Here is a 56,725-nt window from a genome sequence, read left to right as displayed (position 1 = left end):
GTTCGACACGGTCTTGTTCAGCGTCTTGTTCAGCGCGTTCGCGTGGCGGGTCTGGAAGCCCGGCGTGTCGACGTAGATGAATTGGGCGTCGTCGCGGGTCTGGATGCCCGTGATGCGGTGGCGCGTCGTCTGTGCCTTGCGCGACGTGATCGACACCTTGGCACCGATCAGCACGTTCATGAGCGTCGACTTGCCCACGTTCGGACGGCCGACGATGGCGATGTAGCCGCAGCGGAAGCCTTCCGGGGCGCCTTCGGTGGTGTCGTTGGGGGTGGTTTCGGTGTTCATGCTGACGGGTTTCCTGACTGCTGTTGCGGTGATTGTTTCTGCTGCGTTTGCGGCTCCTCGGCCTGCACCGTCAGCTCGCTCTGGTCGGTGGCGATGCCGGCGAGCTTCAGTTGCGCGGAGCGGGGCCGCGATTTGCGCGTGGCCGACGGGCTCTTCTGCAGCAACTGCTCGGCCGTCTCCAGCGCGAGCCGCGCCGCCGCCTGTTCGCCGGCACGCCGGCTGCCGCCGCGGCCGAACACCTGGATGCCCAGCTTCGGCACGAGACACTCGATCTCGAATTCCTGGCTGTGCGCGGCGCCGTGCGTGGCGACGACATTGTACGTGGGCAGCGAGATCTTTTTGCTCTGCAAGAATTCCTGCAGCAAGGTCTTCGCATCCTTGCCGAGCGTACGGGGGTCGACGGTATCGAGCAGCGGAATGTAGAACGAGCGGATCGCGTCGCGCGCCGCGTCGAAGCCGCTGTCGAGGAAGATGGCGCCCAGCAGGGCTTCCAGCGTATCGGCCAGGATCGACGGCCGGCGGAAACCGCCGGATTTCAATTCGCCCTCGCCCAGGCGCAGGAATTGCGACAGTTCCAGCTTCTGCGCGATCTCGAACAGCGACTGCTGCTTGACGAGGTTGGCACGCAGCCGCGACAGATCGCCTTCGGCCAGCGTGTTGAAGCGTTCGTACAGGATCGAGGCGACGACGCAGTTCAGGATCGAGTCGCCGAGGAATTCCAGGCGCTCGTTATGCACGCTGCTGTGGCTACGGTGGGTCAGCGCCTGTTGCAGCAGGCCGGGGTCCCGGAACGTATAGCCTAGGCGGGTTTGCAATAACTGAAGATTCATGGTCGTACCAATCTAGTGGGCCGGCGCCGCGCGCCGATCCCGCCCGCGCGCCCGCCCGGCTGTGTTACTTCGTGTCGGCCTTGGCGGCAACGACGCCGCTGGGGTCGGTGGTGCCGGCAAAGTCGAACAGCAGGCTGACGTTGCCTGCCAGCGGCACGCGCTTTTCGTAGGCGAAGCTGATTTCCGTCGAACCGCCGTCGCGCGTGATCACGAGGTCGCGGCCGGAGATCGCGCTGACGTCGTTGACGCCGGCGTTCTTGTCGAACGCCTGCTCGATCTCGCGCACGGAGCCGCTGCCGGCGTCCGCCTTGGCCTTGACGATCGCATCCTTGACGGAGCGGTATTCGATGAACGCCGGCGTCACCTTGATGACCACCAGCGCCAGCGCGCCCAGCACGATCAGCACGACGATCAGGCCCGACAGCGAAACACCGCTCTCCGCACCGATCCGATATTTGCCACCTTTCATTTCACCCTCCGCGTCGGCTTAGTGGATACCGCCGATGCGCTTCAGGTTGCTGAAGTTCATCCAAACAAACACAGCCTTGCCGACGATGTTCTGGTCCGGCACGAAGCCCCAGTAGCGGCTGTCTGCGCTGTTGTCGCGGTTATCGCCCATCATGAAATAATTGCCCTCCGGTACGATACAGGTAAATCCATCGTAGGAATAGGTGCAATTTTCGTGATGGGGGAACTCCTCCACGGCGCCCAGGTTGACCGTCCGCGCGCTGTCCATGTTCAGGATGCGGTGCGGGGCATTCGGCAGCTTTTCCAGGAATTGCTTATGGTATACCGGGCGCTCGTCGTCGAGGTAATCGTCCATCGGCGCGTAGTCGATGGGCTGGCCGTTGACGGTCAGGCGCTTGTTCTCGTAAGTGATTTTATCACCCGGCAGGCCGATCACGCGCTTGATGTAGTCCTGGCTCGGATCCTTCGGGTATTTGAACACCATGACGTCGCCCCGCTGCGGATTGCCTACTTGCACAATCTTCTTGTTCACGATAGGCAGGCGGATGCCGTAGTCGAACTTGTTCACGAGGATCAGGTCACCCACGAGCAGCGTGGGCACCATCGACGACGACGGGATCTTGAACGGCTCGAACAGGAACGAGCGCAGCACGAACACGAGCGCGATCACGGGGAAGAAGCTGCCGGAGTATTCGACCCACGTCGGCTGGCGCAGGATCGCGGCTTCCAGCGCGGCGCGGTTGCCGTTGTCCAGCTTGATGCCGTCGGCCGTCAGCTTGGCGGAGCGCGCGTCGAATTCCGCGAGCGCGGCGTCCGCCTTTGCGCGGCGCTGCTTCGACAGGACGAACACATCCAGGCACCAGATGACGCCCGTGATGACCATGGCGACGAACAGGATTAACGCAAAATTCCCTAGAATCGGTTGCAGGTTCATTGCTTATTTTTCTTCCACTTGGAGGATGGCGAGGAACGCTTCTTGCGGGATCTCCACCGAGCCCACCTGCTTCATGCGCTTCTTGCCGGCTTTTTGTTTCTCGAGCAGTTTCTTCTTACGGCTGACGTCACCGCCATAGCACTTGGCCAGCACGTTCTTGCGCAGCGCCTTGACGTTCTCGCGCGAGATGATCGTCGCGCCGATCGCGGCCTGGATCGCCACGTCGAACATCTGGCGCGGGATCAGTTCGCGCATCTTCGCGGCGACCTGGCGGCCGCGGTAGGCGGCGTTCGCGCGGTGCACGATGATCGCGAGCGCGTCGACCTTGTCTCCGTTGATCAGCATGTCGACCTTCACGACGTCGGACGCACGGTATTCCTTGAACTCGTAGTCCATCGACGCATAGCCGCGCGACGTCGATTTCAAACGGTCGAAGAAGTCCAGCACGATCTCGGCCATCGGGATCTCGTACACCAGTTTCACCTGGCGGCCGTGGTAGCTCATGTCCATCTGCACGCCACGCTTGCCGGTGCACAGGGTGATGACTGCGCCAACATATTCCTGCGGCATGTACAGGTTGACGGTGACGATCGGCTCGCGCACTTCCTCGATCTTCGACACTTCCGGCATCTTGGAGGGGTTGTCGACCTTGATCATGGAGCCGTCGCGCATCACCACTTCGTACACGACGGTCGGGGCGGTCGTGATCAGGTCCTGGTCGAATTCGCGCTCCAGGCGTTCCTGGATGACGTCCATGTGCAGCAGGCCCAGGAAGCCGCAGCGGAAGCCGAAGCCCAGCGCCTGCGACACTTCCGGCTCGTACTGCAGCGCGGCGTCGTTCAGCTTCAGCTTTTCCAGCGAGTCGCGCAGCGCGTCGTACTGGTTCGCTTCCACCGGGAACAGGCCGGCGAACACCTGCGGCTGCACTTCCTTGAAGCCGGGCAGCGGCTCCGGTGCCGGACGCGAGGCCAAGGTGACGGTATCGCCCACTTTCGCGGCCTTCAATTCCTTGATGCCGGCGATGATGAACCCCACCTGGCCGGCCTTCAGTTCCGGCAGCTGCACGGAGCGCGGCGTGAACACGCCGACCTGCTCCACCAGTTGCTGGGAATCCGTCGCCATCAGCAGGATCTTGTCTTTCGGGCGCAGCGTACCGTTCTTCACGCGCACCAGCATCACGACGCCGACGTAGCTGTCGTACCACGAGTCGACGATCAGCGCCTGCAGCGGTGCGTCCGGATCGCCTTCGGGCGGCGGCACTTTCGCGATCAGCGTTTCCAGCACGTCTTCCACGCCCAGGCCCGTCTTCGCGGAGCAGGTGGTGGCGTCGGTGGCGTCGAGGCCGATGACGTCCTCGATTTCCTGCTTGGCGCGGTCCGGATCGGCGTGCGGCAGGTCGATCTTGTTCAGGATGGGCACGACTTCCACGCCCAGGTCCAGCGCCGTGTAGCAGTTCGCGACCGTCTGCGCTTCCACGCCCTGCGACGCGTCGACGACGAGCAGCGCGCCTTCGCACGCGGACAGCGAGCGCGACACTTCATAGCTGAAGTCGACGTGGCCCGGGGTGTCGATCAGGTTCAGGTTGTAGACCTGGCCGTCGCGCGCCTTGTACGACAGCGCCGCGGTCTGGGCCTTGATGGTGATGCCGCGCTCGCGCTCCAGGTCCATCGAGTCGAGCACCTGCTCGTCCATTTCACGTTCCGACAAGCCGCCGCACAACTGGATGATGCGGTCGGCCAGCGTCGATTTGCCGTGATCGATGTGGGCGATGATGGAAAAGTTACGTATGTTTTTCATTAACAAACTCAAAACCAAAAAGAGCGGCACGCGGCCAGGCCGGCAGCTTCGGTGCAGCCGGCGCAATACGAAAAAAGCGCCGCGTCTGGGGGACGGAAGGTTCCCCGGGCGAGCGCCTTATCGGGCGAGTCGCGGCGCACAATGGCCGCGGCTGGACCCGCAAGCTGGCCATTTTACCGGATTTCGAGGCAGAAAGCCCGGTTTCCGGGGGGAGCCCCTCGGAAAACGCGCCGGCCCGACGTCGTTTTCCCGCTTGCCGGGCTGTCAACATCGAAGGAATTTACTTTCCGAACGTCAAGTTCGCGCAGGAAGCGTCGTTAAAGGGACATCGGCGGCCCGCCGCCTTCCACGTCCGACATCATCATGATCTACACGTCCGAACCGCAAGCATGGAGCGCCCAGCTGCGCCAGCCCATCGGCGAGCGCATCCTGCCGCTACCCGGCGAGGTACGCGAATTCGTGCACCAGGTGAACATGGCGTCCGGGCTGGACGCCGTGCCCGTCCCGTGCACGCCGGACGGCGCGCTGCTGGCCGACCTGCGCGCGGCACTGGCCGGCATGCCCGCAGCCGTGCACGCCCTCGTCGGCCCGCTGCTGCTGGGTGTCTGCGTGGGCCGCGGCGTGGGTTCCTCGGGCGTGACGGACATCGTGGCCGACGCCGTCGACGGCCGCATCCTCGGCTGCATCGTGCTGCTCGACGTCGATCTGCTGGAAGCGCACACCGCGAATTCCTGGGCCACGTGGAAGGAAAACCTGCCGTTCGGCGGCCCCGGCTTTTCGCTCGCGGCGACGATCGCCGAGCCGCTCGACGACACGCGCGCGAACGCGCTGCAATTCCTGCTGCTGCATGAATTCGGCCACGTCGTGACCGCGGGCGGCACGTTCCTGCCGCGCTGGTGGGAGCCCGTGCCGGCGGCCACCTTCCCCTTCCTCGACCTGAGCTGGGGTGTCAATGCGCAAGGCCGGTTTGCGCCTTGGGAAGGCTCGGACTTCGCGCTGCGCGGCGTCGTCGACTTCTACGGCACCAACAAGCTGGACAGCGAAGCCATCGTGACCGCGTACTCGGGGCTGGAAGGCAGCGACTTCCCCAGCCTGTACGGCGCAACGAACCCGTACGACGATTTCGCGGAATGTTTTGCGAGCTATGTTCACCACGAACTGCTGGCCCGTCCGTACACGCTGCGCGTCGACTACGACGGCGTGCCACAGGCCACGCTCGACAGCTTCTGGGCGAGCCCGCGCAGCCATGCGAAGCGCGCGTTCATGCGCGCGCTGCTGGGCGAGCCGGCCGCCCTGCCCGTCGCCAACGACGCCCACGCGCTCGCGGCAGCCTGATCAGGCCCCCGGCTGCGCCGCCCGGTGCAGCATCGCCTCGAACGCGCGGAACACCTTGTCCATCGCGGGGCCCTTGTACGGGTACTTGCCGGGGTCGTCCATCGCGTGCACGACCATCGCATTGTCCACTTCGAAGATGAGCAGCCGGCCGTCGCGCGTCTCCGCACAGTCGATGCCCAGGTAGGGCAAGCCGATGCGCGCGTCGATCTCCGCCAGCGCGGCCGCGTGGCGCCGCGCGAAACCGTCGTCGAAGCCGGCCATGCCCGCGGCCTCCTCCGCCCGTTTGACTGCGCTGTCGTCCATGCCCGCGTTCAGGTAGTGCACCATCCAGTGCGACGAGATCGCCAGGTGGCAAATGAACGGCTTGCCGTCGATGAGCACGATCCGGTATTTGCGGAACTGGCCGTCCGCTCCCGAATAGTCCACGAACGGCGCCAAATAAAACTCGCCCGACGGCTGCGCCGCCAAGTACGTACGCAGCGCGGCCGCATCTTCGACTTTCTGCAGGTCGGTGCCCGCGTGCGAGTCGAGCGGGCGCACGATCAGCGGAAACGCTTCGCCCGGCAGCAGGGCCGGCGCGTCGAGCGCACCCTGCGCGAGCTGCTCGGCCGTCGCGCGCGCCACGCGCACCGTGCGCGGCATCACGATGCCCGTCGTGCCGTCCAGCTTCGCATGGGCGCCGTCGCGCGACAGGTGGGCGATGTGCTCCGGCCGGTTGACGACGGGCCGCGGCCAGCCCGCCACCATCTGCGCGACGTCGCGCAGCAGCACGACGTTCGCATCCGATTGCGCGATAGCGACGAACAGCACGTCGTGGTCGGGCACCTGTTCCGGGAACGGCAGCTCGGGCGACACGTATTGCACGTTGGCGGCGATGTCCGTCGTCTGCAGCAGGAATTCGATCGGCGTGTTGGCCATGAAGTCGCCGGGGCCCATCAGCACGAGCAGGTTCAACGTGGGCGTGCGCGCCGGTGCCGGCAGCGCGTACAGCGTGCGGGTGGCGAGCGCGTGACGCTGGATGTCCAGGCCCGCGTCGCGCTGCCCCAGCAACTGCAGCACGAAGCTGGCGTCCAGCCACGCGTTCGCATCGTCGGGATTCGCCTGCGCGCGCGCCAGCAGCATGTCGCCGATGGGGCGCAGGTCGTCGTGGTAGAACGCGCAGCGCATCAGCGTGGCCGCGCCGATCAGCGGGGCGTGCGGCGTGATGGCGGCGTCGAGGATTTCGGGTGTGATCATGGCGTGGCGGGCTGGGAGAGACGGCGGCCGGCGCGCAGCACGGCATCGACGAGCGCGTCGACGTCGGCGGGGCCGGTACGGTGGTTGACGATGGCGGCGCGAACCGCATAGTGGCCGTGAATCGTCGTCGCAGACGGCGCCACGCGGCCCTCGTCGTACAGCGCGAGCACGATCTCGCGGTTGACGCGCTCGGCGTCAGCGCACACGTAGCGGAAGCAGACGATGTTCAACGTGACGGGGGCCACCAGTTCCAGTTCCGGCTCGGCCGCGACGCGCTGCGCGAGATGGCGCGCCATCGCGCACGTGGCCGAGATGGAACGGCCGATGGCGTCGGCGCCGTAGACCTGGAACGTCAGCCACGTCTTGAGCGCGCGGAAGCCCCGCGACAGGTCCGGGCCGACGTCGCACGGCCACGCCGTGCCGGCCGCAAGGCCCCGCCCAGCGCGCTGCAGGTAGGCGGCCGGCGCCGCGAACGTGTCGAGCATGCGGTCGCCGTCGCGCGCCATGAAGTAGCCCGCGTCGTACGGCACCTGTCCCCATTTGTGGAAATCGAACGCGATCGAATCGGCGCGCTCGATGCCGGCGAGCAGCGGCGCGACGTCCGGCGCGAGCATGCCCAGCGCCGCGTACGCGCCATCGACGTGCAGCCACATGGCCCGTTCGTGCGCGAAGTCCGCCAGGCCGGCGAGCGGGTCGATGGCGCCCGTGTTCACCGTCCCACAACTGGCCACGACGAGGAATGGCCGCAGCCCGTTGCGGCGGTCTGCGTCGACCTGCGCGGCAAGGTCGTGGAGGTCCATGCGACCCGCGGCGTCGATCCGGACAGTACGCAGCGCATCGGTGCCGAAGCCCGCCATGTCCATCGCCTTCGCGATGCAGCCGTGCGCTTCCGTCGACGCGTACGCGCGCAGGTCGGCATGCGCCGCCAGGCCTTGCGCGCGCACGTCGCGCCCGAGCGCGCTCGTGCGCGCGACGACGACGCCCATGAAGTTGGCGATCGACGTGCCCGTGACGAACACGCCGCGGGCGCTTTCGGGAAAGCCGAACAGCGCTGCCATCCACGTGGACACCTGGCGCTCGACCTCGACGGGCGCCTGGTTGCGTCCACCGACGTTCGCGTTCAGCCCGCCCGCGATCATCTCCGCCAGCATGCCGACGGGCGTGCCGGCGCCATGCACCCAGCCCATGAAGCCCGGATGCGGATTACCGACGGTATAGGGAATGACATTATCCTGCAGGCTGCGATACGCGTCGGCCAGCGAACCGGGGTGGCGCGGCAACGGCGCACGCAGCGTCTCTTTCGCCTCGGCCGGCATCTCCTGCCACACGGGCCGCTCGCGGATGCCTTCCAGGTAGTCGAACATATCGTCCAGCATCCGGTGCCCGAGGGCGCGGATGTCGGTCCAGTCGTCGGGGTCCAGCGTAGCGTCGGGGCCGTCTGTCATGGGTGTCAATCAGGAATCGATGGCGCCGATTATCGCAGGTCGCGGCGCCTTCGATCCAGTGCACACGGTACGGTGCTAGGCTGCGGCCGTCTGCAGGCCGAGGTAGCGCCGCAGCGCCGCCTCGTCGAGGAAGTAATGGCACAGCTCCAACCCGGCCTCATCGACCAGCACGGGCACCAGTTCGTCGTAGCGGGCGACGAGGTCGGGGTCGGCATCGACGTCGACCACGTCCACCGAGTACGCCGCTCCCTGGCGCGCCATGAACGCCTGCAACGCCGCCAGCATGTCCTCGCACAAATGGCAGTACGAGCGCGAGTACAGCGTGAACCGTGGCGCCGCCGTCATTGGCGCGGCCGGATGACGAGGTAGCGCGACACGTTCTCGCGCCGCACCAGCAAGGCCACCGGTTTCTTCGCGTCGAGCTTGGCGACGAGGCCGTTGAACTGGCCCGTGCTCGTGATCTCGACGTTGTTCATCTGCAGGATCACGTCGCCCTGGCGGATGCCGGCCGATGCCGCCCGTCCTTCGGCGAACTCGACCAGCACGCCAGCCTCCGTCTTGAGCTCGCGCTTCTGCACCGCCGTCAGGTCGGACACGTGCAGGCCCAGCGCGTTCGGCGCCTGCTCCGGCGTCGGCTTCTTCGGCGTGGCCTTCGCCGTCGGCGATTTGTCGTCCTGCAGTTCGACGATGGTCACGGGCACGTCGAGCTGGGTGCCGCGGCGCCACACGGTAACGGTGGCGCGGGTGCCGACCGCGGTGCCGCCCACGAGGCGCGGCAGGTCGGACGAGCGTTCGATGTCCTTGCCGTTGAATTTCAGGATGATGTCGCCGACCTTGACGCCGGCCTTGTCCGCCGGACCGCCCGGCTCGACCATCGCGACCTCGGCACCGCGCGCGCGGCCGAGGCCCAGCGATTCCGCCACGTCCGTCGTGACTTCGCTGATCTGCACGCCGAGGCGGCCACGCGTGACCTTGCCCGTCTTGCGGATCTGGTCGGTGACGCGCATGACCTCGTCGATCGGCACGGCGAACGAGATGCCGTTGTACCCACCGGACAAGGTGGCGATTTGCGAATTGATGCCGATGACTTCGCCGCGCATATTGATCAACGGGCCGCCCGAGTTGCCGGGATTGACCGCGACGTCGCTCTGGATCAGCGGCAGGTACTCGCCCGTGTCGCGCGCCTTGGCCGAGATGATGCCGGCCGTCACCGTGTTCTCCAGGTTGAACGGCGAGCCGATGGCGATCACCCACTCGCCCACGCGGATCTTGCTGGAATCGCCGATCCGCACGCTGGGCAGGTTGCGCGCGTCGACCTTGAGCACCGCCACGTCGCTGCGGGCATCCGAACCCAGCACCTTGGCCTTGAATTCGCGACGGTCCGTCAACGTGACGACGACCTCGTCCGCGCCCTCGACGACGTGCGCATTCGTGAGCACATACCCGTCGTCCGAAATGACGAAGCCGGAGCCGACGCCCCGCTGCACGCGCTCTTCCTGTGGCTGCTCCACGGGTCCGCCGCGGCGTCCGCGCGGCGCCATCTGGCCGCCGAAGAAGCGGCGCAGGAATTCCTGCATCTCCTGGTCGGGCCCGCCCTGGTCCAGGCGGACGCGTTCGGTGGTGCGGATGTTCACGACGGCCGGGCCGACCTTGTCGACGAGGTCGGCAAAGTCCGGCAAGCCCGTGACGGGCGTGACGGCGACGGGAGCGGCCGCCTGGGCCGCCGGGAACAACATCAGACTCGCGCCCGCAAACACGAGGGCGGACAGGAGCGCGCTTCCAGTTTTGCTTGTCATAGGATCGGTATGGTCTGTGCTTGAATGGATCGTATGGTAAGACAAAAGTGCATTGTTGTCGCGTTAGCACGCCCGCGCCGGCGCCGGACGGGCCGGCAATGCGAATGGAGGCCCTGTGGCGGGCCGGAACGGGAGACGGCCGGCTCAGGTGGGGCCGGCGACGGTCTGGTCGAATTGCGGTGCCGCGCCGGCCGCGTCGGGTGCGGCGGGACGCTTGCCGGGCAACGTCTCGGCCGCGAGGCGTGCCGCCAGGCCTTCCGCGAAGCCGGGCGACAGGTCGGGCGCGGGCGCCGCGCGCAGCACGTCGCCGATCTGGTGGAAGCGCGCCCAGGCCTGCTCGCCGTCCGGGGTGTCCAGGGCGGCGAGCGCCAGTTCCTGGTCGGCATCCGGGAGCTCGCCGTCGCACAGCGCCGAGATGAGTTCGCGGTTTTTCTTGTTGGTGTCCATCATCGTTCCATCACGCCGGTGATCCTTCGTCTTCATCATCGGGAACCACGATACGACCACCGCCAGCGCCGGTCGTTCGCCATTCCTCCACGATCATCGCTACCTACCGACGTTTGTCCGCCGAGACATCGAGCAAGGGGCGCAATTTCTCGGCGATGACTTCGCGCGCCCGGAAAATCCGGCTCCGCACCGTACCGATTGGACACGCCATCACTTCGGAGATTTCTTCGTAGCTCAAACCTTCGATTTCGCGCAGGACGATCGCCGTTCGCAATTCCAGCGGCAAGGCATCCATGGCCGCGTTCACGGTATAGGCGATCTGCTTGCTGGCCAACATCGATTCCGGTGTATTAATGTCTCGCAAGCTATCCGCGTCGTCAAATCCTTCCGCACGTTCGGCATCGGTTTCCGTCGAAGTCGGTGCCCGCCTGCCCTGCGTGACCAGAAAATTCTTTGCCGTATTGATGCCGATCCGATACAGCCAAGTATAAAACGCGGAATCGCCGCGGAAATGGCGCAGTGCGCGGAACGCCTTGATGAACGTTTCCTGCACGACGTCTTCCGCCTCGGCCGGATCGTGCACGAGGCGCGACACCAGGCGCATCAGGCGGCGCTGGTACTTCCCCACCAGCAGGTCGAACGCCCGGCGATCGCCGGCCTGGACGCGCTCGACCAGCAGTTGATCACATTCGCGTTCGGTCGTCATTGCAATGCCCCGTTGGCTGCGGCGGCGTCCCTGTTATGCGGAAAGTGCTCGCCCTGCGGGCGGCGTTTCGTTAAGAGTTGGTCCGCTGCAATGAGTTCGTCGTGTCTTCGCATCCTTCGCCCGCATGCGGAAGGCGGCCGGCCACCGCCAGCGCGACCGCCAGCGCGCGCCAGGCCGCGGGCTCGACGCTGTCGCGCCACACGGCCAGCACGCGCGGCCTCGCGCCGGGCGCGGCGTACCGCACGAGCATCAGCATGGGCCAGATGACCGAGTCCGGCCGCAAGGCGGCAACGCCGCCTTGCGGCGTGCCGCCTTCCCGCGCGGCGCGATCCCGGCCGTCCACGTCCTGTTGTACCGTCACGCGCAGGTCGCCGGTTCCAGAAATATCAATCCGGTGCGTCTTTGGACGACGGGCCGCGGCGCCCAGCACGCACGCGCCGGCGCCCGCCAGCGCGAGGGCCAACTGAGGTGCCAGCAGGAACCGGTCGGGCGCCAGCAGCCCGACGGCAAGCGCCGACGCGCATTGCGCCAGGCCGCACCCACCCCACACGAGGCGCTGGGTGCGCGACGGCCTGACGAGCGCGGAGACCGCGATCGACATGGTGAGTCCAGTGGTGAGCGGGCGCCGGCCGGATCACGCGATGATCGCCAGGCCAGAAATGACAAACGCCCATTCCTTTGACAGGAATGGGCGCTTGAAAGTTCAGCTTCGTTGCGAAGATTCGAAGATCAGATCTTCGCGAAGACCAGCGTACCGTTGGTGCCGCCGAAGCCGAAGGAGTTTTTCACCGCGTAATCGATCTTCATGTCCCGCGCCGTGTTGGCGCAGAAGTCCAGGTCGCATTCCGGATCCTGGTTGAAGATGTTGATCGTCGGCGGCGACACCTGCTTGTGGATCGCGAGCACCGTGAACACCGACTCCAGGCCGCCCGCGCCACCCAGCAGGTGGCCCGTCATCGACTTGGTCGAGTTGACGACCAGTTTCTTCGCGTGGTCGCCGAAGGTGCGCTTGATGCCCTTCACTTCCGCGACGTCGCCCACCGGCGTCGACGTGCCGTGCGCGTTGACGTACTGCACCTGATCCGGGTTGATGCCGGCGTACCGCATCGCGTCGACCATGCAGCGCGATGCGCCGCTGCCGTCCTCGAGCGGGGCCGTGATGTGGTTCGCGTCCGCGCTCATGCCGAAGCCGACGACTTCCGCATAGATCTTGGCGCCGCGCGCCTTCGCGTGTTCATATTCCTCGAGCACCATCACGCCCGCGCCCTCGCCCAGCACGAAGCCGTCGCGGTCGCGGTCCCACGGACGCGATGCCGTTGCCGGGTCGTCATTGCGCGACGACAGCGCGCGTGCCGAGGCGAAACCGCCCAGGCCCAGCGGCGACACGGTCGATTCCGAACCGCCGGCGATCATCACGTCGGCGTCGCCGTATTCGATCAGGCGGGCTGCCTGGCCGATGCAGTGCAGGCCGGTCGTGCAGGCGGTCACGATCGCCAGGTTCGGGCCACGCAGGCCGAACTTGATCGACAGGTCGCCCGAGATCATGTTGATGATCGACGCCGGGACGAAGAACGGCGAGATGCGGCGCGGGCCGCGGCTGTCGTACTCCGCCTTCGTGTCTTCGATCATCGGCAGGCCGCCGATGCCGGAACCCACGAGCACGCCGATACGATCGCGATTGTCGTCGGTGACGACGATGCCCGAATCCTGTATCGCCTGGATGCCTGCGGCCATGCCGAAATGGATGAACGTATCCATATGACGGCCTTCCTTGCCCGGCAGGTAATCCTCGACGTTAAAGTTCTTCACCTCGCCCGCGAAGCGGGTGGAAAAAGGCGTTGCGTCAAACTTGGTGATGTTGGCAATGCCCGACTTGCCCGCCAGTGCTGCCTCCCACGCATCGGCAATGGTGTTGCCGATCGGAGAGATGCAACCCAGGCCGGTGACGACGACACGGCGGTTGCGTGAACTCAAGCGCTTCTCCTGAAATCCTGAAAGCTTAGGCCTTGACGTGTGCCTGTGCGTACTCGATAGCCTGGCGAACGGTCGTGATCTTCTCGGCCTGCTCGTCCGGGATTTCCATTTCGAATTCGTCTTCCAGGGCCATCACCAGTTCCACGGTGTCCAGCGAGTCAGCGCCGAGGTCGTCAACGAACGAGGAATCGATTTTGATGTCTGCTTCGGCAACGCCCAGTTGCTCAGCGACGATTTTTTTAACGCGTTGTTCGATATCCGACATGTTATGGCTCCATTAGGTATGTGTTGCGGAAAGTGCGCGCATTTTATCAGGCTTTGCGCGTTGTAAAACTATTTTCAGCGTCTGCCGCTAAATCGGCTGAAACTACTGCCAACTGCTGAGATTTCTTCGAAAAACGTGCCGGGCTTACCCTGCGAAAACAGGCCGGCACGCCCGGCCATCAATTCATGTACATGCCGCCGTTGACGTGCAGCTCGGTGCCCGTGATGTAGTCGGCCTGCGGGCCGGCCAGGAAGGCGACGGCGTGCGCGATGTCTTCCGGCTTGCCCAGGCGGCCCAGCGGGATCTGCGTCAGGAGCGCCTCGTGCTGGCCTTCGCCCAGCGCTTTCGTCATGTCGGTGTCGATGAAGCCCGGCGCCACGCAATTGACGGTGATGTTGCGGCTGCCGATCTCGCGCGCCAGGGCGCGCGTCATGCCCGCCACGCCTGCCTTTGCCGCCGCGTAATTCATCTGGCCCGGGTTGCCGGCCGCGCCCACGACGGACGTGATGTTGATGATACGCCCCTGCTTCGCCTTCATCATCCCGCGCAGTACCGCGCGCGACAGGCGCCCCACGGCCGTGAGGTTCGTGGCGATCACATTGTCCCACTCCTCGTCCTTCATGCGCATCGCCAATTGATCCTGGGTGATGCCGGCATTGTTGACGAGGATGCCGATCGTGCCGACGGTCTTCGTCACGTCGTCGATGACGGCGGCGCATTGCGCAGCGTCCGTCACGTTCAGCACGACGCCCTTGCCCCCGAACTCGGCGAGATAGGCGCCGATGGCTTCCGCGCCCGCGGGCGTGGTCGCGGTGCCGACCACTTTGGCGCCCTGGCGGGCCAGTTCGAGTGCGATGGCCTTGCCGATGCCGCGCGAGGCACCGGTGACGAGGGCGACTTGGTTTTGCAGATTCATTGAGTCCTCTTCTTCTTAAACGGGGGATATTGCGCGCTCAGCCCTTGATGGCGGCGAGCACGCGTTCCAGTGCGGCCTGGTCGACCAGTGCTTCGCCCACCAGCACCGGGTCGATCCGCTTGGCCATGCCGATCAGGGTCTTGCTCGGGGCGCATTCGATGACCTGCGTCACGCCATCGGCGGCCATCTTCTGCATGGTCTCGACCCAGCGCACTGGGCCGGCCGCCTGGCGCACGAGCGCATCCTTGATCGCAGCCGGATCGTTCAGGATAGCCACGTCGACGTTGTTGATCAAGTCGATCTGCGGTGCGGCGAAGTTCAGGTTCGCCATATAGTCGCGCAGGCGGTCCGACGCGGGCTTCAGCAGCGACGAGTGGAACGGCGCCGACACGGCCAGTTTCATGGCGCGCTTGGCGCCCTTGGCCTTGGCGATGTCGCAGGCGCGCTCGACGGCGGCCGTGTGGCCCGCGATCACGATCTGCGTCGGCTCGTTGAAGTTGACGGCTTCCACCACTTCGCCCGCATTTCCTCCATTCTCGGCTTCGGCGCACACGGCGCGGACGTCATCGGCCGACAGGCCGAGAATGACGGCCATGCCGCCCTGCCCGACCGGCACGGCGTCCTGCATGGACTGGGCGCGGAAGCGCACGAGCGGCACTGCATCCTTGAAGTCGATCACGCCGGCGGCGACGAGCGCCGAGTATTCGCCGAGGCTGTGGCCCGCGACGACGGCTGGCTTCGGGCCGCCCGCGGCGATCCACGCGCGGTACACGGCGACGGCGGCCGTCAGCATCACCGGCTGCGTGTTGGTGGTCAGGTCGAGGTCTTCCTTCGGGCCTTCGGCGATCAGCTTGCCGAGGTCCTGGCCCAGCGCCTCCGACGCTTCGGCGACCGTCTGGTCGACGACCGGGTTGCCGGCGAAGCCGTTCAGCATGCCGACGGCTTGCGCGCCCTGGCCCGTAAAGACAAATGCGAATTTACTCATCAAGTGCTCCTGTGGCTGGGGGTGCCCGCAAACCTACTGCACGTTGCATTTCTGGTCTGCGATGCTCGCCGTACCGTAAGTACGGCTGCGCTTCTCGACCAGAACTGCCGCCGCTCGCTACGGTTTGCGTGCCCCTTTTAGTATTGTTGTCGTGTTATTACATGCGCGCCAGGACGGCGCCCCACGTGAAGCCGCCACCCACGCCTTCCATCATGACGTTGTGGCCCGGCTTGATGCGGCCGTCGCGCACGGCGATGTCGAGCGCCAGCGGGATCGATGCGGCCGAGGTATTGCCGTGTTCGTGGACGGTGACGACCATCTTCTCGGCCGACAGGCCCAGCTTCTTCGCCGTGCCCGCCATGATGCGCAGGTTGGCCTGGTGCGGGATCAGCCAGTCGATGTCGCTTGCGGGCATGTGCGCATGCGCCAGCGCTTCGTTGGCGACCTTTTCCAGGACGGTGACGGCCAGCTTGAAGACGGCCGGGCCGTCCATGTACAGGTATTTCCGATTGCCGGACGCGTTTCCCGGATTCGAGGGGCCGCACAGGATGTCGCCGTAGCTGCCGTCCGCATGCAGCTTGATGGCCAGCACGCCCGGCTCTTCGGTGGCCGACAGCACGACGGCGCCGGCGCCGTCGCCGAACAGCACGCAGGTGGTGCGGTCATCGAAGTCGAGGATGCGCGAAAACACTTCCGTGCCGATCACGAGCACGTTCTTCGCGTGGCCCGCCTTGATGAACGCGTCGGCCGTCGACAGTGCATAGACGAAGCCGCTGCACACGGCTCCCATATCGAACGCGGCGCTGTTGTTGCGCATGCCGAGCTTGTTCTGGACGATGCAGGCCGTGCTGGGAAAGCTGCCGAAGAAGTCGGGCGTCGAGGTGGCGACGATGATCAGGTCGATCTGCTCCGCCTCGAGGCCGGCCGCTTCGAGCGCATTGCGCGCCGCGTACACGGCCAGGTCCGACGCGTTTTCGTCGGGCGCCGCGTAATGGCGCGCGGTGATGCCGCTGCGGGTGGTGATCCACTCGTCCGACGTCTCGATGCCCTTGGCGCCAAGGCGGGCCGCCAGGTCGTCGTTGGTGACGCGCTGAGCAGGCAGATAGCTGCCGGTGCCGATAATTTTGCTGTAAGTCATTACTAACCCTGCTGAATGGTTGACCCAGGCGCCCCTGCGTCGGGCGTTTGCGGCAACATTTCGGCGATCAAGGTCGAGAGTTGCGCTTGCACATTATATTTCGCCGCGTCAAAAGCGCGTCGAATTGCCCACTCGTAGGCGTAGGCACTGGCGCCGCCGTGGCTCTTGAACACGAGGCCTTTCAGGCCCAGCAGGCCGGCGCCGTTGTAGCTTTCGGGGTTCAGCTTCTTCAGCGACTTGCGTGCCAGCAGCGCGCCCAGCTTCGACATGGTGCTTTCCATGAACGTCGTCTTGAAGAAGCGGGACAGCCCCTCGATCGCCTTCAACGTGACGTTGCCGACGAAACCGTCGCACACGACGACGTCGACGGTGCCCTTGAAGATGTCGTTGCCTTCGACGTTGCCGTAGAAATTCAGCACGCCGCGTTCGTGGTCGGCCCGCAGCAGGGGTGCGGTGGCCTTGACCACTTCGTTGCCCTTGATCTCTTCCGTGCCCACATTGAGCAGGCCGATGCTGGGACGGCGGTGCTCCATCGCCTCGAACAGCACGGCGCCCATGATGGCGAACTGGTGCAGGTGATGGGGCTCGCAATCGACGTTGGCGCCCAGGTCCAGCATATAGGTCGGGCCGCCCTTCTGGTTCGGCAGGATCGAGCAGATGGCCGGACGGTCGACGTCGGCCATCGTCTTCAGCACGTAGCGCGAGATCGCCATCAACGCGCCCGTATTGCCGGCGGAGACGCAGACGTCGGCGCTGCCGTCCTTGACGAGCTCGATCGCCACGCGCATCGACGAATCTTTCTTGCGGCGCAGGGCGACTTCGACGGGGTCGTCCATGGCGACCACTTCGGACGCATGGCGGACGGTGAGGCGCGGCTGGTCGCCCGCATGATGTTTCTTGAGTTCAGCGCGGACTTGCTCTTCCTGGCCAACGAGGATCAGTTCGGCATCGGGTTCGCGCTTGAGGAAAGCGAGGGCTGCCGGGATGGTCACGGCGGGGCCGTGGTCGCCGCCCATGCAGTCGATGGAAATTTTGATTGTCATTTGTCGGGATGGACCGCGGGCTCAAGGTCGGCCGGCAGTTGCATGTTCTCGGCGGGATGCAAGGACGGATGCAATGCGGGCCGAGTCAGCGGGATGGAAAATGACGGTGTGCCAGCTCCGGTTGCGACCGGCGACACGGGTACCGCGAATGAAAAAGCGGCGCCACGCATTCGTCATACGTTGCACCGCTTTCATCGAACAAAACAGCAAGACGTCGATTACTCGTCGTTCTTGGTCTTGAGCACTTTACGGCCACGGTAGAAACCGTTCGGGCTGATGTGGTGACGCAGGTGCGTTTCGCCGGTGGTCGGCTCGACTGCCAGGTTCGGGGCCGTCAGGAAATCGTGCGAACGGTGCATGCCGCGCTTCGACGGGGACTTCTTATTCTGTTGAACTGCCATGATGACTCCTAAACTTAAGTTCTAAAATTCTAACACATTCGACTTGCAAATACATGCGCATCGAGTATCCCAGCGGCAATACCCATGGGAAGGCCATTGCCGACATGCTTAACGCTGCCTTACAACGATGACTCAATACTCGAGCTGCACGCGTTTGACACGTTTTGACGCTGCGAATGCTACCCGGAGGACGCACCCGCCGCAATTCTTTTATTCAGATTTGAGGTTCTTCAATGCCGCAAACGGCGATACCTTCTCGGACTTGACCGTGTCCAGCAGCTTGGTATCGGGGCACACCTCGTGTTTCGGTGCCTGCGGCAGGGCCAGCAGGGCTTCATCTTCCAGCAAGTCGCGGATGTCGCAGGTGTGGCTGCCGACGATCACGTCGATGCTCTCGTCGTCGAGGATTTCCTCGATCTCGTCCGCTTCCACGTCATCCTTGCCCAGCACCAGCACGGTCGACGAATCGATCTCGTAGCCGAACGGGGTCAGGCAGCGCTGGCAAACCAGCTGGACGGTTCCGGAGACGGACAACGTCAGCATCGGATACCCCTGCCGCGTTTGGCCACCGTCGATGGACCAGGCGATCTCGCCGGACTTGTCGGCGCAATCGGCTGCCAGACGGGGCATGTCCGCCACCGGCGTGACGCCTTCACGATGGCCGTTGTTCCGACAAAATTCAAAAGCGTCGATGACAAAAGCGCTCATTTGGAAAAACATCCCCGGAAAACCTGCGATAATAGCAGGCTTAGCCCCGCGTCGTCAAAGACTTCGTCGAAAAGCGCTATCCTCCTGTTTTATTTACGAAAATCGATGTCCAACCGAGCCCTTCCGCGCCTCATCCTGGCCTCCAGTTCCGCCTACCGGCGCGAGCTGCTGCAGCGCCTGCAGCTGCCGTTCGAGGCCGTCTCTCCCGATATCGACGAGACCCCGCATGCTGGCGAGGCACCGGAAGCGACGGCGCTGCGGCTGGCGCGCGAGAAGGCCGCGGCCGTCGCCCGCGCACACCCCGGCGCGCTCGTGATCGGCTCGGACCAGGTCGCCACGCTGGACGGCATCCAGATCGGCAAGCCCGGCGATCACGCCCGCGCCCTCGCCCAGTTGCAGATGATGCGGGGCCGCCGCGTCGTGTTCCATACCGCGCTGTGCCTGTGGGACGGCCGCCTGTCCGCGGATGAGGCCGCGCAGGTGGAGAACGTCCAGGTGTTCGTGACGTTCCGCGACCTGCCCGATGCCGAACTGGACGCCTATCTGCGCATCGAACAGCCCTACGACTGCGCGGGCAGCGCCAAGAACGAGGGACTCGGGATCGCCCTGCTCGAACGCATCGAGAGCAGCGACCCGACCGCCCTCACGGGCCTGCCGCTGATCGCCCTCACGGGCATGCTGCGCCGTGCCGGCATGCCGTTTTTCAGCCGCCAACAATAATTAAATCACTACGATGCCCGGTACGCTCTACCTCATTCCGAACACCCTCGGCCCGACGGAAGCGGCGCCGCACGCGCTGTCCCACGTCCTGCCCGAACAGGTGCAGGACATCGCCAGCAAGCTCGATTATTTCGTGGCCGAGAACGCCAAGACGGCGCGCGCCTTCCTGAAACTGGTCGCCATCGACCATCCGCTCGCGCGCCCGCTGCAGGAAATCCGCATCGCGGAACTCAATGTGAACACGCCGCCGCAGGCACTGGCCGCCCTGCTGGCGCCGCTGCTCGAAGGCCAGGACGCGGGGCTCGTGTCGGAAGCGGGCGTGCCGGCCGTCGCGGACCCGGGCGCCGACCTCGTCCGGTTGGCACACCAGCACGACGTCCCGGTGCGCCCGCTCGTGGGCCCGTCGTCGCTGCTGCTCGCGGTCATGGCGAGCGGGCTGAACGGCCAGAGCTTCGCGTTCAACGGCTATCTGCCGACGGACGCCGCCCAGCGCACGAAGCGCATCCAGCAACTGGAACAGCGTGCGCGCAGCGAAAAACAGACGCAGTTGCTGATCGAAACGCCGTATCGCAACGGCGCGATGCTGGAAGCGCTCGTGGCGAGCTGCCAGCCGCATACCCTGATCTGCGTCGCGACGGATTTGTCGCTGGCGACGGAAACCGTGCGCACGCAGACCGCGGCCAAATGGAAGGCGCAACTGGCTGCCGGCAAGGCGCCCGACTTCCACAAGAAACCGACCGTGTTCCTGTTCCTGGCGCAGTAAGTAGTAAGTGCCCTTCGGGCGCTCAATGCACCTCGGCGCCCAGGTCGCGCACCCAGCCGAACGCGGCCAGTTCGATGTCGCGCACCTGCTTGACGGACAGGCGCAGCCGGCCCAGCGCGGCGCCCAGGTCGCGGCCCGGGCCTGCGTGTTCCAGCGATTCCGCGATGCTCAGCATGGCGCCGTAGTCGCCGTCGCGCTCCAGCAGCGCGGCGCGCACGTCGCGCGATATGTCGACCTTGTCCAGGATCTCGCGCATCGGCACGCCGAACAGCGCATCCATCAGCGACATGATGCCGACGGTGAACGCCGTGTCAGCGGCGGCCACGTCGCCCGGGCGCAAGGTCAGGGTCATCAGCTCCAGCAAGCGGCCGCGTGTCGTCGCCATCTGCAGCAGCGGCGAATTCAGTTCGACGTGGCCCTCGGGGCCGCTGTACAGCAGGATCTGCACCCAGCGCTGCAACTGGCTGCGGCCAAGCTGGGCCAGCGCCTGCGAGATCGATTCCACGCGTGGCGCACCCGTGCCCTCCAGGTGGCCGTTCACGAGGCGCAGCAGATTCAGGCTCAGCAGCGCGTCGCGCTTGACCGCCGCTTCGATCGCCTCGTTGTCCGCATGCGCATGGATCAGGTCCAGCAGGCGCAGCAGCACGAGCTCGGACGGCGTGATCTTCCTGCCCGACAGGATCGCGGGGCGGGCGAAATAATAGCCCTGGAAAAATTCGAAACCGAGTTCCAGGCACAGCTGGAATTCCTCGACCGTCTCGACCTTTTCCGCCAGCAGCTTCTGGTGCGGCCCGCGCAAGGTGCGCACGAGGTCGGCGAGCTCGTCGCGGCCCACGCCCTGCAGGTCGATCTTGATGACGTCGACGAGGTTGCGCAGCTTGCTGACCTGCTCCGAATGGCCGATGACGTCGTCGAGCGCGAACTTGAATCCGAGCTCTTTCAATTCCCGGATACGCGCCAGCAGCGCCGGCGTCGGGCAGACGGTTTCCAGGATTTCCAGGATCACTTGATCGGGAGGCAGGAAGCGGACGAAATCGCTCATCAAGACGACCTCGTCGACATTGACGAAAGCAGTCTGCTCACCCACCACCTGCTTCATGCCCAGCTGCGACGCATGGGAGATCACGGCGGCGGTGGCGGCGGCATAATCTGTCAGCTGGGCGTCCTCGTGCTCGGCCGCGGCGCGGAACAGCAACTCGAACGCCACCAGTTTCTGGTCACGGCCGAGAATGGGCTGGCGCGCCAGAAAGAACTCGTCGGACGGCGTGGACGCGACTGCCGGTGCTACCGCTTGCATGAAAAACTCCTGGAACGCGCGGCACGCACCATGCGCACCGGAACCGGTCTGACCGGACTACCGGTGCGACTATACTACAGACGAGCAGTCTTTACATTTCGACATCGTATCAAAACGTTTCGGCAACAGTTGTGCTTTTGGGAAATGTTTTATGCGAAAAGGATCAGGATCGGCCCGAACCGTTACGCTTGAACGGTGCACGGGGCGCCGTGGCGGCGTTCGGACCGGTCTTGCGCGACTGCGTGCGGGCGCCCGATCCCGGATTGCGCGGTGCCGCCTTGCGTTCGCCCTGGGCCGCGGCGCCATCGCGCTCGCCTGCCGCGGGCGTACGGGGGCCGCGTCCCGCGGCACCGCCCGGCGTGCGGCCCTGCTCGCCTTCGCCGCGCGCGCGCGGACCGTCGCCATACGCCTGCCCCGGCAGGCGCAGACTGCCCCCACCCGACAGCGGACTCGCGCGGCGCGCATTGCCCACCGGCTGGCGCGGCGTACCGGCGACGCCTTCGCGCGCGACGGCACCCGTCACCTGCGTGCCTTTTTCGATACGGAACGTGGCGCCGGCATCCTGGCCAAGCACTTGCACGAGGTAAGGCATCGTTTCGCGCAACGTCGCTTCCAGCGTGTACGGCGGGTTCAGGATTAACATGCCGCTGCTGTGCAGCCCGTTGCCGTCGGCGCGCGGGCCTGCCACGCTCAACGTCACGTGCAGCCATTCCTTCGCGGGCAGGCGCTTCAGGCGGTCGGCGAACTGGCGCGACTCCATGCGTTGCAATACCGGATACCAGACGGCGTACATGCCGGCGGGGAAACGCTTCAGCGCTTCCTCGAGCGCGTCGCGCACGTGCTTGTAGTCGAGCTTGACTTCGTACGGCGGATCGATGAGCACCAGCGCGCGCCGCGACGGCGGCGGCAGCAGCGCCTTCAGCCCGTGAAACCCGTCCGCGCGCTCGACGAGGATGCGGCGCCCTCGCGCCCGCTCGCCCTGCTCCGCATGGTGCGCCTCCAGCTTGCGGACATTCTCCGCGAGCAACTTGATGTCGGCCGGATGCAGTTCGAACAGGCGCAGGCGGTCTTCCAGCCGCGCCTCGGCATCGGCCACCCACGGCGAGCCGGGATACAAGCGCAGCTTGCCGCTCGGGTTCAACGTGCGCACGAGGCCCACATAGTCCGCCAGCGCCGGCGGCAAATCGTCGCGGTCCCACAGGCGCGCGATGCCGTCGATGTATTCGCCGCTCTTGACCGCCTGCGCGCTGTCGAGCGCGTACACGCCGGCACCCGCATGGGTGTCGATATACGTGTAGGCCGTGTCTTTCTGGTTCATGTATTTGTGCAACTGAACCTGAATAAAGTGCTTCAGGACATCGGCATGGTTACCCGCGTGGAAGGCGTGGCGGTAGCTGAACATAGAGATTCCAATCTGATTGAGGCGGTGCCCGTGCTGCGAACGCGCGCGCGGGCCGACCGTCATTATCCACCAGATACGCCGCCGGCCCAACAATGGTGGGAAATGAAAAGCCGCAGCAGCCTGTGGCCACTGGAAAATTCGGGGTCAGAGCATTTATCACCACGTTTCGGGGTCAGAGCCCTTCTTCATACAAGTTCCTGCAGCCAGCTTCCATGTCGGTCGCCACGCTTTCCCAAGGCGGATGCCGGCGCGCCGCGCATGGCACGAGCGAGTTTTTTGCGTCCAAAAAATTGATTCCGTTGGCGCTCTGACCCCGAAGCGATGCTCTGACCCCGAATTGATTACGCACAAAAAAGCCGCAGCGGCTTGTGACCACTGCGGCTGACCATCCGAGGACGGTGGAGGAATCTATACCGGGTCAAGCGACTTTCTTTTCGTCGAAGAACTGTTCGTCCTCCGTCGAGCCGTGCAGCGCCGTCGTCGAGCTCTGGTGCTGCTGGATCGTCTGCGTCACCGCGTCGAAATAGCCGGTGCCCACTTCGCGCTGGTGCTTGACGGCCGTGAAACCCTTGTCGGCCGCGGAGAATTCCGCCTCCTGCAACTCGACGAAGGCCGACATGCCGCGGCGCGCATAGCCGTGCGCCAGGTTGAACATGCTGTAGTTCAAAGCGTGGAAGCCGGCCAGGGTGATGAACTGGAATTTGTAGCCCATGGCGCCCAGCTCTTTCTGGAACTTGGCGATCGTGGCGTCGTCCAGGTTCTTCTTCCAGTTGAAAGATGGCGAGCAGTTATACGCGAGCATCTTGCCGGGGAATTTGTCGTGGATGGCGTCCGCGAAGCGCTTGGCGAACTCCAGGTCGGGCTTGCCCGTCTCGCACCACACGAGGTCGGCGTACGGGGCATATGCGAGGCCGCGCGCGATGGCCTGGTCGACGCCCGGCTTGACGCGGAAAAAGCCCTCGACCGTACGCTCGCCCGTGCAGAACGGCTTGTCGTTCGCGTCGACGTCGGCCGTCAGCAGGTCGGCCGCCTCGGCGTCCGTGCGAGCCACGAGGATCGTCGGCGCGCCCATCACGTCGGCCGCCAGGCGGGCCGCCGTCAGCTTCTCGACGGCCTCGCGCGTCGGCACGAGCACCTTGCCGCCCATGTGGCCGCACTTCTTGACGGACGCCAGCTGGTCTTCGAAGTGCACGCCGGCGGCGCCCGCTTCGATCATGGACTTCATGAGTTCGAACGCGTTCAGCACGCCGCCGAATCCGGCTTCCGCATCTGCGACGATCGGCGCGAAGTAATCGACGCCGTCCTTGCCTTCGGACCACTGGATCTGGTCCGCGCGCTGGAACGTGTTGTTGATGCGCTTGACAACCATGGGTACCGAGTTGGCCGGGTACAGCGACTGGTCCGGATACATCTCGCCGGCCAGGTTCGCGTCGCCCGCGACCTGCCAGCCCGACAGGTAGATCGCTTTCAGGCCGGCCTTGACCTGTTGCATGGCCTGGTTGCCCGTCAGCGCGCCCAGCGCGTTCACGTACGGTTCCTCGTTGATCAGGTTCCACAGCTTCTCGGCGCCGCGGCGGGCGAGCGTATGTTCGATCTGCACGGACCCTCGCAGCCGTACGACATCCTCCGCCGTGTAATTGCGGACGATACCTTTCCAGCGCGGGTTGGTCTCCCAATCCTGTTGCAGGGCGGCGATTTGCTGTTCACGAGTTGCCATGGCGTTCTCCCGATGTGAAACGAGGTTGGACAGTGATTCCGTTGGAAACAATGATAGCGCCGGTTGTGCGCAGCACCAATAGTCTTATATAAGACATATGACGCTTTTTATTCTCTTTTAAATCAACATACTACGATTTATTTTTCATGATACGAGAACAGGTTTCTCAGAATGGAAATCGTCGGGTACGGCACGCTGCTGCGCTTTTCACATCTGTAACCCGCTTTTCACCATGTGGAATTCGATCGTTCACACCCAGAATTCAGCGCCACTCGTTAGCTAAACAACACTTTTTGTTGCTAAATATCACTATAAATTGACGAAAAGCATTATTTTGACCGACAATCACTCTGTAAAGACAGTAAGACAAATTCACACAGGCAACTTAGACCCGGCGCAGTCCGGCAAGCCGGCAACCTGAAAGAGACCCAATGACGATGACATTCCGCATGACCGCACTGGCTGCCCTGCTGGGTGCGACGACCATGACGGCCCAGGCCGGCGTACTGACCCTCGACGGCGTGACGTTCACGTCGAACTGGAACAGCAACGTGCTCACGCTGGAAATCGACGCCGCGAACCGCAGCGGCGGCTGGAGCGACGCGACGGGGCTGGCCGCGCTGGCGATCAAGGGCGTCGGCACGTACAGCAGCGTGAGCGTCGGCAGCGCGCCCGGCGGCACGGGCGCCTGGAAGCTGTCGACGTCCGAACTGAAAGCGTCCGGCTGCTCGGGCACGAGCAACGGCGCCGCCGGCAGCCGCATGTGCTTCTACGGCCAGCAGATCGCGCTGGCCGACGACATGGTGTTCAAGTTCACGTTCGATGGCGCTGCCGTCACGCCGGTGGACCCGCATGTGAAAGTCGAATTCGTCGACGCGCAAGGCCGCAAGGTGGGCTCGCTGCTGTCGCAGACGCTGCCGCCGTCGCCGGTCAAGACGGCAGGCGACCCGCCCGTCTTGCCGCCCACGCCAGACCTGCCCACCACGGTCCCGGTCGCCGACGTCCCCGACGACACCCCGGCCGGCGGCGACGCCGGATCGGCGAACGTCCCGGAACCGCGTAGCATCGCCCTGCTGCTGGGCGGCCTCGGCCTGATGGGCGTCACGCTGCGCCGCCGCGGCGGACGCTGACGATCGCGCCGGACGGCGCAAAAAAAACGCCCTGCCGGCGCATGCCGACAGGGTGTTTCTCTTTCCACCACAGATTTACTTGGCCAGCTCGACGGCCGGCTCCTCGCCGAACACCAGCTGTCCGCCGCGCACTGCGACGTGGATCGTATCCTTCGGGCCGAACCGGCCGGACAGGATTTCCTTCGACAGCGGATTCTCGATCTGCTGCTGGATCGCGCGCTTGAGCGGGCGCGCGCCATACACGGGATCGAACCCGGCTTCCGCGATCTTCTGCAAGGCCTCGTCGCTGATGTCGAGCGCCATTTCCATCTTTTCGAGACGCTGCTCCAGGTTCTTCAGCTGGATCTTCGCGATCGCGCCGATGTTCTTCTCGTCGAGCGCGTGGAACACGACGATCTCGTCGATCCGGTTGATGAACTCGGGGCGGAAATGTCCGCGCACCTCGGCCATCACCGCGAGCTTCACCACGGCCGGATCGTCGCTGTCCATCGACTGGATCTTGTGCGAACCCAGGTTCGACGTCATCACGATCACCGTGTTCTTGAAATCCACCGTGCGGCCCTGGCCATCCGTCATGCGGCCGTCGTCGAGGACCTGCAGCAGGACGTTGAACACGTCCGGATGCGCCTTCTCGATCTCGTCCAGCAGGATCACGCTGTACGGCTTGCGGCGCACGGCTTCCGTCAGGTAGCCGCCCTCCTCGTAGCCGACATAGCCCGGCGGCGCGCCGATCAGGCGGGCCACGGAATGCTTCTCCATGAACTCGCTCATGTCGATACGGATCAGCGCGTCTTCCGTGTCGAACAGGAAGTTCGCCAGCGCCTTGCACAGCTCCGTCTTGCCCACGCCCGTCGGGCCCAGGAACATGAACGAGCCGTACGGACGATTCGGATCGGCCAGACCCGCACGCGAGCGGCGGATCGCATCCGACACGGCCTCGATCGCCTCGTCCTGCCCCACGACGCGCTCGTGCAGCTTCTCTTCGATGTGCAGCAGCTTGTCGCGTTCGCCCTGCATCATGCGGGCGACAGGGATGCCGGTCGCGCGCGACACGACTTCCGCGATTTCCTCGGCACCCACTTGCGTACGCAGCAGCCGCGGTTTGCCATTCGCGTCTTCAGGCTGCTCGCCCGCAGCTTCCGCATCCTTCAACTGCTTTTCCAGCTCGGGCAGGCGGCCATACTGCAGCTCCGATACCTTCTGCCAATTGCTCTGGCGCTTCGCTTCGTCCATCTGCAGGCGGATGCGCTCGATCTCTTCCTTGATGTGCGTCGTGCCCTGCACGGCCGCCTTCTCGGACTTGAGGATTTCCTCGTAGTCGGCGTACTCGCGCTCCAGCCGGGCGATCTCGTCGTTGATGAGTTCCAGCCGGCGCTGCGACGCTTCGTCGGTTTCCTTCTTGACGGCTTCGCGCTCGATCTTCAGCTGGATCAGGCGGCGGTCGAGCTTGTCCATCACTTCCGGCTTCGAGTCGATCTCGATCTTGATCTTCGACGCGGCCTCGTCGATCAGGTCGATGGCCTTGTCGGGCAGGAAGCGGTCAGTAATATAACGGTGCGACAGCTCGGCCGCGGCGATGATGGCCGGGTCCGTGATCTCGACCTTGTGGTGCAGCTCGTACTTTTCCTGCAGGCCGCGCAGGATGGCGATGGTCGCCTCCACGCTCGGCTCGTCGACGATGATCTTCTGGAAGCGGCGCTCCAGCGCGGCATCCTTCTCGACGTATTTGCGGTACTCGTCGAGGGTGGTCGCGCCGATGCAGTGCAGCTCGCCGCGCGCGAGTGCGGGCTTGAGCATATTGCCCGCGTCCATCGCGCCTTCGGCCTTGCCGGCGCCGACCATCGTGTGGATCTCGTCGATGAAGACGATCGTCATGCCCTCGTCATGCGCGAGTTCCTTCAGCACGGCCTTCAGGCGTTCCTCGAACTCACCGCGGAACTTGGCACCGGCCAGCAGCGCCGCCATGTCGAGCGACAGCACGCGCTTGCCCTTCAGCGAATCGGGCACTTCGCCGTTGACGATGCGCTGTGCCAGCCCCTCCACGATCGCCGTCTTGCCGACGCCGGGTTCGCCGATCAGCACGGGGTTGTTCTTGGTGCGGCGCTGCAATACCTGGATGGCGCGGCGGATTTCGTCGTCGCGGCCGATCACGGGGTCGAGCTTGCCGCTGCGGGCCCGCTCCGTCAGGTCGAGCGTATATTTCTTGAGGGCTTCACGCTGGCCCTCCGCGTCCTGCGAATTCACGGATTCGCCGCCGCGCACTGCGGAGATCGCGGATTCGAGCGCCTTGCGCGCGAGTCCGTTCTCGCGTGCGAGACGGCCCGCTTCAGACTTGTCTTCCGTAAAGGCCAGCAGCACCATCTCGCTCGACAGGAACTGGTCGCCGCGCCGCTGCGATTCGCGGTCGGCCAGGTTCAGCAGCGACACGAGCTCGCGCCCGACCTGCACGTCGCCGCCCGTGCCGGACACTTTCGGCAGGCGGTCGAACGCGGAGCGCAGCGCCGTCTGCAGGCTGCCCACGTTGACGCCGGCGCGTTGCAACAGCGAGCGCGCGCCGCCATCGCTCTGGCCCAGCAGCGCGGCGAGCAGGTGAACGGGTTCGATGTATTGGTTGTCGTTGCCGACGGCCAGGCTTTGCGCATCGGCGAGCGCTTCCTGGAGCTTGGTCGTCAATTTGTCTTGGCGCATTTGATGATCCCTGTGTTTGGGTTGGATTTCGGATTGACACCCAGTTAGGGATGGCGTAGCGACTTTTCAAGATGTGAACACACGACAGGCAAACGTTTAAAGTTGCTGCGCTACAATGCCCGGCATGGGCCTTTCTTTCCTCTCCAGACACTTCGACGAACAGCTGCGCCTGCTCCCCACAATGGCGAAATGGCTGCTGCTCGCCCTTGCCGTCGGGCTGCTGTCCGGCACCGCCTCGGCCGTCTTTTTATTTGCCCTCGACGTGGCGACGGGCACACGCATCGCCCACCGCTGGCTCATCGCCCTGCTGCCGCTGGCCGGATTCGCCGTCGGCTGGCTGTACCTGCGCTTCGGTAGTTCGGTCGAGGCCGGCAACAACCTCCTGATCGACGAGATCCATGACCCGAAAAAAGTGATCCCGCTGCGGATGGCGCCGCTCGTGCTCGGCGGCACGGTGATCTCGCACCTGTTCGGTGCCTCGGTGGGACGCGAAGGAACGGCCGTGCAGATGGGCGGCGCCCTCGCCGACCAGCTCACGCACGTGTTCAAGTTGAAACACGAAGACCGGCGCATCGTGCTGATGGCGGGCATCAGCGCCGGTTTCGCGTCCGTGTTCGGCACGCCGCTGGCCGGGGCCATCTTCGGCCTCGAAGTGCTCGCGATCGGCCGCCTGCGCTACGACGCCCTGCTCGCCTGCCTCGCGGCCGCCATCGCCGGCGACCAGGTCTGCCTCCTGTGGAGCCACGCGCTGGGCATCCACCACACGCACTACGCGATCGGCGCGGTGCCCGCGCTGGCCGCATGGCCGCTGATCGCCGTCGCGCTCGCCGGCGCCCTGTTCGGCCTGGCCGGCAAGCTGTTCGCGGATTGCACGCACGCGCTGTCGGCCTGGATGAAGCGGCGCGTGACGTACGGCCCGCTGCGCCCGCTGCTGGGCGGCATCGTCGTCGCGGCCGCCGTGCTGGCGCTGGACGCGGACCGCTACATCGGCCTGGGCATCCCCACGATCCAGGCCGCATTCGCGCAGCCGCTGGCCCCGTGGGATTTCGCAGGCAAGATGGCGTTCACGATCGCGTCGCTGGGCAGCGGCTTCAAGGGCGGCGAGGTGACGCCGCTGTTCTACATCGGCGCCACGTTGGGCAATGCGCTGGCACCGCTGCTGCACCTGCCGTTTGCCTTGTTGGCGGGCGTCGGCTTCGTGGCCGTGTTCGCCGGCGCCGCCAACACGCCGATCGCGTCGACGTTGATGGCCATCGAGCTGTTCGGCGCGGAAGCGGGTGTATACGCGGCCGTCGGATGCGTGCTGGCCTATCTGTTTTCCGGCCACACGGGCATTTATCGCGCGCAGCGCGTCGGGCAGCCCAAGCACCGCTGGATGGCGTCGGTGCCCGCCGACACAAGGCTGGCCGACCTGCCCGCGCGCCGCGAGCCGCCGCGCCCGCCGTGACGGGCGTGCGTCAGGCCTGCGACGCCACGGGGGCGGCATTCGCCGCCGCCAGGTCGCGCACGTTCTTCTGCACGGCCACGATGGCGAACAAGGTCAGCACGTACGACATCGCATAAAAGCCTTTTTCGCTGGGCATCAGCGCGGCATTCCACAGCCCGACCGTCAGCAGGCCGAGCGCGGCGCTCAGCGAGGTCCAGCACAGGCCGACGTACAACCCGGTCACCGGCAGGTTTTCGGCGCGGTCGCGCAGGGTTTTTTGCAGCGACACGGCGGCGAAGCAGCCGTACAGCAGGATGGTCAAGTAATAGCCTTTTTCGTTGAGCTGCATCGAGGCATTCCACAAGCCGGCGAGGTAGGCGAGGATGCCGACGATCATGGCGCTCCAGGAAGCACCGACGAAGGCGGGGCTCGGGCGTGCGGACTGTTGCTGGGTCATGGCGTTCTCCGATCAATGAAAATTAGGACTGTGCCAGACTGCAACGCCAACACCTTGCGCGCAAGCGAACGACGGCCAGGTATCACGCAATGGCACGCCACGTCGCATAACCCGCGACGCAGCAGCCGACCGAGCCCAGCAAGTGCACCGCCGCATGCGCCAGCGCCCAGCCGTAGTGGCCACGCTGCATGAGCACCATCGACTCGCCGGAAAAACTGGAAAACGTCGTCAGGCCGCCAAGGAAGCCCGTGATGACGAACAGCCGCCACGCGGGCGACAGCGCCGGCGCCGTGTCGAAGAACCCCAGCGCCAGGCCGATCAGGTAGCCGCCGAGGAGGTTGGCGACGAGCGTGCCCAGCTGGATGTGCGCGTGCAACTGGGAGAGGAAGATGGTCAAGCCCCAACGCAGCCAGGCGCCCAGTACGGCGCCGATGGCGACGGCGATCCAGCTCAGCGGCTGGCCCACTTGGCCCGGGCCGCGTCGTCCGTCACGCGCGCGTCGACCCAGCGCGCCCCATCCGGCGTCTGTTCCTTCTTCCAGAACGGGGCGTCGGTCTTGAGGTAGTCCATGATGAATTCGCACGCGGCAAACGCTTCGCCCCGGTGCGCCGCCGTGCAGGCGACGAGGACGATCTGGTCCAGCGGCTGCATCGGCCCGATGCGGTGGATGACAAGGACGCCGTACAGCGGCCAGCGCGCCCGCGCCTGTTCGACGATGTCATGCAGCGCGCGCTCCGTCATGCCCGGATAATGCTCCAGCTCCAGCTCGGCGACGTTCGCGCCGTCGTTCATGTCGCGCACCGTGCCGACGAAGCTGACGACGGCTCCCACGCGCGCGTCGCCCGCGCGCAGCCGCGCGACCTCGGTGCTGAGGTCGAAATCGCCGCTCTGGACGCGGACGTCGGTCGTGCCCTTGTTCACTTGCCCTCCTTGGCCACGCGCAGCGCGAGCTGCTCGATCCGCGATGCCGTGCGCGCGTCGACGAGCGCAGGCAGCGCGCACAGGTCGCGCAGCCGGGCCGTCGCACCGTCCTGGGCGCCGCGGCCGCCGTGGCCGGACTTCAACGACGATTGCAGCACTTCGACCTGCAGCTTCAGCCGGTCGCGCGCGAATTCCGGACCGCTGTCGATGCCCGCCCCGATCTCCTGGCGCAGCAATTCGTGCAGCAGCCTGGCACGGTTGTCTTCCAGCTGGCGTGCGTACGCGGCGCGCGCGTCCGGGCTGCCGCGCAATGCGACGAGCGCCCCGTCGAAACGGGTGCGCAGCGTGCGCTCCATGTCGGCATCCAGCGGCGGCAGCGCGGTCCAGCGCGCGTCCCAGTCGACATCGGCGGCGCCGGACGACGCCACGGCCTCTTCCAGTTCCTGCACGAGGCGCAGCTTGTCGCGCAGCATGCCGGCCTGGGCGACGCCCGCGGCGCGGCGCGCCTGGTCGGCATGCTGCTGCACCAGCGCGACGGCCGCGTGGTAGCGTTTCTCGACGCGGGCTTCGTGCGCGCGCGGCACGGGGCCGATCGCCTGCCACTCGGCCTGCGCCTCGCGCAAGATCTTGCCGGCGGTGGCCGGCGTCACGTCGGCGGCAGCCGCTTCCAGGCGGGCGCTGATGGCTTCCTTGGCGGCCTCGTGGACGCGGCGCTCGATGTCGGCCTCGTGCATCGTTTCCTTGCGGCGCTGGAACACGTCGTCGCACACGGCGCGGAAGCGCTGCCACAACGCCTGCTCGCTCTTGCGTTCCAGCGGCAGTGCGCGGGCGTGGTCCTGCCAGCGCTGCTGCAGCGCGCGCATCGCGTCGATCGCATGGCGGTCGTGCGGATCGATGGCGGCCGCTGCCTCGATGATGGCTTCGCGCTCGGCCATTTCGCCCTTGCGCTGTTGCTCCAGCGGGCCCTGCAAGGTGTTCAGTGCGTCCGTGAACAGGGCGTCCAGACGCTTCTTGTCCTTGCGGTCGATGGCGCCCAGGTGGCTCCACGCGAGACGCAGGCGCTGCACCGTGCCCGCCACGTGCTTCCAGTCGGCGCTGCCGTCGCGCAGACGCGCGATCTCGGCCTGGGCTTCGTCGACGAGCGCCTGGCCCCGCGCCGCGTTCGCATGGCGCTCGTCGGCCAGGTGACGGAAGTGGGCGGCGGCCGGCGCGTACGCGGCCGTGCACGCGGCATCGAAACGCTCCCACAGGCTTTTCGGCGCGGCGCCGGACAGGCTGTCGAGCGCCTTCCAGCGGTCGCGCATGCTGCCCACTTTCTTGGCCAGCTCGCTCATCGCCAGGTTTTGTGTGGGCAAGGCTTCGACCGTCTTGATGAGTTCCTCGCGCGACACGTTGCCGCCCCAGCGCGCCCAGTCGGACAGGCGCTTGAGCTCGGCGCGTAAATGGGCCAGGCGGTCGGACTGGGCCGGCGCGAGGCGCATGCCCTTTTCGCGTGCTTCCTTCAGCGTCTTGTCGTGCTCGGCGGCCGCGCCCAGCGATCCTTGTTGCAGCGCCGCTTCCATCGCGTCCATCGTGTCGATGAAATGCTGGTCGGCGCCGCGTGTCTTGGTCTCCTTCGCGTCCTGGCCGTCCTTGCCGTCCTTGCCGTTCTTGGCGGCCGGCTTGGCGCCGTGGGCAGCGTCATGCGCCGGCTTCGGCTCCCTGGTCTTGCGCGGCTCGGGCTGCGGCAACGTGGCCAGCAAGGCATCGAAGCGGCGCTGCAGTTCGGCGCCCTGCTCGTCCGCGGGCAGCGGCGGGAGCGCCTTCCACTCGCGCCGCAGCGCGTCCGCATGCAGCTCGGCGGGCGCCTTGGCCGCTTGCGCGTCGAGGAACGCGCTGCGTGCGCCCAGCGCGGCCTGGCCCGCTTCCGCCGTCTGCAGCCGTGCGCGCAGCGTCTGCATCTCGGCCGCGAACTCGGCCACGAGGGCGCGCGGCAGCGACGGATGCTCGGGTGCCAGCAGGGCGTCGTCCTGTTCCTGCGCCAGCGCATCGACGCGCTGGGCCAGTTCGGCGGCCGGCAGCCCGGCCCCGCCCAGCTGGCGCAGCGCGGCCACGCGGTCGATCATGGCGCGCTGCAGGGCCACCTGCGTTTCCAGGCGCCGGGCCAGCGCAGCGCGCGCGGTCTCGAATGCCGCGTCGAGCTCGGGCGCGACGATCACGGACCATTTGCGGTCGAGGTCGGCCACATGGTTCGGGGTCAGCAATGTCTCCTTGAGAAGGGACTCGGCCTGCTCGACGGCGGCCTGCGCGCGCCGGTGCTCGGCTTCGCGGTGGCGGTGCGCGTCGAGGCGGGATTGCATCAGCTTGGCGACGCGGCGGTCGGTGTTGCGCATCGCGGCATGGACGCGCTCGAGCTGCTCGGGGCTATGGACGAACTCGGCGGCAGACAGCCGCAGTTCGGAAAATTCGCATTGGAGAATGAATTCCACGGCGGCCGCTTCATCGGCGCCGATCCGGCCGAGTTTGTCAGCCTGGACCGCACGTTGCTGATTGGACGACTGTGCGGCGGGCGCGGATGGTTCCGCCTGTGCGCCCCCTCGTGCGCCCTGCCCGGCCGGCTTGTCGCCGGGCTTGTCGCCCGGCCGCTTGAATAGGAACTCGAACATGATGAAATCGCACTTCCAAAATCGCCATCATAGCAAAAGAACCCTGATGGCCCCGTAACGCCAGCCCTGCGCGTGCGAGCAACATGTTCGTCGCTGTCCGATGAACGGCGAGCGAAAATCAGTGGGCGGCGATGAGTGCCGCATGCCGCCGCCCGAACTCCGGCTGCAGCGGGTCGCGCCCGCGCGTGTCGCGGCCCGGCGCGGCCAGCCCGCGCCGGGCAAGGCGCGCATCGCCGCGGTGTTCCTGCGCGTGCGCGTCGTGGGCGAGCATCTGGTTGGCGATCGCGAACCACGCATCGCCGCCGACGGCCGCGCGGGCCAGCGGGAACAGCTCGTGTTCCTCGCGCTCCAGGCGGCGGCGCAGCGCACCGACGCACGATTCGACGGCATCGCAGAACGCATCGCGCGGCACTGGATGGCCGGCCGGGCCGACGCAAGCTTCGGCCGCGCCCATCGCCAGGGCGGCCTGCCCGCTGAGCCGCTCGAGGTCGGCCAGCAGGCCGTCGGCGGCCGCGGTACTGCGACGCAGCGCGGGCACGAGGAATTTGTCGAGCTTGCGCCAATGGCAGTTGTCGTAGGTCTGGCGCAGCGCCGCGCACAACTGGGCCGCCCGGCCGGCGGCGAGCGTGCTGAAGTCGGCCGGCAGCGCGCGCAGCTCGTCGAGCAGCGACTGCAGGGCGGCGCGCACCGTGGTCTGTTCGACGGACAACGCGACGAGGGTATAAGTCGATGTCAGCATTCGGTCTCCACTATTATCCGCACCGCCGGACAGCACCCCGCCGCAAGCCATGCGCGGCGCGATGCAGGATCCGGTGGGAGCGTCGTTGACAGGCCTGGTTGTCTCGGGCGTCGTGCGCCCTTTTGGTTGTCGTCGGCCTGAAGGAAGGTCTAGTGTAAGGAGGCGGGCCGGATGCGCGTTTGATTTATCACAAAGGGCCCCGGCTCAAGCAGCGGCGGCCCAGGGGTCGCCCAGCGCCGCAGCCAGCGGCATGGCGAGCGCGGCCGGCTCGGCATGGGCCAGCACGACCTGCCCGCAGCCATGCCAGCGCGCGCAGCGGCCGAACGCGCCGGCCAGGTCGCGCACGAGGCGCTCGCTGACGCGCACACCGGGCTCCAGCACGAGCGACTTCAGCTCGAACACGCCCGTCTTGCGGTGGGCCTTCGCGTCGACGCGCCCGACCAGCGCCCCGCGGCGCAGCAGCGGCAACGTGAAATAGCCGTAGCGGCGTTTCTCGGCCGGCGTGTAGCACTCCAGGCGGTAGTCGAAGCCGAACAGGTCGAGCGCCCGGCGACGGTCCCAAACGACCGGGTCGAACGGCGACAGCACGCTCGTCAGCGTGGCCTGCAAGGCGCCACGTACGGCCTGGGCGAGCAGGTCCGCATGGTCCGCGTGCACGTACACGGGTTCCTTCCACCCCTCGACGCGGGCGCGCAGCAGCAGGCCCTCGTCTGCCAGCGACTGCGGGTCGAGGTGCGGCGGCTTCGTGCGGTGGTAGTCGGGAATCCAGGCAGCCTTCGCCACGCCCAGCGCACGCACGGCGTCCAGCACGAACCGCTGCCGGGTCGCAGCGACGGACGGCATGCGTGCGTCGTCCCAGCCCGGCAGCACACGCTCGGCCAGGTCGTACACGCGGTGGAACTGCTGGCGCCGCGCGATCATCAGCTGCCCCGTCGTGAACAGGACTTCGAGCGCGCGCTTTTCCGGCTTCCATTCCCACCAGCCGCCCGCCTTGCCGTCGGCGCGTTCGAAGTCGGCCGAGCGGGCCGGACCGTTGGCGCGGATATGGGCCAGCACGCGCTCGACCTCCTCGCGGTGCGACGCGAGCCACGTCCCCGCGTACTTCCAGCCGAGCGAGCCCGGATCGACCATCCGGTGCCGGTACAGACCGTAGTCCTCGATGGGGATGAAGCACGCCTCGTGGGCCCAGTACTCGAACAGCCGGCCCTCGGCCAGCAGCTGATCGAGCCAGTCGGGGTCGTAGTCGCCCAGGCGGCTCCACAGCACGAGATAGGGACTGCGCGCCACGACGCTGATCGTGTCGATCTGCAGCACGCCCATGCGGCGGATGGCGGCCAGCACGTCGTCCTTCGTGGCGCGGGCGCGCCTGGCCTGCAGCATGCCCTGCGCGGCGAGATGCAGGGAACGCGCGACAGCGGGAGTCAAGATTGGTTCGCTCATCCGCACATTCTAGTGACATCCGATCAACATTTGTATAAGTCGACACGAAAAAGTACTGGTTTTTTTTACAGTACTGCGCCGTCTGCGCTATAGTTGGCGCCCTGGCTCAACCACCGTTACTGACTTTCTAACGACCATGCGGCTGCTGCACACATCAGACTGGCATCTCGGCCAGACCCTGCACAATTTCGACCGGACCTACGAGCACCAGTGCTTCCTCGACTGGCTGCTCGACACGATCGTCGCCGAGGAAGCGGACGCCCTGCTGATCGCCGGCGACGTGTTCGACAATGCGAACCCGTCCGCCACCGCGCAACGCCAGCTGTACCGCTTCCTGCAGCAGGCGCGGGCGCGCGCGCCGCAGCTCGACATCGTCGTCATCGCCGGCAACCATGATTCTCCGGGGCGGCTCGAGGCGCCGGGCCCGCTGCTGGAAGCGCATGGGACGCGCGTCGTCGGCCACGCCGTGCGCGATGCGGCCGGCAACATCGACGTCGAGCGCTTCCTCGTGCCGCTGACCGGCAAGGACGGCGCGGTGCGGGCCTGGTGCGTGGCGATCCCGTTCCTGCGCCCCGGCGACGTGCCGCGCGTGGCGCCGCCGTCCGCCGACGGCACCCCGAACGACGCGTTCGACGCCTACCTCGCAGGCATCCGCAGCCTGTACCAGCAGGCGTACGAGCTGGCGCGCGCGCGGGCGACGGACGGCCAGGCGATCGTCGCGATGGGCCATTGCCACATGGTCGGCGGCGACGCGTCGCCCGACTCCGAACGGCGCATCGTCATCGGCGGCACTGAAGCGCTGCCCGCGTCGATGTTCGGGCCGGACGTCGCCTATGCGGCGCTGGGCCACCTGCACCTCGCGCAGCGCGTGGGCCAGCAGGACCACCTGCGCTATTGCGGCAGCCCGCTGCCGTTGTCGTTCGCCGAGGTCGGCTACCGGCACCAGGTGCTGCGCATCGACCTGGACGGCCCGCGCGCCGCCACCATCGAGCCCATCCACGTGCCGCGCGCCGTCGAGCTGCTGCGCGTGCCGGCGCGGCCGGCGCCCGTCAAGCAGGCGATCGCGGAACTGGTCGGCCTCGACCTGCCCGACCTGCCACGCGACGCCTGGCCTTACCTGGAAGTGCGCGTGCTGCTCGACGCGCCGGAGCCGGGCCTGCGCGCCCAGGTCGAGGCGGCGCTGGAAGGCAAGCCCGTGCGTCTGGCGAAGATCGAACCGACGCGCCGTGTCGTCACGACGGCCGGTGCGGAACCCGCGCTGAGCCTCGACCAGCTCGCGCAACTGCAGCCTGACGACATCTTCCGCCGCCTGTGGCAGCAACGCTTCGGCGAGGATGCGCCCGACGACCAGTTGGCCGCGTTCGCCGAACTGCTGCTGCCGACGGACGCCGCCGGCAGCAAGCGGGAGGCCGCATGAAGATCCTGCGCATCGGCGGCAAGAACCTGGCGTCGCTCGCCGGCGACTTCGAAGTCGACTTCGAAAGCGAACCGCTGGCGGCGGCCGGCCTGTTCGCGATCAGCGGGCCCACCGGCGCGGGCAAGAGCACCTTGCTCGACGCGCTGTGCCTCGCCCTGTACGACGCGACGCCACGCCTCATCAAGGGTCCGCGGGTGGGCAACTACCTGCCGGACGTGGGCGACGAAACATTGTCCGTCGCCGACCGCCGCACGCTGATGCGGCGCGGCACGGCGGACGCGTTCGCCGAGGTCGACTTCGTCGGCAACGACGCGCAGCGCTACCGCGCGCGCTGGAGCGTGCGCCGCTCGCGCAACCGCGCGGCGGGCGCGCTGCAGCCGTCCACGATGAGCCTGCAGCAACTGCCCGGCCTCCAAGCGCTGGGCGGCACCAAGACGGAAGTGCTGGCCGAGATCGAGCGCCGCATCGGCCTGTCGTTCGAACAGTTCACGCGCTCCGTGCTGCTGGCGCAAAACGAATTCTCGGCATTCCTCCGCACGGACGAGAACGAGCGCGGCGAGCTGCTCGAAACGCTGACGGGGAGCGCCGTCTACAGCGACATCTCGCGTCGCGCCTACGAACGCTGGCGCGTGGAGCAGGAAGCCATGCGCCGCCTGACCGAGCGCCTGCAGGACCAGGCGCCGCTCGGCCCGGACGCTCGGGCCGCGCTCGACGCCGACCACGCCGCCGCGCAAGCGACGCTCGTAGCAGCCGAAACGCGCCAGGCCGGGCTCGAACGGCAATTGCGCTGGCACCAGGAGCTGGAGCGCCTGCTAGCGGCCGAAACCCAGGCCGACGGCGCACTTGCGCAGGCGCGCACCGCGGCCGATTCGGCCGCCGACCGGCGCCGCCGCCTGGCCACCCTGGACGCCGTGCAGCCGGCGCGCGCCCTCGTGGGCGACCTGAGCCGCCTGGCCGGCGAGCAGCGCCAGGTGCAGACGCAGCTGGCGGCCGGCGAACACGATCTCGCCCGCGCCCTCGACGCGCAGCGGCAGGCGGCGCAGGGCCTGATGGATGCCGAGTGCAAGCTGGACGCGGCGGAAGACGCGCAGCGCGCCGCCGCCCCGCAACTGGACCGCGCCAAAGCCCTCGACGCCACGCTGGACGCGCTGGCGCCCGCCCACGCGAAGGCGCGCGCTGCGGCGGACGACGCGCGCACGGAAGCGGCGCAGGCGCAGGCAGCCCTGCAAGCAAAGACGGCGGAACTGGACGCCAGCCGGCGTACCCTGCACGACACGGGCACATGGCTCGCCGCGCACGGCGCGCGCGAACCACTTGCCACGCAATGGACCCGCTGGGACCAGCGTCTCGCCCAGGCCGAGCAGGCGGCGCAGCAGGATGCGGCCAGCGCGCAAGCCCTCGACACCGCGAAGGCCGGCGCGGAACAGGCGGCCGGCGCGGCGCAGCGGACGGCGCATGCGCTGGCGGCATCCGTCGAATTGCTGGACGTGCGCGATGCCGCGCGCAGGGAGGCCGCGGCTGCGCTGGACGGCATCGACGCCGACGCGCTGCGCACGGAACGGCGCACGCTCGACCAGCGGCGCGAGCATCTCGCCTCGCTCGACCACACGTGGCAGGCGACGCGCACGCACCGCAGCCGCCTCGCCGACGTGGATGCGCAGGCCGCCCAGGCCACGCAGGCGCGCGCCGCGGCCCAGGAAGGCCTCGATGCGGCACGCGCCGCGGGCGTCGCGCTCGATGCCGCCGTGGGCCAGGCCGAGCGCATGCTGAAGTCGGCGCAACTCGCGTGCGCCGACGGCGTCGAGAAACTGCGCGCGACGCTCGTCGACGGCGATCCTTGCCCCGTGTGCGGCGGCACGGAACATCCTTACCGGCACCAGGACGACCGGCTGCACGCCGTGCTGGACAACCTGTCCGCCGAGCTCGCGGCGCGCCGCACCGAACAACGCGCCAACGTCGACTTGCAGGCCGACCAGCGCGCCGCGTTCGAGGCGGCAGGCGAACGGCTGGCGGCGCTGGCGCGCGAGCGCGACGGCCTCTCTGCCGCCCTCGCGCAGCTGGACGCGGAATGGGCCGACAATCCGCTCGCGGCCACAGCACCCGACGGCGACGATGACCACGACGCACGTGGACGGTGGCTGTCCGCCGAACTGGCCGCGCTGCGCGCCGCTTATGACGACCTGGAAACACGCGACACCGGCCTGCGCCGCGCCGTGCTCGCGCGCGACGTCGCGCAGCAAGCGTGGGATCAGGCCAATGCCGACCACGCGCGCCTGCTGGCCGCGGCGCAGACCGCCCGGGGCACGCTGGCCCGGCTCGACGCCGACATCGCGGCACTCGCGGCACGGCGCGAGGCGGCCGCTGCCGCGCTGGCGGCGCTGTTGGCCGAGCTCGACCCGGTGCTGGCGACCGCGTGCGGCGACGGCTGGCAAGACCGCTGGCAACGCGATCCTGCCGGCTGGCGCACCGCACGCGCACACGAAGCCCGCGAATGGAACGAGCAGGCCGCGCGCCAGCAACGGCTGCATGGCGCCATCGGCACGCTCGAGGCCGAACATGGCGCGCTGGCGGCGCGTGTCGAGCAGGCGGCCCGGCGCCGCGCCGATGCCGATGCCGAGTTTGCCCGCATGGATACCGAACTGCTCGCCCACCGTGCCGAACGCGCCGGCCTGTTCGAAGGTCGTGCGGTGCGCGACGTCGAACAAGCGCTCGCAACGGCCGTGACGTCGGCACGCGCCGCAGTGAACGGCTGCCAGGCCGCGAGCCTGCGGGCGGCGCAGGCGGAAGCCCGGGCGCGCGCGGCCCAGGCCCAGGCGGCCGCCCGCATCGCCGACCTGCAGGGCGAACTGGCCGACGCGGGCGAACGCCTCGCGCAGTGGATCCACGATTTCGACGGCAGCGACCCGGCTTTGGAAAGCGTCGCCAACGAACAGCAGCTGGCCGCCCTGCTCCAGGTCGGCGCAGCGTGGATCGCCCAGGAGCGCACGGTCCTGCAGGAACTCGATGCCGCCGTGCGCCAGGCCACGGCGATCTCGGGGGAACGGCGCGCGCAGCGGGAGCAGCATGAGCGGCTGCGCGAGGACCTGCTGCCGCCTGATGCGGATGCCGATGCGGATGCGGACGCGGGCGCCGGTGCCGAAACGCCCGATGCGGACACGCATGGCGACGCTTCCGACGCCGAGCAGGTCCCTGCGCCGACATCTCGCCACGACCGCCCGCCAGCGCTGCCGCGAGACGCCGGCGCCGACACCGTCGCCGCCGCGCTGCACCGTGCCCAGGTCGAACGCGACGCCGCGCGGGAAGCGGCCGCAGGCCTCGCCATGCGCATCCGCGAAGACGAGCAGCGGCGCGAGCGGGCACGCTCGATGATGGCCGAGATCGAGCGCCAGCGCGCCATCGAGGATCGGTGGGCGAAGCTGGCGGAGCTGATCGGCTCGGCCGACGGCAAGAAATTCCGCAACTATGCCCAACAGTTCACGCTCGACGTGCTGCTCGGCTATGCGAACAACCACCTGGGCCAGCTGGCGCGGCGCTACCGGCTGGAGCGCGTCGTCAGCACGGCCGGTCCGTCGCTGGCGCTGATGGTGCGCGACCAGGACATGGGCGGCGAAGTGCGCTCCGTGAATTCGCTGTCCGGCGGCGAATCGTTTCTCGTCTCGCTGGCGCTCGCGCTGGGCCTGGCGTCGCTGTCGTCGAACCGCGTGAAGGTCGAATCGCTGTTCATCGACGAAGGCTTTGGCAGCCTCGACAGCGACACGCTGGGCGTCGCGATGGACGCGCTCGATGCGCTGCAATCGCTGGGCCGCAAGGTCGGCGTCATCTCGCACGTGCAGGAGATGACGGAACGGATCGCGACCAAGGTGCTCGTGCGGCCCGCCGGTGGCGGCAGCAGCGCCGTGACGGTGCAATGCTAGACGGCGCAATGCTAAAATGCGCCCCTTCCCTTGTCCTGCCGTGCCCGCCGCATGCCGCCATGCTCCGGGACGGCGTTGCTGATTTCATCTTCATTTACTGATCATGTCGAAACCCGCCCGCTTCCTGACCTTCAAGTGCGCCAAGTGCGCCAAGCCGGTCAAGGTCACCCTGCAACAAGTGTCCGCCTGCTCGCACATCCAGCCCTACCAGGGCATCTGCCAATGCGGCGAGATCAAGCGCCACGCGACCGGCAACCCGGATGCCGTGAAATCCTTCGTCGAATCGAACGAGCTCCACTGGCACCACCACCATTGATCGGGACGGCGATGACGACTTCCGACGGCGCGGCGCGCATCCACTGGATTGAACACGGCGAGGAACGCTCGGCGCGCTGGCGCTCGGAGAGCGGCTGGCCGGCGCCGAAGAAAGTCGTGCTCGCCGACGACACGATGAACGCCGACGCGGCCTGGCGCCTCGCGCTGGACGGTACGGCGCTGCTGTGGCGCGGCGATTTCCAGAACGCGCGCCAGCTGCTGCAGGCGCTCGTGCGTCGCGTCGACCACAAGGGCCCGCGCGCGCGCCGCGCCAAGGGCGGCAAGCCCGCGGCGTCGCTCACCGAACAATTCCACCGCCATCGCCTCGCGCAACTGCAGCGCGCGCGTACGCTGGCGATGCTCTTGATCCCGTTCGACGCGGACCACGGCATCCCGCTGCGGCGCGCGCCCGACGTGCGCGAAGCGTGCACGGAAGCGTATGGCCATGGCACCGAGCCATACGTCGCGTCGCTGCGCGAACTGCTGGGCGTCATCGGCGCGCACGAATGGCGCCGCAAGGGCGTATTCATTCCCGCCCTCGACGAACGCGTGCACCCCTGGTACGGCGTGTTCTCGCCCGTGCGCGGGGAATACGTGGAGCTCGTCGCGCAGGCGCCGCTCCCGGCGGGTGCGAAGCTGGCGTTCGACATCGGCACGGGCACGGGCGTGCTGTCGGCCGTGCTGGCGCACCGGGGCCTGCAAGGCGTGCTCGCCACCGACATGGATGCGCGCGCCCTCGGCTGCGCCCGCGCCAACGTCGAACGGCTGGGACTCGCGGGCCAGGTCGAAGTCGTGCAGGCCGACCTGTATCCGGAAGGGCGTGCCGACCTCGTCGTGTGCAATCCGCCGTGGCTGCCTGGCAAGCCGAGTTCCGCCATCGAATACGCCGTCTACGATCCGGACAGCCGCATGCTGAAAGGGTTCCTCGCGGGCTTGACCGGGCACCTGCGGCCCGGCGGCGAAGGCTGGCTCATCCTGTCCGACCTGGCGGAGCACCTGGGCTTGCGGTCGCGCGATCAATTGCTCGGCTGGATTATGGATGCGGGCCTGGCCGTCGCCGGCCGTCACGACATCCGTCCGACGCATCCGAAGGCCAGCGATTCCGACGATCCGCTGGCGGCCGCGCGCATGGCGGAAGTGACGTCGCTGTGGCGTTTGCAGGCGGCGTGAGCGCGTACTGCGCGCACACGGATTGATCGGGTGCGCAAGCCCCGGCAAAACCCGATTTGCGCTCCGGCGCCGATCAGGTTAAAATAGCGTTCTCAGACGCGGGGTGGAGCAGTCTGGCAGCTCGTCGGGCTCATAACCCGAAGGTCACAGGTTCAAATCCTGTCCCCGCAACCAAATACCGTAACAACAAGCCCGACTCTTGCAGCCGGGCTTTTGTTTTCTGGGCCAGCGCAGCGCATGAGAGACAAGAAAGACAACGCGACCTTCGACCTGCCCGGCTTCGAGCCGGCGCCGCACGACGATGGCGCCGTTGTCCCATCGGTTCTCCCCGCCGACGAGGCCGCCGCGCTGAAGCGCCCGCGGGTGCGCCGCACGGCACCGAAGCAGGAACAGCTGATGTTGCTGGACCTGGCCCACACGGACGCGACCGGGCTGCCGGTGTGGAACGACGATCCCGATCTGGACCTGACCGGCTTGCCCATCTGGAAGCCGGCGGCCTGAGCGGCCCCCGCGCTCGCCGCGCCAACGACAACGCCGCCGACGCGGCACCAACCGCCGCGTGCCGCGCGGCCGACGACATGTCCGACACCGCATTTTCCTCGCTGCCGCTGGCAGCCCCCTTCCTGGCAAACCTCGCCCAGCTGGGCTATCAACAGATGACGCCCGTACAGGCCGCCGCGCTGCCGGAGGCCCTCGCCGGCCGTGACCTGATCGTGCAGGCGAAAACGGGCAGCGGCAAGACGGCCGCGTTCGGCATCGGCATGCTGCTGAAGCTGAATCCGACGCTGTTCGCCGTGCAGGGGCTCGTGATGTGCCCGACGCGCGAACTGGCCGACCAGGTCGCGAACGAGCTGCGCCGGCTGGCGCGCGGCATCGGCAACGTCAAGGTCGTCGTGCTGACGGGCGGCGTCCCCATGCGGCCGCAGATCGCCTCCCTGGAATTCGGGGCGCACATCGTCGTCGGCACGCCGGGCCGCATCCGCGACCACCTGCAGCGCCGCACGCTCGACCTCGCGCGCCTGCGCACCCTCGTGCTGGACGAGGCGGACCGCATGACGGACATGGGTTTCTATGACGAGATCGCCGCCATCGTCCGCGAATGCCCGGCGCACCGCCAGACGCTGCTGTTTTCCGCGACCTATCCCGACGATATCCGCGCCGCCACGACGCGCTTCCTGCGCGATCCGCTCGAGCTCGCGGTCGACACGGTGCACGCACCCGCGCGCATCGAACAGCGCTTCTACGAAATCGGCTTCGACGGCCGCGTGGACGCCGTCGCGCAGTTGCTGCGGCAGTACCGGCCCGGCTCCGCGATCGCGTTCTGCAATACGAAGGCACGCTGCCGCGAAGTGGCCGACGCGTTGCACGAAATGGGCTTTTCCGCGCTCGCGCTGTACGGCGAGATGGAACAGCGCGACCGCGACGAGACGCTCGTGCGCTTCGCGAACCGCAGTTGCAGCGTGCTCGTCGCGACCGACGTGGCCGCGCGCGGCATCGACATCGCCGGCCTGGAAGCCGTCATCAACGTCGACGTCTCGAAGGACCCGGAAGTGCACGTGCACCGCGTGGGTCGCACGGGGCGCGCGGGCGCGGCTGGCGTCGCGCTGACGCTGTGTGCGCCGAACGAAAAGCGCTGGGTGCGGCTGATCGAGGAAGCGCAGGGCTTCACGGCCGAGTGGCACGCGCTCGACGCCGCGGCGGACGATGCGGAGCCGGTCGAACCGGCGCCGATGGTCACGCTGTGCATCGCCGGCGGCAAGAAAGAAAAGCTGCGTCCCGGCGACCTGCTGGGCGCCCTCACCGGCGATGCGGGCCTGACGAAGGAACAAGTCGGGAAGATCCACATCTTTGAATTCATGAGCTACGTCGCGCTCGACCGCGCTTGTGTGGGCCAGGCGCTCGCGCGGCTGAACGGCGGCAATCCGCTGGGACCCGAGTTCGGCACCATCAAGGGCCGCAACTTCAAGATGCGCGTCATCGAAGACTGAGACGACGGGCGGTCCGCTTTGTAACATTTGTAACAGGTGCGCACGGTTGAGTTGAGCGCAGGCATGCAAGCTGCAAATCTGGCATGATTTTGCCAAGCCCACGCCTTAGCACAATGACCAGCCCTACTACCATCGGACCGGAACCGCAGCACCTCGAAGGCCGCAGCGTCAGGGACATCGTCGAATACAGTCCCGAGCAGGTCAACGAAGCCTGGTGCCGCAAGATCTTCCGCAAGACGCTGCAGTCGCTCGAACTGCAGTACGCGATGCACATGCCGCACCGGGCCATCACGCCCGACACGATCGTGTTCCACGAGAACGGCGAACCGCTGCTGGTCCCGTCGGACGATGGCCCGGCGGATGGACACGAAGCCGACGACCTCAATGCGCTGGCGCGCGTCGTCCACTACGCCATCACGTGCGAGCTCGCCCCCATGGGCCCGCTCGCGGGCCGCGCGGAAGGCTACAGCGACTCGCTCGTCAACGCCGTCGACCGCTGCATGGACCCCGACCCGGCGCGCCGTCCGCGCACGATCGACGACTTGCGCGGGCTGCTCGGCATCGTGCCGCCCGGCCGCCCCGCCGGCGCCGCGTTCCCCGACGACCCGCTGGCGCCGTGGCCGGCCGACGTGGGCGCGCCCGACGCGACGTCCGGGCTCGCGGCCGATCGCGTGCCTGAGGCCGCGCCCACGCGCACGCACGACGCCGCAGCCGACGTCGCGCACGATCTCGCAGGCGGCACCGTACCGGATCCCGCCAACGACCGCGCCCACGCCGCCGCACCCGACCTCGCCACCAACCTCTCACGTGGCATCGCGGCCGGACACGCGCACGACCGCGCACTCGACGCCGCAACCGGTTCCGCAGCCGACGTCTCACGCCACAACGCGGCCGAATACGCGCACGACCCCGCACTCGACGCCGCAACGGATTCTGCCGCCGACCTCTCACGCCACGTCGCGGTCGAGAACGCGCATGAGCACGAGCGCGCACTCGACGCCGCATCCGACGTCGCACCAGCCACGGCTGCCGTCCCGCCACCCGAGCCAGCACCTGTCATCGCCCCGGCATCCGCCAGCCCGGCACCCGCCCACGCCCACGCCCACGCCCACGCCCACGCCATCGTGCCCGACGCCGACCTGCCGCGCCGGCGCGTCACGCTCACGAGCCGGCAACGCTGGGCCATCGCGGCCGGCGCCGCCATCGTCGTCGCGCTCGGCGCCGTCCTGTTCGCGGAGATGCGCGACTCCGGCTCGTTCGACCACATCGTGCTGACCTTGCCGCAGCAAGGCGACGGCACGCGTGCCGGCCAGGATGCGGCCAGCGCGCCGCCCGCGGCCGGCGCCAATCCTGCGAGCGGCGCGGCAGGCAGCGGGACGGCCGGCACGACGGCCAGCAGCGCGGGCCAGTCCGCTCCAGGCGTGGCCCCGGGCACCTTCATCACGGATGATGCACCCGCAGCCGCCGCGCAAAACCCCGCGCCGGCGGCCAGCGCGGCAACAACACCGCTGCCCGGCGTCGTCGTGACGCCGAACGGCAATCTGTACAAGCTGCACATTCAACCGTGGGGCGTCGTCTACGTGGACGGCGTCGACCGCGGCGTCAGCCCGCCCGTCAAGCGCCTCGAGTTGACGCCCGGCCGCCACGCGATCCGGGTCACGAACCCGAACTTCCACGACCGCGTGCTGGAGATCGACACGGCGAACGGCGACGGCCGGATCCACGTCGACTTCAACGAGGCGCCCCGATGAACCCGTCCCGGCGACCGCGCCCGGACCCTTCGACCGGAGACCGATGAATATCCAGCGTCCCGCCCGCCCCATCGTCCACGCCGTGTTGCTCGCCGCGGCGGCCGCCCTGCTCGGCGGTTGCGCCGGCTTCCCGGGCTTTGACAAGACCCAGGCACGCACGCCCACGCATCCGAAGGCCACCGCGACGGCGGAACGGGAGCCGCCGCCCGTCGTCGTGCGCGAAGCGCCCCCGCGGCCGAAAGAGAAGCCACGCGAGCGGGAACGCGAGCGCGACGAGGCGCCGGCACCCGCCAACGGCCTGCAGGAAGGCATCCGCCTGTACAACGATGGCGACTACAACGGCGCGATCCGGCGGCTGTCCGCGCGCGACGTCAACAACGGGCCGCTCGCCACGCGCCTGCAGGCGCTGAAATACCTCGCGTTCAGCTATTGCGTGACGTCGCGGCCGGGCCCATGCCGCCAGGCGTTCGACCGGGCGCTGCGCCTCGATCCCTCGTTCGACCTCGCACCGGGCGAACACGGCCATCCACTGTGGGGCCCCGTATTCACCAAAGCAAAGCAGGCGGCGGCGCCACGCTGACAACGGGCGCGTGCGCGCCCCAATCGCCGGGTCCGGCTACACTTGCGCATCGCCGCCATGCCCGGTCGACTGTCCGGGAACCGCCCATGAGCACCCTGCCCGCCCATTGCGACCGCCTGCTCGCCGACAGCACGCCGGTCCGCGGCCACGCCGCCCATCCGCACCTCGTACTCGCCACCTCGATCCTCGCGAGCAGCCTCGCGTTCATCGACGGTTCCGTCGTCAACGTGGGCCTCGCCGCCATCGGCCGCGACCTGGACGGCGGCGGCGCCGACCTGTCGTGGGTCGTGAACGGCTATCTCCTGCCGCTGAGCTCGTTGCTGCTGCTGGGCGGTGCCGCGGGCGACCGCTACGGCCGCCGCCGCATCCTGCTCGCCGGCATCGCGACATTCGCGCTGGCCTCACTGTTGTGCGCACTGGCGCCGCAGCTGTGGCTGCTCGTCGGCGGCCGCGTGGCGCAAGGGATCGGTGCGGCGCTGCTGCTGCCGAACAGTCTCGCGATCCTCGGCGCAACGTTCGACGGCAAGGCGCGCGGCCGCGCGATCGGGATCTGGGCCGCCGCAGGCGCCGCCGCGGGCGCGATCGGGCCGCTGCTGGGCGGCTGGCTGATCGACACGGTCGGCTGGCGCGCCGTCTTCTACATCAATCTGCCGATCGCGGCGCTGGCGATGCTGCTGGGCTGGCGCTACGTGCGCGTGCCGCGCGCGGACAAGCCCGTCGCGCTCGACCCGGCCGGCGCGCTGCTCGCCAGCGTCGGTCTCGGCAGCCTGACGTGGGGCCTCGCCGCCGCGTCCGCCGACAAGGGCGTGTCGACGGCATCCGCCGTCGCGATGGGCGCCGGCGCGCTCGTGCTCCTCGCCTTCCTCTGGATCGAGCGGCGCGCAGGCGACAACGCGATGCTGCCTTTGAAGCTGTTCGCGTCCGGCAGCTTTTCCGGACTGAACCTGATGACGTTCCTGCTGTACGGCGCGCTGGGCGCGCTGATGCTGCTCGTACCGTACGTGCTGATCCAGGCCCTGCAGTATTCGGCGAAACAGGCGGGCGCCGCGCTGCTCCCGTTTCCCGTCGTGCTCGCCATCGGCTCGCCGATCATGGGCAGGGTGGCGGGGAAGCACGGGACGCGGCTGCCGCTGGCGATCGGGGCGCTCCTCGTGGCGGGCGGCTTCCTGCTGGGCATGCGCGTGGGCGCGGGCGGCTATGCGACGACGGTACTGCCCGCGATCCTCGTCATCGCCATCGGCATGGCTGGCGTGGCGGCGCCGCTGACGACGGCCGTGCTGTCATCGGTGGACGGCAGCCACACGGGTATCGCGTCCGGCTTCAACAGCGCCGTCGCACGCGGCGGCGGGCTGATCGCGACGGCGTTGCTGGGTGCCGTGCTGACGGCGCAAGGCCGCGCCCTGCTCCCGCCGTTTCATCTTGCGATGGCCGTGTGCGCGGCGACGGCGCTGGCGGCCAGCGTCTGCGCGTTCGTCTGGGTCAAGCGCGACGCTGCCGAAGCGGCCGACCGCTGATCACGCTTTCACGTTGACGGATGCGGCGAATGTGGGCGGACGGCGGCGCCGGCTCGCCTGCTCGTACGCGTACGCCATGCCGATCAGCGTGGCTTCGCTCCACGCGGTGCCGACGAACGACAGGCCGACGGGAAGCCCGTGCACCTGGCCCGCAGGCACCGTCACGTGCGGATAGCCGGCGACGGCGGCCGGCGTCGAAAAGCCCGGGCCGTCGTGGTCGCCGTTGATGTAGTCGGTCAGCCAGCCGGTGCCGCCGGTCGGCGCGACGAGGGCATCCAGTTTTTCCTCGCGCAGGATCGCGTCGATGCCCTCCTCGCGGCTGTAGCGGTGGTTGGCGGCGAGCGCATCGCGGTAGGCCTCGGCGTCGAGGCCGGGGCGCGCCTGCGCGGCGACCAAGTGTTCTTGGCCGAAGTGGCGCAGCTCCTGCGCGGCGTGCTTGTCGTTGAAGGCGATCACGTCGGCCATCGTCTTGACCGGCGCGTGCGGTGCGTAGCGCGCCAGGTACGCTTCCAGGTCGGGCCGGAATTCGGACAGCAGCACTTCGAGTTCCGTGTCGCCGTACTTGTCGACATTGGGCACCTTGACATCAACGAGCGTCGCGCCCTGCGCTTTCAGGACGGCCAGTTCCGCGTCGATGACGGCATCGACGGCCGGGCTATTGCCGAAGAAATTGCGTGCGACGCCAAGACGCTTGCCCCGCAAGCCGTCCGTGCGTAAGGCCGCGGCGTAGTCGGCCGCCTTGCCTGCTGCCGGCGCCATCGCCGTCGCGGCATCGTCCGTATCGGCGCCCGCCATGGCGGCAAGCAGCAGCGCGGCGTCGGCGACGGTACGCGTCATCGGGCCGGCCGTGTCCTGCGAATGGGCGATGGGGATGATGCCGCTGCGGCTGACGAGGCCCAGCGTGGGCTTGATGCCGACGATGCCGCAAATCGATGCGGGCGACACGATCGAGCCGTCCGTCTCCGTGCCGACGGCGAGCGTGGCGAGCGCAGCCGCCATCGCGGCTCCGGAGCCGGAACTGGAACCGCTCGTGTTGCGGTCGAGCGCATACGGATTGCGCGTCAGCCCGCCGCGGCCGCTCCAGCCGCTGACGGAATGCGTGGAGCGCATGTTCGCCCACTCCGACAAATTCGTCTTGCCGAGGATGACGGCGCCGGCCGCGCGCAGGCGCGCCGCGACGAATGCGTCATGCGCGGCGCGCACGCCAGCCAGCGCGAGCGAGCCGGCGCTCGTGCTCATCTTGTCGGCCGTCGCGATATTGTCCTTCAACAGGACGGGGATGCCGTGCAGCGGGCCGCGCACTGTGCCGGCCTTGCGTTCGCGGTCGAGGCCGGCGGCGATCGTGAGCGCGTCGGGATTCAGTTCGATGATGGCGTTCAGCCGCGGCCCCGCCTTGTCGACGGCGGCGATGCGTGCCAGGTAACGCCGCACGAGCGTCGTCGACGTCTGCTTGCCGGCCTCCATCAGCGCCTGCTGTTCGCGTACGCCGGCGTCGAGCACGGCGTCGGGTGCCATGATCCCGACCCGCGCCGCGGTTGCCGTACTCGCCATCGTCGAGGCCGATGCGGCGGCCACGCCCAGTCGAACGAAATTCCTGCGATCCATGCATCCTCCCTGGAAGAATGCCTCAGCATAACAGCAATCTTGCCGATGTGACACGCGGCCGTGTCGGACATATGGATGAAAAAGGCTGTGTTCGCGGTAGTTATGTGAACTGAAATTTGTTGCAGCGGTCATACGTATCGTCGAGTTAGCTCATGAGGAATCACGATGCGCGCCGTGCCGTTCGACGATGTATTTGCCCAATTGACCGCGATCCCGTTCTCCGCCACCGACCTGGCCCGGTTGCGGAAATGGATCGCGGGCATCGCCCATCCTGACGAGTGTATCGCCCTGATCGAGCAGGCTGCGCGAGGACGGCCGTGTCCTCGCTGCGCTTGTCCCCGCGCCCACCGCTGCGGCCAGGCCAGCGGCCTGCAGCGTTTTCGCTGCCTCGGCTGCGGACGCAGCTATAACGCACTCACCGGAACCCCGCTCGCAAGGCTACGGAAGAAAGAGCATTGGCTGGCGTATCTGCAGTGCGTGCTCGAGTCCCGTACCGTGCGCAAGGCGGCGCGCGCCGTCGGCGTGCATCGCACGACCAGTTTCAGGTGGCGCCATCGCTTCGTGCCGGGCGCCATCGGCCATCTATCCTGACTGCCATCGTCGAGGCGGACGAGACGTACCGCCTGGAATCGCAGAAGGGATCGCGCAACATGACGCGCAAGCCGAGGAAGCGCGGTGGCGTCGCGACGAAGCGCGGCATCAATAAGGAGCACGATTGCCTGCTCGTCGCGCGCGATCGCACCGGGCAGACACTCGATTTCCACACTGGTCGCGGCCAGGTGACGGTGGCGCAGTTGGAAAAGTGCCTCAAGCCTGTGCTGCCGGCCGACGTCCTCTTGATCAGCGATTCGGCGCTCTCGTACCGTCACTTCGCCAGGCAAGCGGGCATCATGCACGAGATGGTGAACGTGAAGGCGGGCGTACGCGCGCGCGGTGCGATTCACCTGCAGAACGTGAACGCCTGGCACAGCCGTTTCAAGAGCTGGCTGGTGCGGTTTCGCGGCGTCGCAAGTCGGTACCTGATCAATTATTCGGGATGGCAACGGATGCTGGATGCACGCCGCCTGACGACGCCGGCTCATCTGTTGTGCGCTGCGGCCCAGCTCGGCTAAACGACGGTGTCGCCGAATTATCGCGAACACAGCCACGAAAAAAAACGCTGCCCAAAGGACAGCGTTTTTTCGCGGAAAGCGGTCGGCTTAGTTGCGGACGACTTTCTTGTATTCGGCAGTACGGGTATCGATCTCGATGGTGTCGTCCTGGTTGACGAACAGCGGCACCTGGATGGTGAACTGCTTCGATTCGATGGCGTTTTCGATCTTGGCTTCCTTCAGGACGTTGCCCGAGGTATTGCCCTTGACGGCCGGTTCCGTGTAGATGACCTGGCGCGCGATGGTGATCGGCAGTTCAACCGAGATGGCCTTGCCGTCGTAGAACACGGCTTCGCATTCCATACCGTCTTTCAGGTAGTTGATGGCGTCGCCCATGTTTTCTTCTTCGATTTCGTACTGGTTGTACTCTTCATCCATGAAGACGTACAGCGGGTCGGCGAAGTACGAATAGGTCACCGGCTTCTTGTCCAGCACGACGACGTCGAACTTGTCGTCGCCGCGGAACACGTTTTCCAGCGGTGCGTTGGTGAGAAGATTCTTCATCTTCCACTTGTACGTGAAGCCCGTGCGGCTCGAGCCATTGACGTCGGAGCGCAGCACGATGAAAGGCTTGGCATCAACCATGATGATGTTGCCGACACGGATTTCTTTTGCGGGTTTCATAGGAGGGTTTTAACCTAAAAATGAGTTGCAGTAATCAAGCATGATACCATGTTCCTCGTCCGTCGCCTACCGCAGCGACCGGGCGAAATCCAGCAGATGGCTCACCAAGTCGCCGTTCGCCAACATCCGCGTTTGCCATTCGACATTGCGCGCGACAATCGCCGGCGATTGGGCTTGCAGAGACATCCACAATGCCGGCCAAGCGGCCGGCGCGTTCACTTCCACGCCATTCCAGCGCAGGGAAAATTCGATCAGGCTATCCAGGTTTTCCGCGTACTTTTGCAGGAACGCGCGGAGTTTAACATGATGCAAGTTTTCATCTTGCGGATAAATATGCCAGATGAAGGGGCGACCGGCCCATTGCGCGCGCACCCAGGAATCCTCGCCGCGGACGAAGTTCACGTCGCATGACCACAGCAGCCTGTCGTAATCATCCTGCGACAGGAACGGGATCACGCGCACGGTCAGGCCGCCATGCGTCGCCACCGCGCCCGGCACCGGGTCGGCGCCGAGGAAGGCACTCACCTGTTCGCGCGCGACGCCTTGCGGCACGAGGCACGTCAGCGGCGTCGCACCGTCGCGCCAGGCGGCGAACAACTCGGCGATGGGCGCATGCGGATAGCAGAACAGGCTGACCACCCGCCCCATCATCTCATCCGCCGTCACGCCCACGCCCGCGAGGAACGCGGCGCGTGCAGCGGAGTCGGCCTGGAAACGGTCGCGCGCGTCGAGCAGGCCGCGCTCGCGCAGCAGGCCGCCCGTCTTCGGCGTGAAGCCGGGGAAGAAGAAATGCTTGGTCAGCTTCAGGCGCGGGTGCATCGACGGCAGCGTATGGCAACCCTCGACCCATTCCTCGCCAGTGAGGCCCTCATAATTGATCCACGCGGGACGCGGCTCGCACTGGGCCATCGCGGCGATATAGGCCGGCGGGATGTCGACGCCGAAGAATTCGATCACGATGTCCGCCACGTCGCCCGGCTGGAACGTGCCGTCCTGGTCGGGCCAGTGCATGATCCTCACGCCGTCCACGACCTGCACGGCCGCATCGGTGGCGACGGATGGCCAGATGCGGCGGAAGCTGGCGAGGTCGTCGACCCACAAGGTGACGGCGATCGCGTGCTCGCGGTGCAATTGGCGCGCGAGGCGCCAGCAGATGCCGATGTCGCCGAAGTTGTCGACGACCTTGCAGAAGATGGCGAGTGTCGTGGTGCGTTGATCGTTGAGCATGTTTTGCGGACCCAAAGAAAAACCGGAGCACCTGTCCGCATGCGCGGGTGGTCTGCTCCGGTCTTTGACTGGCGTCCCCACGGGGATTCGAACCCCGGTACTCACCGTGAAAGGGTGATGTCCTAGGCCTCTAGACGATGGGGACCTAAAACTGTTGTTACTGCCTGCTGCCGAATGCTTGGCGTCCCCACGGGGATTCGAACCCCGGTACTCACCGTGAAAGGGTGATGTCCTAGGCCTCTAGACGATGGGGACCCTGGAACTTTTACCGCTATGCCTGATCGCAGGCATCATACACCAAAACCTTGGCGTCCCCACGGGGATTCGAACCCCGGTACTCACCGTGAAAGGGTGATGTCCTAGGCCTCTAGACGATGGGGACCCGAACTACCGCGCTACTTGATACTTGAAACTTGGTGGAGGTAAGCGGGATCGAACCGCTGACCTCTTGCATGCCATGCAAGCGCTCTCCCAGCTGAGCTATACCCCCAAAACAAAAGCCGCTCAAGGCGGCTTCCTTGCAACACCTGCTATTCTGCCGGTGTCAGAGCCCAACCGATAATTTCGGGCCCCGACCCCGGCGAATAAATTCTTGGCGTCCCCACGGGGATTCGAACCCCGGTACTCACCGTGAAAGGGTGATGTCCTAGGCCTCTAGACGATGGGGACCCTGGACTGTTACGACTGCTGCTTTTCCCTGCTTGGTGGAGGTAAGCGGGATCGAACCGCTGACCTCTTGCATGCCATGCAAGCGCTCTCCCAGCTGAGCTATACCCCCTACGGGAAAACAGCACTCTAACATACTGCCAACGAATCTGGCGTCCCCACGGGGATTCGAACCCCGGTACTCACCGTGAAAGGGTGATGTCCTAGGCCTCTAGACGATGGGGACCCTGGACTGCGTCGTACTTCACTTCAGAACGTGGTGGAGGTAAGCGGGATCGAACCGCTGACCTCTTGCATGCCATGCAAGCGCTCTCCCAGCTGAGCTATACCCCCGCAGCGCTGAAGTGCGAGCATTATAGCGGACGCACTTGCATTTCGCAAATACCAAGTGGGAATCACAGTCCTTGGGCCACGCGCGCCGACACCGTCTCGCGGCCGAACAATTCCAGCACGGCGTCGATGGCCGGCGTCTGCAGCTGGCCCGTCACCAACAGGCGCAGCGGCATCGCGAGTTGCGGCATCTTGAGGCCGTGCGCCGCGAGCACTTCCTTCATCATCGCGGACAGGGCCGGCTTCGTCCATTCCACGTCGCGCAGGCGCTCGGCGAACTGGGCCAGCGCGGGGCGCACGGCGTCCGTCAGGTGCTGCTCGAGCAGCGCCGCGTCCGGCTTCGGCGCGCGGTAGAACAGCATCGCGGCATCGGCCAGTTCGTTGATGGTGTTGGTACGCTCCTTCATGAGGCCCAGCACGGCGGCGAGCGGCGGCGCGCCGTCGAACACGGCGCCCTCGCGCTCCATCTTCGGACGGGCGAGGCCGGCCAGGCGCTCGTTGTCGGCCTGCTTGATGTAGTGGTTGTTCAGCCAGCCCAGCTTTTCCGGATTGAACTGCGCGGCCGACGCGGTCAGGTGATCGAGGTTGAACCACTCGGTGAACTGCTGCATCGAGAAGATCTCGTCGTCGCCGTGGCTCCAGCCCAGGCGCGCGAGATAGTTCAGCATCGCTTCCGGCAGATAACCCTGCTCCGGATACTCCATCACGCTGACGGCGCCGTGGCGCTTGGAGAGCTTCTGGCCGTCCGGGCCGAGGATCATCGGCAGGTGGCCGTACTGCGGCAGCTCCGCGCCCAGCGCGCGCAAGATGTTGATCTGGCGCGGCGTGTTGTTGACGTGGTCGTCGCCGCGCAACACGTGCGTGATCTTCATGTCCCAGTCGTCGACGGCGACGCAGAAGTTATACGTCGGCGTGCCGTCCGGACGGGCGATCACGAGGTCGTCCAATTCCTTGTTGGCGATGGTGATCGGCCCCTTGACGACGTCGTGCCACGTGACTTCGCCGTCCAGGGGATTCTTGAAGCGCACGACGGGTTTGACGCCTTCCGGCACGGGTGGCAACGTCTTGCCGGGCTCCGGGCGCCACGTGCCGTCGTAGCGGGGCTTTTCGCCGGCGGCGCGCATGCGCTCGCGCATCGCTTCCACTTCGTCCGGCGAGCAATAGCACAGGTACGCGGTGCCCGCTTCCAGCATGCCCTTCACCACCTCGCGGTAGCGGTCCATGCGCTGCATCTGGTAGAACGGGCCTTCGTCGTGCGCCAGGCCGAGCCATTCCATGCCCTGCAGGATCGCCTGCACGGCTTCCGGCGTCGAACGCTCCAGGTCGGTATCTTCGATGCGCAGGACGAAAGTGCCGCCGAAGTGGCGGGCATAGGCCCACGAATACAGCGCGGTGCGGGCGCCGCCGAGGTGGAGATAGCCGGTCGGGCTGGGAGCGAAACGGGTACGGACGGTCATGGTCGGATACGATGGCTGCGGCCCCGACTGGCGGGACCTGGTTGACGAAGCGCCCGCGGCGCACGAGCGCCGGCGCGGGCATCGTCCCGCCGGCTACACGCACGATCGGGACGCCTCTCGGGACAAGGAGCTATTTTACAGCCTGCCCCGCCAATGGGCGATGCCCGGGCCCGCTGCACGGTGAGCCCCGACGGCCGAAAATTACTTTACAGAAAGTAAATTTTTGGCTAGAGTCTCGCCTCCTCTTTCACCCTGTCCAACATCGCCGCCATGCCGAACGATCCGAGCACCGCTGCCATTGCGCACCTGCGCGGCGAGTTCACGTGCGCCGCGATGGAGACGGGCTTCCTGCACGCGCAGGCGCGCACGATCCTGCGCGACCTGCGCCGCGCACTGACCCTGTGCTCGCTGTTCTACATCATATTCAGCGTCAGCGACGTCCTGGCCCTCGGCCTGCCGGGCGCCATCCCGTCGCTGCTCGCGCGCTGCGCCGTGCCCGTGCTGGCGTACGTGGGCCTGCGCTACGCGCGCCGCGCGGATGCGCCCGTGACGGCCGCGTACCGGGTGGCGAGCGCGTTCACGTCGCTGGGCATGTTCACCTATATGATCGTCGCGTGGCGCCGTCCGGCCGACGCGCTGCTGCACGGCACCTCGATCGGCCTGATGGCCGTCGTCGTGCTGATCTTCATCCCGAACCGCCTGCGCACCGCGATCGCCATCGCGCTTGGCGCGAGCCTCTCGTTCATCGCACTGGCCTGGTACGAGCATCTCGAATCGACGCGCCGCCTCGTGTCGATGACGATGCTGATCCTGTTCGCCAATGCGTTCGGCGCCGTCGCCGCGATCCGCCACGCCCGGCTGTGGCGCGAGCAGTACCGCACGCAGCAGGTGCTGACGAATTTGTCGATCCGCGATCCGCTGACGGGCTGCTACAACCGGCGCCACCTGAACGCCGCCCT

49 protein-coding genes, 9 tRNA genes and 2 pseudogenes (2 of these 60 running past the window's edge) are annotated in these 56,725 nt (G+C 67.0%); 18 read left to right on the top strand and 42 right to left on the bottom strand.

The genetic code is table 11. The features are described from left to right. The 5 genes from era to lepA form a co-directional block, all read right to left on the bottom strand. On the bottom strand, positions 1–288 hold the beginning of the coding sequence (gene era, locus HAV22_RS11040) for a GTPase Era (RefSeq protein ID WP_166859115.1). 639 nt of this gene lie to the left of the window's left edge; 288 of the gene's 927 nt are visible here — the first part of the coding sequence; its start codon is at positions 286–288; the stop codon falls past the left edge of the window. After that, on the bottom strand, positions 285–1,118 hold the full coding sequence (gene rnc / locus HAV22_RS11035) for a ribonuclease III (protein WP_166859114.1): 834 nt from the start codon (positions 1,116–1,118) through the stop codon (positions 285–287). Before rnc ends, era begins: the two co-directional genes overlap by 4 nt. 64 nt (positions 1,119–1,182) lie before the next feature. Next, positions 1,183–1,587 carry a DUF4845 domain-containing protein gene (locus HAV22_RS11030; RefSeq protein WP_166859113.1) on the bottom strand — a complete coding sequence of 135 codons (405 nt, stop codon included), beginning with the start codon at positions 1,585–1,587 and terminating at the stop codon, positions 1,183–1,185. Positions 1,588–1,605: 18 nt separating this feature from the next. Then, positions 1,606–2,520 (bottom strand): signal peptidase I, encoded by a 915-nt coding sequence (gene lepB / locus HAV22_RS11025; protein ID WP_166859112.1) that lies wholly within the window; start codon positions 2,518–2,520, stop codon positions 1,606–1,608. A 3-nt stretch (positions 2,521–2,523) separates the two neighbouring features. Next, on the bottom strand, positions 2,524–4,317 hold the full coding sequence (gene lepA, locus HAV22_RS11020) for a translation elongation factor 4 (protein ID WP_166859111.1): 1,794 nt from the start codon (positions 4,315–4,317) through the stop codon (positions 2,524–2,526). 363 nt (positions 4,318–4,680) lie between these two features. Between lepA and HAV22_RS11015 the strand changes: the two genes are divergently transcribed. After that, entirely contained in the window at positions 4,681–5,652 is a 972-nt protein-coding gene (locus HAV22_RS11015; RefSeq protein WP_166859110.1) for a hypothetical protein, read from the top strand. Here HAV22_RS11015 and HAV22_RS11010 read toward each other — a convergent pair whose 3' ends face one another. The 15 genes from HAV22_RS11010 to HAV22_RS10940 form a co-directional block, all read right to left on the bottom strand. Next, positions 5,653–6,888, bottom strand: a complete 1,236-nt coding sequence (locus HAV22_RS11010) for an ATP-grasp domain-containing protein (protein WP_208296139.1) — start codon at positions 6,886–6,888, stop codon at positions 5,653–5,655. Continuing rightward, the gene (locus HAV22_RS11005) at positions 6,885–8,333 is read right to left on the bottom strand and encodes a pyridoxal phosphate-dependent decarboxylase family protein (RefSeq protein ID WP_166859109.1); all 1,449 of its coding nucleotides are present in this window, start codon (positions 8,331–8,333) and stop codon (positions 6,885–6,887) included. The genes HAV22_RS11010 and HAV22_RS11005 overlap by 4 nt, the downstream gene beginning before the upstream one ends. Positions 8,334–8,408: 75 nt before the next feature. Continuing rightward, a complete protein-coding gene (locus HAV22_RS11000; protein WP_166859108.1) occupies positions 8,409–8,678 on the bottom strand; it encodes a glutaredoxin family protein in 270 nt (89 codons plus the stop codon). Next, positions 8,675–10,129 carry a DegQ family serine endoprotease gene (locus tag HAV22_RS10995; protein WP_166859107.1) on the bottom strand — a complete coding sequence of 485 codons (1,455 nt, stop codon included), beginning with the start codon at positions 10,127–10,129 and terminating at the stop codon, positions 8,675–8,677. Before HAV22_RS10995 ends, HAV22_RS11000 begins: the two co-directional genes overlap by 4 nt. Positions 10,130–10,273: 144 nt before the next feature. Then, the gene (locus HAV22_RS10990; protein WP_229421179.1) at positions 10,274–10,579 is read right to left on the bottom strand and encodes a sigma-E factor negative regulatory protein; all 306 of its coding nucleotides are present in this window, start codon (positions 10,577–10,579) and stop codon (positions 10,274–10,276) included. 100 nt (positions 10,580–10,679) lie between these two features. Beyond that, a complete protein-coding gene (rpoE, locus tag HAV22_RS10985; RefSeq protein ID WP_166859106.1) occupies positions 10,680–11,282 on the bottom strand; it encodes an RNA polymerase sigma factor RpoE in 603 nt (200 codons plus the stop codon). 70 nt (positions 11,283–11,352) lie between these two features. Continuing rightward, positions 11,353–11,883, bottom strand: a complete 531-nt coding sequence (locus HAV22_RS10980) for a protein YgfX (RefSeq protein WP_166859105.1) — start codon at positions 11,881–11,883, stop codon at positions 11,353–11,355. Between the two features lie 128 nt (positions 11,884–12,011). After that, the gene (gene fabF, locus HAV22_RS10975; protein WP_166859104.1) at positions 12,012–13,256 is read right to left on the bottom strand and encodes a beta-ketoacyl-ACP synthase II; all 1,245 of its coding nucleotides are present in this window, start codon (positions 13,254–13,256) and stop codon (positions 12,012–12,014) included. 25 nt (positions 13,257–13,281) lie between these two features. Beyond that, positions 13,282–13,521, bottom strand: a complete 240-nt coding sequence (gene acpP, locus HAV22_RS10970) for an acyl carrier protein (RefSeq protein WP_036168404.1) — start codon at positions 13,519–13,521, stop codon at positions 13,282–13,284. Positions 13,522–13,699: 178 nt separating this feature from the next. Then, positions 13,700–14,437, bottom strand: a complete 738-nt coding sequence (gene fabG / locus HAV22_RS10965; RefSeq protein WP_166859103.1) for a 3-oxoacyl-ACP reductase FabG — start codon at positions 14,435–14,437, stop codon at positions 13,700–13,702. Between the two features lie 37 nt (positions 14,438–14,474). Continuing rightward, positions 14,475–15,422, bottom strand: coding sequence for an ACP S-malonyltransferase (gene fabD, locus HAV22_RS10960; RefSeq protein ID WP_166859102.1), 948 nt, complete (start codon positions 15,420–15,422; stop codon positions 14,475–14,477). Between the two features lie 157 nt (positions 15,423–15,579). Beyond that, positions 15,580–16,560 (bottom strand): beta-ketoacyl-ACP synthase III, encoded by a 981-nt coding sequence (locus HAV22_RS10955; protein WP_166859101.1) that lies wholly within the window; start codon positions 16,558–16,560, stop codon positions 15,580–15,582. 2 nt (positions 16,561–16,562) lie between these two features. Then, positions 16,563–17,603, bottom strand: coding sequence for a phosphate acyltransferase PlsX (plsX, locus tag HAV22_RS10950; protein ID WP_166859100.1), 1,041 nt, complete (start codon positions 17,601–17,603; stop codon positions 16,563–16,565). Between the two features lie 218 nt (positions 17,604–17,821). Beyond that, positions 17,822–18,004 (bottom strand): 50S ribosomal protein L32, encoded by a 183-nt coding sequence (rpmF, locus tag HAV22_RS10945; RefSeq protein ID WP_005666806.1) that lies wholly within the window; start codon positions 18,002–18,004, stop codon positions 17,822–17,824. Positions 18,005–18,214: 210 nt separating this feature from the next. After that, positions 18,215–18,712, bottom strand: coding sequence for a YceD family protein (locus HAV22_RS10940; protein WP_166859099.1), 498 nt, complete (start codon positions 18,710–18,712; stop codon positions 18,215–18,217). A gap of 105 nt (positions 18,713–18,817) precedes the next feature. On the opposite strand from HAV22_RS10940, the gene HAV22_RS10935 reads away from it, so the two are divergent. Continuing rightward, positions 18,818–19,432 (top strand): Maf-like protein, encoded by a 615-nt coding sequence (locus tag HAV22_RS10935; RefSeq protein WP_166859098.1) that lies wholly within the window; start codon positions 18,818–18,820, stop codon positions 19,430–19,432. Positions 19,433–19,445: 13 nt separating this feature from the next. Next, on the top strand, positions 19,446–20,195 hold the full coding sequence (locus HAV22_RS10930; RefSeq protein ID WP_166859097.1) for an SAM-dependent methyltransferase: 750 nt from the start codon (positions 19,446–19,448) through the stop codon (positions 20,193–20,195). Positions 20,196–20,217: 22 nt separating this feature from the next. Here the strand turns inward: HAV22_RS10930 and HAV22_RS10925 are convergent, their stop codons facing one another. Both HAV22_RS10925 and HAV22_RS10920 read right to left on the bottom strand, forming a co-directional pair. Next, complete coding sequence (locus HAV22_RS10925) at positions 20,218–21,492, bottom strand: EAL and HDOD domain-containing protein (protein ID WP_166859096.1); 1,275 nt, start codon at positions 21,490–21,492, stop codon at positions 20,218–20,220. 529 nt (positions 21,493–22,021) lie between these two features. After that, positions 22,022–22,894 (bottom strand): annotated as a pseudogene (locus HAV22_RS10920) (23S rRNA (adenine(2030)-N(6))-methyltransferase RlmJ); the annotation flags it as partial. Here HAV22_RS10920 and HAV22_RS10915 point away from each other — a divergent pair. Next, positions 22,817–23,188: a hypothetical protein gene (locus HAV22_RS10915; protein ID WP_166858838.1), complete on the top strand. Its 372-nt coding sequence runs from the start codon at positions 22,817–22,819 to the stop codon at positions 23,186–23,188. The pseudogene HAV22_RS10920 and the gene HAV22_RS10915 overlap by 78 nt on opposite strands. Before the next feature lie 124 nt (positions 23,189–23,312). On the opposite strand, the gene aceA is transcribed toward HAV22_RS10915, so the two are convergent. Next, a complete protein-coding gene (gene aceA / locus HAV22_RS10910) occupies positions 23,313–24,611 on the bottom strand; it encodes an isocitrate lyase (RefSeq protein WP_166859094.1) in 1,299 nt (432 codons plus the stop codon). 431 nt (positions 24,612–25,042) lie between these two features. On the opposite strand from aceA, the gene HAV22_RS30815 reads away from it, so the two are divergent. Continuing rightward, a complete protein-coding gene (locus HAV22_RS30815) occupies positions 25,043–25,741 on the top strand; it encodes a PEP-CTERM sorting domain-containing protein (protein WP_208296138.1) in 699 nt (232 codons plus the stop codon). A gap of 75 nt (positions 25,742–25,816) precedes the next feature. Here HAV22_RS30815 and clpB read toward each other — a convergent pair whose 3' ends face one another. Further along, the gene (gene clpB, locus HAV22_RS10900) at positions 25,817–28,429 is read right to left on the bottom strand and encodes an ATP-dependent chaperone ClpB (RefSeq protein ID WP_166859093.1); all 2,613 of its coding nucleotides are present in this window, start codon (positions 28,427–28,429) and stop codon (positions 25,817–25,819) included. A 124-nt stretch (positions 28,430–28,553) separates the two neighbouring features. Between clpB and HAV22_RS10895 the strand changes: the two genes are divergently transcribed. Further along, positions 28,554–29,876, top strand: coding sequence for a voltage-gated chloride channel family protein (locus HAV22_RS10895; protein WP_166859092.1), 1,323 nt, complete (start codon positions 28,554–28,556; stop codon positions 29,874–29,876). Between the two features lie 10 nt (positions 29,877–29,886). On the opposite strand, the gene yiaA is transcribed toward HAV22_RS10895, so the two are convergent. The 6 genes from yiaA to HAV22_RS10865 form a co-directional block, all read right to left on the bottom strand. Next, a complete protein-coding gene (gene yiaA, locus HAV22_RS10890) occupies positions 29,887–30,312 on the bottom strand; it encodes an inner membrane protein YiaA (RefSeq protein ID WP_166859091.1) in 426 nt (141 codons plus the stop codon). Between the two features lie 82 nt (positions 30,313–30,394). After that, entirely contained in the window at positions 30,395–30,778 is a 384-nt protein-coding gene (gene crcB / locus HAV22_RS10885) for a fluoride efflux transporter CrcB (RefSeq protein ID WP_371869605.1), read from the bottom strand. Then, positions 30,763–31,233 (bottom strand): molybdopterin synthase catalytic subunit MoaE, encoded by a 471-nt coding sequence (moaE, locus tag HAV22_RS10880; protein ID WP_166859090.1) that lies wholly within the window; start codon positions 31,231–31,233, stop codon positions 30,763–30,765. The genes crcB and moaE overlap by 16 nt, the downstream gene beginning before the upstream one ends. Further along, the gene (locus tag HAV22_RS10875) at positions 31,230–33,878 is read right to left on the bottom strand and encodes a DUF349 domain-containing protein (protein WP_166859089.1); all 2,649 of its coding nucleotides are present in this window, start codon (positions 33,876–33,878) and stop codon (positions 31,230–31,232) included. Before HAV22_RS10875 ends, moaE begins: the two co-directional genes overlap by 4 nt. 118 nt (positions 33,879–33,996) lie before the next feature. Beyond that, a complete protein-coding gene (locus tag HAV22_RS10870) occupies positions 33,997–34,617 on the bottom strand; it encodes a hemerythrin domain-containing protein (RefSeq protein WP_166859088.1) in 621 nt (206 codons plus the stop codon). A gap of 204 nt (positions 34,618–34,821) precedes the next feature. Next, on the bottom strand, positions 34,822–36,057 hold the full coding sequence (locus HAV22_RS10865) for a winged helix-turn-helix domain-containing protein (RefSeq protein WP_166859087.1): 1,236 nt from the start codon (positions 36,055–36,057) through the stop codon (positions 34,822–34,824). Between the two features lie 136 nt (positions 36,058–36,193). Between HAV22_RS10865 and HAV22_RS10860 the strand changes: the two genes are divergently transcribed. From HAV22_RS10860 to HAV22_RS10815, 10 genes are all read left to right on the top strand, one after another. Next, positions 36,194–37,474 (top strand): exonuclease SbcCD subunit D C-terminal domain-containing protein, encoded by a 1,281-nt coding sequence (locus HAV22_RS10860; RefSeq protein ID WP_166859086.1) that lies wholly within the window; start codon positions 36,194–36,196, stop codon positions 37,472–37,474. Beyond that, positions 37,471–41,388: an AAA family ATPase gene (locus HAV22_RS10855; RefSeq protein WP_166859085.1), complete on the top strand. Its 3,918-nt coding sequence runs from the start codon at positions 37,471–37,473 to the stop codon at positions 41,386–41,388. The genes HAV22_RS10860 and HAV22_RS10855 overlap by 4 nt, the downstream gene beginning before the upstream one ends. 103 nt (positions 41,389–41,491) lie before the next feature. Then, complete coding sequence (locus HAV22_RS10850; protein ID WP_166859084.1) at positions 41,492–41,704, top strand: hypothetical protein; 213 nt, start codon at positions 41,492–41,494, stop codon at positions 41,702–41,704. A gap of 11 nt (positions 41,705–41,715) precedes the next feature. After that, the gene (locus HAV22_RS10845; protein WP_166859083.1) at positions 41,716–42,873 is read left to right on the top strand and encodes a methyltransferase; all 1,158 of its coding nucleotides are present in this window, start codon (positions 41,716–41,718) and stop codon (positions 42,871–42,873) included. A gap of 97 nt (positions 42,874–42,970) precedes the next feature. Continuing rightward, a tRNA-Met gene (locus HAV22_RS10840) sits at positions 42,971–43,047 on the top strand. 63 nt (positions 43,048–43,110) lie between these two features. Next, entirely contained in the window at positions 43,111–43,374 is a 264-nt protein-coding gene (locus HAV22_RS10835) for a hypothetical protein (RefSeq protein WP_166859082.1), read from the top strand. A 77-nt stretch (positions 43,375–43,451) separates the two neighbouring features. Beyond that, on the top strand, positions 43,452–44,861 hold the full coding sequence (gene dbpA / locus HAV22_RS10830; RefSeq protein WP_166859081.1) for an ATP-dependent RNA helicase DbpA: 1,410 nt from the start codon (positions 43,452–43,454) through the stop codon (positions 44,859–44,861). Between the two features lie 113 nt (positions 44,862–44,974). Next, complete coding sequence (locus tag HAV22_RS10825; protein WP_166859080.1) at positions 44,975–46,612, top strand: serine/threonine-protein kinase; 1,638 nt, start codon at positions 44,975–44,977, stop codon at positions 46,610–46,612. A 43-nt stretch (positions 46,613–46,655) separates the two neighbouring features. Beyond that, positions 46,656–47,192, top strand: a complete 537-nt coding sequence (locus HAV22_RS10820; RefSeq protein ID WP_166859079.1) for a TssQ family T6SS-associated lipoprotein — start codon at positions 46,656–46,658, stop codon at positions 47,190–47,192. Between the two features lie 86 nt (positions 47,193–47,278). Further along, on the top strand, positions 47,279–48,706 hold the full coding sequence (locus HAV22_RS10815) for an MFS transporter (RefSeq protein WP_166859078.1): 1,428 nt from the start codon (positions 47,279–47,281) through the stop codon (positions 48,704–48,706). Here HAV22_RS10815 and HAV22_RS10810 read toward each other — a convergent pair whose 3' ends face one another. After that, the gene (locus HAV22_RS10810; RefSeq protein WP_166859077.1) at positions 48,707–50,311 is read right to left on the bottom strand and encodes an amidase; all 1,605 of its coding nucleotides are present in this window, start codon (positions 50,309–50,311) and stop codon (positions 48,707–48,709) included. A 165-nt stretch (positions 50,312–50,476) separates the two neighbouring features. Here HAV22_RS10810 and HAV22_RS10805 point away from each other — a divergent pair. Continuing rightward, a pseudogene (locus HAV22_RS10805) lies at positions 50,477–51,423 on the top strand (IS1595 family transposase). A gap of 87 nt (positions 51,424–51,510) precedes the next feature. Here HAV22_RS10805 and HAV22_RS10800 read toward each other — a convergent pair. The 11 genes from HAV22_RS10800 to gltX all read right to left on the bottom strand — a co-directional run bounded on the left by HAV22_RS10800 (position 51,511) and on the right by gltX (position 55,766). Next, positions 51,511–52,086 (bottom strand): elongation factor P, encoded by a 576-nt coding sequence (locus HAV22_RS10800; protein WP_166859076.1) that lies wholly within the window; start codon positions 52,084–52,086, stop codon positions 51,511–51,513. Positions 52,087–52,152: 66 nt separating this feature from the next. After that, entirely contained in the window at positions 52,153–53,313 is a 1,161-nt protein-coding gene (gene earP / locus HAV22_RS10795) for an elongation factor P maturation arginine rhamnosyltransferase EarP (protein WP_166859075.1), read from the bottom strand. A 69-nt stretch (positions 53,314–53,382) separates the two neighbouring features. Next, a tRNA-Glu gene (locus tag HAV22_RS10790) sits at positions 53,383–53,458 on the bottom strand. Between the two features lie 34 nt (positions 53,459–53,492). Continuing rightward, positions 53,493–53,568, bottom strand: a tRNA-Glu gene (locus tag HAV22_RS10785). A 51-nt stretch (positions 53,569–53,619) separates the two neighbouring features. Beyond that, positions 53,620–53,695: transfer RNA gene (locus HAV22_RS10780), tRNA-Glu, on the bottom strand. A 32-nt stretch (positions 53,696–53,727) separates the two neighbouring features. After that, a tRNA-Ala gene (locus tag HAV22_RS10775) sits at positions 53,728–53,803 on the bottom strand. 103 nt (positions 53,804–53,906) lie between these two features. Then, positions 53,907–53,982: transfer RNA gene (locus HAV22_RS10770), tRNA-Glu, on the bottom strand. Between the two features lie 33 nt (positions 53,983–54,015). Next, a tRNA-Ala gene (locus HAV22_RS10765) sits at positions 54,016–54,091 on the bottom strand. 38 nt (positions 54,092–54,129) lie between these two features. Then, positions 54,130–54,205: transfer RNA gene (locus tag HAV22_RS10760), tRNA-Glu, on the bottom strand. A gap of 31 nt (positions 54,206–54,236) precedes the next feature. Beyond that, positions 54,237–54,312, bottom strand: a tRNA-Ala gene (locus HAV22_RS10755). Positions 54,313–54,374: 62 nt separating this feature from the next. Continuing rightward, positions 54,375–55,766 (bottom strand): glutamate--tRNA ligase, encoded by a 1,392-nt coding sequence (gene gltX, locus HAV22_RS10750; protein WP_166859074.1) that lies wholly within the window; start codon positions 55,764–55,766, stop codon positions 54,375–54,377. Between the two features lie 270 nt (positions 55,767–56,036). Between gltX and HAV22_RS10745 the strand changes: the two genes are divergently transcribed. After that, positions 56,037–56,725, top strand: the 5' portion of a protein-coding gene (locus HAV22_RS10745; protein WP_166859073.1) for a GGDEF domain-containing protein. 478 nt of this gene lie beyond the right edge of the window; only the first 689 of its 1,167 coding nucleotides appear in the window; its start codon is at positions 56,037–56,039; its stop codon lies beyond the right edge, outside the window.

The sequence above is a fragment of the Telluria antibiotica genome (assembly GCF_011682055.1).
Classification (GTDB): Bacteria; Pseudomonadota; Gammaproteobacteria; order Burkholderiales; family Burkholderiaceae_D; genus Telluria; species Telluria antibiotica.
Note: the sequence above shows the minus strand (reverse complement) of the source record. Positions and strands in the feature narration are given on the sequence as shown.

Coding starts and splice junctions, on each gene's coding strand:
- rnc (WP_166859114.1), bottom strand. CDS start 1,118: ATGAATCTTCAGTTATTGCAAACCCGCCTAGGCTATACGTTCCGGGAC.
- HAV22_RS11030 (WP_166859113.1), bottom strand. CDS start 1,587: ATGAAAGGTGGCAAATATCGGATCGGTGCGGAGAGCGGTGTTTCGCTG.
- lepB (WP_166859112.1), bottom strand. CDS start 2,520: ATGAACCTGCAACCGATTCTAGGGAATTTTGCGTTAATCCTGTTCGTC.
- lepA (WP_166859111.1), bottom strand. CDS start 4,317: ATGAAAAACATACGTAACTTTTCCATCATCGCCCACATCGATCACGGC.
- HAV22_RS11015 (WP_166859110.1), top strand. CDS start 4,681: ATGATCTACACGTCCGAACCGCAAGCATGGAGCGCCCAGCTGCGCCAG.
- HAV22_RS11010 (WP_208296139.1), bottom strand. CDS start 6,888: ATGATCACACCCGAAATCCTCGACGCCGCCATCACGCCGCACGCCCCG.
- HAV22_RS11005 (WP_166859109.1), bottom strand. CDS start 8,333: ATGACAGACGGCCCCGACGCTACGCTGGACCCCGACGACTGGACCGAC.
- HAV22_RS11000 (WP_166859108.1), bottom strand. CDS start 8,678: ATGACGGCGGCGCCACGGTTCACGCTGTACTCGCGCTCGTACTGCCAT.
- HAV22_RS10995 (WP_166859107.1), bottom strand. CDS start 10,129: ATGACAAGCAAAACTGGAAGCGCGCTCCTGTCCGCCCTCGTGTTTGCG.
- HAV22_RS10990 (WP_229421179.1), bottom strand. CDS start 10,579: ATGATGGACACCAACAAGAAAAACCGCGAACTCATCTCGGCGCTGTGC.
- rpoE (WP_166859106.1), bottom strand. CDS start 11,282: ATGACGACCGAACGCGAATGTGATCAACTGCTGGTCGAGCGCGTCCAG.
- HAV22_RS10980 (WP_166859105.1), bottom strand. CDS start 11,883: ATGTCGATCGCGGTCTCCGCGCTCGTCAGGCCGTCGCGCACCCAGCGC.
- acpP (WP_036168404.1), bottom strand. CDS start 13,521: ATGTCGGATATCGAACAACGCGTTAAAAAAATCGTCGCTGAGCAACTG.
- fabG (WP_166859103.1), bottom strand. CDS start 14,437: ATGAATCTGCAAAACCAAGTCGCCCTCGTCACCGGTGCCTCGCGCGGC.
- fabD (WP_166859102.1), bottom strand. CDS start 15,422: ATGAGTAAATTCGCATTTGTCTTTACGGGCCAGGGCGCGCAAGCCGTC.
- HAV22_RS10955 (WP_166859101.1), bottom strand. CDS start 16,560: ATGACTTACAGCAAAATTATCGGCACCGGCAGCTATCTGCCTGCTCAG.
- plsX (WP_166859100.1), bottom strand. CDS start 17,603: ATGACAATCAAAATTTCCATCGACTGCATGGGCGGCGACCACGGCCCC.
- rpmF (WP_005666806.1), bottom strand. CDS start 18,004: ATGGCAGTTCAACAGAATAAGAAGTCCCCGTCGAAGCGCGGCATGCAC.
- HAV22_RS10940 (WP_166859099.1), bottom strand. CDS start 18,712: ATGAGCGCTTTTGTCATCGACGCTTTTGAATTTTGTCGGAACAACGGC.
- HAV22_RS10935 (WP_166859098.1), top strand. CDS start 18,818: ATGTCCAACCGAGCCCTTCCGCGCCTCATCCTGGCCTCCAGTTCCGCC.
- HAV22_RS10930 (WP_166859097.1), top strand. CDS start 19,446: ATGCCCGGTACGCTCTACCTCATTCCGAACACCCTCGGCCCGACGGAA.
- HAV22_RS10925 (WP_166859096.1), bottom strand. CDS start 21,492: ATGCAAGCGGTAGCACCGGCAGTCGCGTCCACGCCGTCCGACGAGTTC.
- aceA (WP_166859094.1), bottom strand. CDS start 24,611: ATGGCAACTCGTGAACAGCAAATCGCCGCCCTGCAACAGGATTGGGAG.
- HAV22_RS30815 (WP_208296138.1), top strand. CDS start 25,043: ATGACGATGACATTCCGCATGACCGCACTGGCTGCCCTGCTGGGTGCG.
- clpB (WP_166859093.1), bottom strand. CDS start 28,429: ATGCGCCAAGACAAATTGACGACCAAGCTCCAGGAAGCGCTCGCCGAT.
- HAV22_RS10895 (WP_166859092.1), top strand. CDS start 28,554: ATGGGCCTTTCTTTCCTCTCCAGACACTTCGACGAACAGCTGCGCCTG.
- yiaA (WP_166859091.1), bottom strand. CDS start 30,312: ATGACCCAGCAACAGTCCGCACGCCCGAGCCCCGCCTTCGTCGGTGCT.
- HAV22_RS10875 (WP_166859089.1), bottom strand. CDS start 33,878: ATGTTCGAGTTCCTATTCAAGCGGCCGGGCGACAAGCCCGGCGACAAG.
- HAV22_RS10870 (WP_166859088.1), bottom strand. CDS start 34,617: ATGCTGACATCGACTTATACCCTCGTCGCGTTGTCCGTCGAACAGACC.
- HAV22_RS10865 (WP_166859087.1), bottom strand. CDS start 36,057: ATGAGCGAACCAATCTTGACTCCCGCTGTCGCGCGTTCCCTGCATCTC.
- HAV22_RS10860 (WP_166859086.1), top strand. CDS start 36,194: ATGCGGCTGCTGCACACATCAGACTGGCATCTCGGCCAGACCCTGCAC.
- HAV22_RS10855 (WP_166859085.1), top strand. CDS start 37,471: ATGAAGATCCTGCGCATCGGCGGCAAGAACCTGGCGTCGCTCGCCGGC.
- HAV22_RS10850 (WP_166859084.1), top strand. CDS start 41,492: ATGTCGAAACCCGCCCGCTTCCTGACCTTCAAGTGCGCCAAGTGCGCC.
- HAV22_RS10845 (WP_166859083.1), top strand. CDS start 41,716: ATGACGACTTCCGACGGCGCGGCGCGCATCCACTGGATTGAACACGGC.
- HAV22_RS10835 (WP_166859082.1), top strand. CDS start 43,111: ATGAGAGACAAGAAAGACAACGCGACCTTCGACCTGCCCGGCTTCGAG.
- dbpA (WP_166859081.1), top strand. CDS start 43,452: ATGTCCGACACCGCATTTTCCTCGCTGCCGCTGGCAGCCCCCTTCCTG.
- HAV22_RS10825 (WP_166859080.1), top strand. CDS start 44,975: ATGACCAGCCCTACTACCATCGGACCGGAACCGCAGCACCTCGAAGGC.
- HAV22_RS10820 (WP_166859079.1), top strand. CDS start 46,656: ATGAATATCCAGCGTCCCGCCCGCCCCATCGTCCACGCCGTGTTGCTC.
- HAV22_RS10815 (WP_166859078.1), top strand. CDS start 47,279: ATGAGCACCCTGCCCGCCCATTGCGACCGCCTGCTCGCCGACAGCACG.
- HAV22_RS10810 (WP_166859077.1), bottom strand. CDS start 50,311: ATGGATCGCAGGAATTTCGTTCGACTGGGCGTGGCCGCCGCATCGGCC.
- HAV22_RS10800 (WP_166859076.1), bottom strand. CDS start 52,086: ATGAAACCCGCAAAAGAAATCCGTGTCGGCAACATCATCATGGTTGAT.
- earP (WP_166859075.1), bottom strand. CDS start 53,313: ATGCTCAACGATCAACGCACCACGACACTCGCCATCTTCTGCAAGGTC.
- gltX (WP_166859074.1), bottom strand. CDS start 55,766: ATGACCGTCCGTACCCGTTTCGCTCCCAGCCCGACCGGCTATCTCCAC.